Source organism: Streptomyces sp. DH37 (assembly GCF_029813835.1).
Taxonomy (GTDB): domain Bacteria; phylum Actinomycetota; class Actinomycetes; order Streptomycetales; family Streptomycetaceae; genus Streptomyces.
This window is the reverse complement of sequence record NZ_JARVKV010000050.1, coordinates 1-51,491: the sequence shown is the minus strand read 5'-3', so window position 1 is coordinate 51,491 and position 51,491 is coordinate 1. Positions and strand designations below refer to the sequence as shown.

Sequence of the window (51,491 nt, the reverse complement as noted above, 5' to 3'; positions counted from 1 at the left end):
CCCAGAAAGGTGACCTCATCCCGCTCGAACCTCATCCGCGCGCCGCGACCATAACCCAGCCGCCGCCGCGCCAGCTCGTCCGCCACCATCCCCGTGGTGACCGGCACCCCATAGGGCAACCCCTCCAGCGTCGCCACCAGTGCGGGACCATGCGACTCCCCCGCCGTCAGCCAGCGCAACCTACTCAACGGTGCTCCTCAGTAGTCCAGGCCCGTAGGTGCTTCCGATCCTTTCACGATCGCACCGCAGGACCGGCCGTCCGTCCAGCAGACGGGACACCTGTCTCATTTGTCAGGCGCAGTCTGTCAGGTCCGGGCCGCCGGCGCCGGGCCGGGCGGCCCGGACGTCAGGCCGTACGCGCCGCCAGCGCCGTCTCGCCCGCCGCGCGCATCGCGGCCAGCGGGGCCGGGGAGCGCCCGGTCATCAGCTCGACCTGGAGGACGGCCTGGTGCACCAGGAGGTCCAGGCCGCCGACGACCCGGCCGCCGCGCTCGGCCCAGGCGGCGGCCAGCGGGGTCGGCCAGGGCTCGTAGAGCACGTCGAAGAGGGTGCCGGGCCGCTCGGGCACGGCCCCGGCGAGGGCGTCGGTGGTGCCCGCGGGTGTGGTGGCGATCACCAGGGGCGCGGCCAGCGCCCGCGGTGCGTCCGCCCAGTCGGCGGTGGCCACCTCCACGCCCAGCCGCTCGCCCCAGCCGCGCATCTCCTCGGCCCGCTCCCGGCTGCGGACGTACGCGGTGACCTCCCCGGTGCAGATCCGGGCGAGTGCGGCCAGCGCCGAGGAGGCGGTGGCCCCGGCTCCCAGCACGGCAGCGCTCGGGACGCTCTCCACGCCGCGCTCGCGCAGGGCGGCGATCATGCCGGGGATGTCGGTGTTGTCGCCGAGACGGCGGCCGTCGCCGGTGAAGACCACGGTGTTGACGGCCCCGACCGAGGCCGCGGTGTCGCCGATCTCGTCCAGCAGGGGTATGACGGCCCGCTTGAGCGGCATCGTCAGCGACAGCCCGGCCCAGTCCCCGCCGCTCGCCGCGAGCTTCTCCAGGAACGGCGCGATGCCGTCCTCGTCCACCTCGAAGCGGTCGTACGACCAGTCGGCCAGGCCCAGCTCCCGGTAGGCCGCCCGGTGGAGCACCGGGGAGAGGGAGTGGGCGATGGGCGAGCCGAGGACCGCCGCGCGTCTGCCCGTCGGATTCACTGGTTCTCCCTGTTCTTCTTCTGCTCGGCGTTGAACTCCTCCACGTGCCGGTTGTGCTCCTCGATGTCCTCGGAGAAACGGGTGTCGCCCGGCCTGACCGTCACGAAGTACAGCCAGCCGCCCTCGGTCGGGTTGAGGGCCGCCTCGAACGCCTGGTGTCCGGGGTTGTCGATGGGACCGGGCGGCAGCCCCTTGTTCCGGTAGGTGTTGTACGGCGAGTCGAGGTCGGTGTCCTCGAGCGAGACGTCCAGGGTGGAGCGGCCCATCGCGTAGTTGATGGTCGAGTCGAACTCGAGCCTGCCGTTGGTGGCCGTGTTCCCGGGGTCGAGGCGGTTGTAGATGACCCGTGAGACCTTGCCGAACTCGTCGTCCTCCTGGGCCTCCGCCTGGATCAGCGACGCGATGATGACGACCTCGTAGGGGGTTTTGTCGACCTTCGCCGCCTGGGCCTCCAGGTCGATCTTGGCGAACTCCCTCTCGGCCCGCTCCACCATCTTCCTGAGCAGGTCCTCGGGCTTGGTCTTGTCGCCCACGGTGTACTTGGCCGGGAAGAGGAAGCCCTCGGGGTTGCCCTTCGCCCACTCCGGCAGGCCGAGATCGGTGTTCTCGGCGGCCTTCTCCGTGGTGCCCTCCGCCAGGCCGAGCTTCTCGTCGATCAGGGCGTAGATCTCCGAGGAGCGCTTGCCTTCCGCGATGATCAGGGCGTTCTGGCTGGAGGGGTCGAGCATCATCTCGATGGCCGCCGCCGAGGACATCTCCTTGCGGAGCATGTAGACGCCCGGCTGGATGCTCTCCGCCCGGGGGTTGGCCCGGGACGCCTCGACGAACCCCTCCTGGCTCTTGACCACTCCCGCCTTCTTCAGGAGCGCCCCCATCTGGGCCAGTGTGCTGCCCTCGGGGATCTCCACCTGGGTCTCGCCGCTGCCCTGGCCGGAGAAGTCCGGCGCCGCGGCGAAGTGGCTCTGGTAGAAGTCGTGGACGAAGTAGCCGGCGGTGCCGACGCCGCCCACCAGGACGACGGCGACCGTCAGGCAGGCGAAGCCGTTCCTGCCCTTCCTGCCGCCCTTGCCCTTGCCCTTGTTCCGGCGGCCGGGCCGGTCGTCGCCGTCGTCGGCGTGCCCGTCGTCGCCGTCGTCCGAGAAGAAGGCGTGCTCGCCCTGGTCGGGGCCGGGGTCCCAGCCGGTCTCCTCGTCGGGGCCCGGGCCGGGGTCCGGTTCGTCACGGCGCCGCCCCTGCCGCTGGTGCTGCGGGGGGTGGGAGGGTTCCTGCTCGTGGTGCCGTCCGTGGGCGTCCTGCGCTCCGGGGCGACCGGTGTGGTCCGCGTGGTCGGCGTGACCGGCGTACTGCTGCTGGTCGCCGTACGGGTCGGCGTGCTGCTGGTGCCCGTACGGATCATCCTGGCCCTGCTGATGCCCGTATGGATCGCCCTGGCCCTGCTGGTGACCGTACGGATCGCCGTACTGCTGCTGATGACCGTACGGGTCTCCATATGGGTCGCCTTGGTCCTGCTGGTGACCGTATGGGTCGCCCTGGCCCTGCTGGTGACCGTACGGATCGTCCCGGCCCTGCTGGTGACCGTAGGGATCGCCGTACCGCTGCTGGTGACCGTACGGCTGTCCGCCGCCCTGGGTCTCCCACTCCTGCCCGCCGTAGCCGGAGGAGGACTGGTGGCCCTGGTGCTGCTGGGGGTGCTGCTGAGGGGGGTACTGCCCCTGCCCGCCGTAGGTGTCCCAGTCGCCGTGCTGGGCCTCGTGCCGGGCTCCGTTCCATCCCTGGTCCCCGTAGAGCGGGTCGTCGGGATGCCACGGTTCGGAGCCGGTGCCCCGGCCATACTCAGTCATCGATCCCCTAGAGCCGTCGGACGGCAGCCGGTGGTGGTACGCACGGACGCCACTGCCCGAAGCCCCGTCTCTCCTGTACGGCTTGGGATTCGAACAGCGCCGTCCGAAGCGGAACGTTACCGTACCGCTATCAGGCCCCCGTCTCGACGCACTCCCCCGGAGCTTTACCGGACACCCGTTCGGTCTCCAGGGCGCTCTGCAGGATCACCACGGCCGCGGCCTGGTCGATGCGACCGCGGCCCTTCTTCGACGACACGCCCGAGGCGCGCATGCTCTGGGCCGCGGTGACGGTGCTCATCCGCTCGTCCACCAGGCGGACGGCCACGGGGGCGATGGCCCCGGCCAGTTCCCGGGCGAAGGCCCGCACCCGGGCCGCGGCCGGGCCCTCGCCCCCGTTCAGGGAGCGGGGGAGCCCGACCACGACCTCCAGCGGCTCGTACTCCGCCACGAGTGCGGCCAGCCGGCGGCGGGCGGCCGGGACGTCGCGCCCCGGCACGGTCTCCACGGGCGTGGCCAGGAGCCCGTCGGGGTCGCAGGAGGCGACCCCGATCCGGGCGTCCCCGACGTCGACGGCGAGCCGCCTGCCGCGTCGCATCAGGCGGCCACCAGGCGCTCGACGGCGGCGACGGCCTCGTCGATCGCGTCCGGGTTCTGCCCGCCGCCCTGGGCGACGTCCGGCTTGCCGCCGCCTCCGCCGCCGAGGGCCTTGGCGGCGGCGCGGACCAGGTCGCCGGCCTTCAGGCCGCGGTCGCGGGCGGCGTCGTTGGTGGCGATGACGGTCAGCGGGCGGCCGTTCGCCACGGTGAACAGGGCCACCACGGCCGGGCGCCCGCCCTGGATGCGGCCGCGTACGTCGAGGACGAGCTTGCGCAGGTCGTCCGCGGTGGTGCCGTCGGGCACCCGGCCTCCGACGAAGGCGATCCCGTTCACGTCGCGGGCGGAGGAGGCCAGGCCCGCGGCGGCGGCCAGGACCTTCTCGGCGCGGAAGCGCTCGATCTCCTTCTCGGCGTCCTTGAGCTTGGCGAGCATGCCGGAGATCTTCTCCGGAAGCTCCTCGGGACGGCCCTTGAGCAGATCGGTGAGCTGGGAGACCACCGTGTGCTCACGGGCGAGGAAGGTGTAGGCGTCCACGCCGACCAGGGCCTCCACGCGGCGCACGCCGGAGCCGATGGAGGACTCGCCCAGCAGCTTCACCAGACCGAGCTGGGCGGTGTTGTGCACATGGGTGCCGCCGCACAGCTCCTTGGAGAAGTCGCCGATGGTCACCACGCGCACCCGGTCGCCGTACTTCTCGCCGAACTCGGCGATGGCGCCCTGCTTCCTGGCCTCGTCCATGCTCATGACCTCGGCGGTGACGTCGAGCTCGCGGGCGAGGACCTCGTTGATCTTCTGCTCGACGTCGGTGAGGACCGTGCCGGGCACGGCGGTCGGCGAGCCGAAGTCGAAGCGGAAGCGGCCGGGGGCGTTCTCGGAGCCGGCCTGGGCGGCCGTCGGGCCGAGCGCGTCGCGCAGCGCCTGGTGGGTGAGGTGGGTGGCGCTGTGGGCACGGGCGATGGCCCGGCGGCGGCGTACGTCGATGGCGGCGTAGGCGGAGGCGCCGACGGTGACCTCGCCGACCTGGACGGTGCCCTTGTGCACGGTCACGCCGGGCACCGGCTGCTGGACGTCGCGGACCTCGATGACGGCGCCGGACTCCAGGCGGATGCGGCCGGTGTCGGGCTGCTGGCCGCCGCCCTCGGCGTAGAACGGGGTGCGGTCGAGCACGACCTCCACGTCGTCGCCCTCGGAGGCGGCGGGCGCCGGCAGGCCGTTCACCAGCAGGCCGACGACGCTGCTCTCGCCCTCGGTGTCGGTGTAGCCGGTGAAGACCGTGGTCCCGGCGGTGTCGGCGACCTCGCGGTAGGAGCTCAGGTCGGCGTGGCCGGTCTTCTTGGCCCTGGCGTCGGCCTTGGCGCGCTCCCGCTGCTCCCGCATCAGGCGGCGGAAGCCCTCCTCGTCCACCGACAGGCCCTGCTCGGCGGCCATCTCCAGGGTGAGGTCGATGGGGAAGCCCCAGGTGTCGTGGAGCAGGAAGGCCTTCTCGCCGGGCAGGACGCTTCCGCCGGAGGCCTTGGTCTCGGTGACGGCGGTGTCGAGGATGTTGGTGCCGGCCTTGAGGGTCTTGAGGAAGGCGGCCTCCTCGGCGAGCGCGACGGTCTCGACGCGCTGCCGGTCGGTGATCAGCTCGGGGTACTGCTGTCCCATCGTGCCGATCACGACGTCCACCAGCTCGCCGACGACGGGCCGGTCGGCGCCCAGGATGCGCATGTTGCGGATGGCGCGGCGCATGATGCGGCGCAGCACGTAGCCGCGGCCCTCGTTGCCGGGGGTGACGCCGTCGCCGATGAGCATCACGGAGGTGCGCATGTGGTCGGCGACCACGCGCAGGGAGACGTCGCTGTCCTCGGCGTCGCCGTAGGCCACGCCGGTCAGCTCGGTGGCCTTGTCGATGACCGCGCGCAGGGTGTCGGTCTCGTACATGTTGCGCACGCCCTGCAGGATCATCGCCAGGCGCTCCAGACCGAGGCCGGTGTCGATGTTCTTGCTGGGCAGGTCGCCGAGGATCGGGTAGTCCTTGCCCTGGCCCGGACCGCGCTCGTACTGCATGAAGACCAGGTTCCAGATCTCCACGTAGCGCTCGTCGTTGACGGCGGGGCCGCCCTCGGCGCCGAACTCCGGGCCGCGGTCGTAGTTGATCTCGGAGCAGGGCCCGCAGGGGCCGGGGACGCCCATGTCCCAGAAGTTGTCCTTCTTGCCCAGGCGCTGGATCCGCTCGGCGGGGACGCCGACGACGTCGCGCCAGATGCGCTCGGCCTCGTCGTCCTCCTCGTAGACGGTGATCCACAGCTTCTCCGGCTCCAGGCCGTAGCCGCCCTTGTCCTGGGGCGTGGTGAGCAGCTCCCAGGCGTACTGGGCGGCGCCCTCCTTGAAGTAGTCGCCGAAGGAGAAGTTGCCGCACATCTGGAAGAAGGTGCCGTGCCGGGTGGTCTTGCCGACCTCCTCGATGTCCGGCGTGCGCACGCACTTCTGCACGCTGGTGGCGCGCTTGTACGGCGGGGTGGCCTCACCCAGGAAGTACGGCTTGAAGGGCACCATGCCGGCGGGGACCAGCAGCAGCGTCGGGTCGTCCGCGATCAGCGACGCCGACGGCACGACGGTGTGCCCCCGCTCCTCGAAGAAGCGCAGCCAGCGGCGGCGGATTTCAGCCGACTCCATCAGTGGTCCTCATTCCGGTCGTACGGGTGGGTGGCTCCGAGGGCCGGACGGCGCGGGGCCGGTCCGGCGATCCCCCGGCGGTCTTCCGCGTGGTCGGCGGCCCCGGGACGGAGCGCGTCGGGGGACGCGGGGTCCGTGGCGGCCGTCAGTCCCAACGCGTCGTTCAACTCGATCTCCCGCTGTGCCATTCCGGCGCGGACGTCGAGCGCGAAGTCCTTCAGCCGGTGCCCGGCCGCCACGGCCTGGTCCGCCGCTCGCGCGGCGAGGCTGTCGGGCGCGAGGCTGCGCAGCTTGCGGTTGACCTTGACGGTGGCCCAGACGCCGGTGGCGGCGCCGGCGCTGAACCAGAAGGCGCGGCGGAACACGGTGGGATCAGTCCTTTCCGTCGCGGCGCCGGCGGCCCGGCCGGCGCGCGGCCGGCACGGACCGGCCCACGACGACGGTGCGGTCGGCCCGTGACGGGTCGCTCTTGCGGCCGAGGGCACGGCGTACGCCGTAGCCGAACGCGGCGACCTTCACCAGCGGGCCGCCGAAGGCGGTGGAGACGGTGGAGGAGAGCGCCGAGGCGTTGGCGGTGACCTCCTGCACGTCCGCGGCGATGGCGTCCACCCGGCTGAGCTGGCTCTGTGCGGAGCGGACGGTCGCGGACGCCTCGGTCAGGAGCGGGACCGCCCGTTCCGTCACGTCCGTCACCAGCCTGGTCGCCGCCCTGAGCGTCTGCGCGAGCCTCACCAGCACCACGGCGAGGAACGACACCAGGATCGCCCAGAAGACGGCCACCAGGAGGCCGGCCACCTCTCCACCGGACACGCTGCACCGCTTCCCTCGGATCGTATGGGGGTCGGCCGCCGCGTCCTGTGACTCGTGAGGGGACCTGACCCACCGATCTCACGGGTGCGACGGCGGGTACCGACCTTATCGCGCCGGAAGCCCCCACCCGTACCGCATTCCTCCGGGCCCGGCGGTCCGGGCGGTCGCGCGCCGGTGCGCGAACGCCGCGGCCCCCCTGCCGCGCGGTGCGGAAGGGGGGCCGAGGGCCGGGAGGCCCGGGCGCCGCCGAGGCGGGCGGCGCGGACGCGGCGGAGGGTCAGCGGGCGTAGTACTCGACGACGAGCTGCTCGTCGCAGACGACCGGGATCTCCTTGCGGTTCGGGTCGCGGTCCAGGCGGAAGGCCAGCGCCTGGAGGTTGACCTGGAGGTAGCGCGGGGTCTCGCCGTCGGGGGCGTAACCGCCCTCGCGGGCCACCAGGAAGGGGTGCTTGGCGCGGCTGCGCTCGCGGACGGACACCACGTCGTCCGGGCGGACGCGGAAGGAGGGCTTGTCGACCTTGCGGCCGTTGACCTCGATGTGGCCGTGCACGACCATCTGGCGCGCCTGGTAGATGGTGCGGGCGATCCCCGAGCGCAGGACGAGCGCGTCCAGACGGCGCTCCAGCTCCACGACGAGGGCCTCGCCCGTCTTGCCCTCGGCCTTGCGGGCGCGGTCGTAGGCGCGGGCCATCTGGCGCTCGCTGATGTCGTACTGGGCGCGCAGCCGCTGCTTCTCCAGCAGCCGGACCTTGTAGTCGCTGTTCTGCTTGCGGCCCCGACCGTGCTCGCCCGGCGGGTACGGGCGCTGCTCGAAGTACTTCACGGCCTTCGGGGTCAGCGCGATGCCGAGCGCACGCGACTTCTTGACCTTGGGACGCGACTGGTTCACGTTGAACGGACCTCCGTGTAATTTAGGTGAGCCTAACCTTAGCGGAGGAGAACGCATGTTTCGACCTGGGAGTCCCCTGCCCGGCGCCGGCCGCTCGCGCCGCGGCCCCGCCCGTACGGACGGGACCGGGAGCGCTCGGACGACGGGGAGGGGTCAGCCGCGTCCCGGGGCGGAACCGGACAGCCGGCGGCCGGACGCCGCCGAGCGGATGCGTACCCTCGTCGAGTCGAACGCGTCGGCCGCCCTGGTGATTCCCGGTACGGCCCCGGAGGACGCGGGCGGCCTGGGGCGGGGCGCGCCCGAGGCCCGCGCCGTCACCCCCGACGGGGACGTGCTCCTGCTGGTTCCGGCCGACTCCCCGGCCGCCCGGGCCGCCGCGCACGCCCGGGACGGCGACCTGGCCGGCGTGATGGAGATCACCGACGTGGCGCCCGTCGCGGTGCCCCACCGCGTCCGCGGCCGGGCCCGGGTGGCGGGCTGGCTCACCCCCGTGACCGGCGGCGAGCGCGCGGCCTGCGCCCGGCTGCTGGCCGGGCGGCACCCCTCGGGGCCGTTCCCCGGCGCCGCGTGGACGCCGCTGCGGCTGGAGTTCGGCGAGGGGTGGATCGACGACCTGTGGGGCGAGGGGCACGTCGAGCCCGACGAGTTCGCCGCCGCGGCGCCCGACCCGCTGGTCCGCCACGAGACCGAACTCCTCCAGCACCTCGCCGCGGCCCACGGCGACCTGGTGCGCGGACTGTGCGCGCTCCTGGGCGAGCGCGAGCGGGCCTGCGGCGTCCGGGAGGGAGCGGTGCCGGTGGCCCTGGACCGGTTCGGGCTGCGGGTGCGGTTCCACGCGGACGGGCGGAGCTTCGACGCGCGCTTCGACTTCCCCCGGCCGGTGCGGGACGTCTCCGGGCTGCGCCGCGCGATCCACGCCCTGTTCGAGGCGGCCTCCGGGGCCTGAGGCGCCCGGCGGCGCGGCCGGGCGGTCCGCCGGGGCCTCCGCCGGGACCTCAGGGCTTCTCCGGCGGCGGGCCCTCCCCCCGCAGCCTGGCCCGCACCCGCTCGGCCACCTCGGCGTACCGGGCCTCCGCGCCGTACCGCGTGGGCTCGTAGTAGCGCTTCCCGTGGACGCCGTCCGGGGCGTACTGCTGCGCGGCGATGCCGCCCGGCAGGTCGTGCGGGTACCGGTAGCCCTCGCCGTGGCCCATCTTCCGCGCGCCCCCGTAGTGGCCGTCGCGCAGGTGGCGCGGCACGGGTCCGGCCAGGCCCGCGCGGACGTCCGCCAGGGCCGCGTCGATCGCCAGGTAGGCGGCGTTGGACTTCGGGGCGAGGGCGAGGGCGATCGTCGCCTGGGCGAGCGTGATCCGCGCCTCCGGGAAGCCGATCATCGCCACCGCCTGGGCCGCGGCCACGGCGGTCTGCAGGGCGGTGGGGTCGGCCAGGCCGATGTCCTCGCTGGCGGAGATCATCAGCCGCCGGGCGATGAACCGCGGGTCCTCCCCCGCCTCGATCATCCGGGCCAGGTAGTGCAGGGCCGCGTCCACGTCCGAGCCCCGGATGGACTTGATGAGCGCGCTGGCCACGTCGTAGTGCTGGTCGCCGTCGCGGTCGTACTTCACCGCCGCCCGGTCGACGGCCTCCTCCAGCGTCGTCAGGGTGATCGCCCGCTCGCCCTTGTCCAGGGCCGCGCCCGCGCCCGCCTCCAGCGCGGTGAGCGCCCGGCGCGCGTCGCCGCCGGCGATCCGCAGCAGGTGCCCCTCGGCGTCCTCCTCCAGCGTCACCGCGCCGCCCAGCCCGCGCTCGTCGGCGACCGCGCGGCGCAGCAGACCGCGCAGGTCGTCGTCGGTCAGCGGCTCCAGGGTGAGCAGCAGGGAGCGGGAGAGCAGCGGGGAGATCACCGAGAAGTACGGGTTCTCCGTGGTCGCCGCGACGAGGGTGACCCAGCGGTTCTCCACGGCCGGCAGCAGCGAGTCCTGCTGCGCCTTGCTGAACCGGTGGATCTCGTCCAGGAACAGCACGGTGTCCTTGCCGTAGCCGCCCGTCGAACGCCGCGCGCCGTCGATGACGGCCCGGACCTCCTTGACTCCGGCGGTGATCGCCGACAACTCCACGAAGCGCTTGTCGGTGGCCTTGCTGACGACGTAGGCCAGGGTCGTCTTGCCGGTGCCCGGCGGCCCCCACAGGATCACCGACGACGGCCCGGCCGGGCCCTTCCCGCCCTCGCCGACCAGGCGGCGCAGCGGGGAGCCGGGGCGCAGCAGATGCCGCTGGCCGACGACCTCGTCCAGGGTGCGCGGGCGCATCCGGACCGCCAGGGGGGAACTCGCGGGGTCCTTCTCCTGGCGTTCCTCGGCGGCGGCGGTGAACAGATCGGGTTCCACGGAACGAAACCCTAAGTCACACCGCCGACAACGCCGACGGGCCGCTCCGCGCCGGCGCCGGCGCGGAGCGGCCCGTCGGCCGGGTCCGGGATCACTTCGTCCAGAAGTCCCACCAGCGGGTCAGGATCAGCATGCCGATGACGCCGACGTGGACGGCCGGGACCACCCAGTGGAACTCCCGCACGCCCTCCCGCAGCCAGGCCGGGGCGGGCAGGAAGCCGTTGTGGAGGTTGCGGAAGGTCGTGTACCAGAACATCAGCAGCGTGGCGACCCAGGCCAGGTTGCACCACAGGCACAGCGCGCCGATGTTGTACAGCGACTGGTACATCAGCCAGGTGCAGAAGCCGACGCCGAAGAGCATGCCGGCGTTCATGGTCAGCCAGTACCAGCGGGGGAAGCGCGCTCCCGCCAGCAGGCCCATGCCGACGGCGACGATCATGCCGTAGGTGACCAGGCCGAGCACCGGGTTCGGGAAGCCGAACACCTCGGCCTGGGCGCTCTCCATCACGTCGCCGCAGGAGACGACCGGGTTCAGGCTGCACGCGGGGATGAAGGCCTCGCCGGAGATCTTGGACTCCAGCAGCTTGAACTTGTCGACCGTGATCACCCAGGAGGCCAGCACCCCGGCCAGGCCGGTGATCACCAGCAGCAGGGCGTAGGCGCGACCGGCGCCCACGGGGCCCCGCACGGGCCCGCCACCGTCGTCGGTGCGAGTTGCTTCGTCTCGGGGCGCCGTGGTCGTCGTCATGGTGGGGTCATCCCGTCATCTCAGGTGGGGTCCTTCATTCTGCACAACGCACAACGAGTCAGGCGAGCTTCCGTCGCAGTTCCTCCACCACCCCGTCCAGCGGCACCGGGACCTGCTCGCCGCTGCCGAGGTCCTTGACCTGGACGAGGCCCTCCGCCAGGTCGCGCTCCCCGGCCACGACGGCGTACGCCGCACCCGAGCGGTTGGCCGACTTCATGGCGTTCTTCAGGCCGCGGCCGCCGTACGCGAAGTCCGTCGCGACCCCCTGCCGGCGCAGCTCGGTGACCACGCCGAACAGCGTGTGCCGCGCCTCGTCGCCCAGCGGGACGGCGAAGACCTGCGTACGCGAGGGCGACGGGAGCCCGACGCCCTCGGCCCGCAGGGCCAGGACCGTGCGGTCCACGCCCAGCGCCCAGCCCACCGACGGCAGCGGGGGGCCGCCGAGCATCTCCGACAGCCCGTCGTAACGGCCGCCGCCGCCGACCGCCGACTGCGAGCCGAGCCCGTCGTGGACGAACTCGAAGGTGGTGCGGGTGTAGTAGTCCAGGCCGCGCACCAGCTTCTCGTCGTCCTCGAACTCCACCCCGGCCGCCGTCAGCAACGCGCGCACCTGCTCGTGGTATTCCCGGCAGGCCGGGCACAGGTGGTCGGGCATCATCGGGGCGCCGGCGAGCTGCTTCTGCACGGCCTCGCGCTTGTCGTCCAGCACGCGCAGCGGGTTGATCTCGACCCGGGCGCGGGTGTCCTCGTCCAGGTCGAGCCCGCGCAGGAACTCCTGGAGCGCGGCGCGGTAGGCCGGGCGGCACTCGCGGTCGCCCAGGGAGTTCAGCAGCAGCCGGAAGTTCCTCAGGCCCAGCGAGCGGTACGCGTCCACGGCCAGGACGATCAGCTCGGCGTCCAGGGCGGGGTCCTCGGCGCCCAGCGCCTCGGCGCCGACCTGGGAGAAGTGCCGGAAACGGCCGGCCTGGGGGCGCTCGTAGCGGTACTGCGAGCCGGAGTACCAGACCTTCACCGGCAGCGCGCCGCGGTGCAGGTTGTGCTCCAGTACGGCGCGGACGACCGGCGCGGTGCCCTCGGGCCGCAGCGCCAGGCGGCTGCCGCCCCTGGTGGTGAGGGTGTACATCTCCTTGGTCACGATGTCGGTGGACTCGCCGACACCGCGGGCGAACAGCTCCACGTGCTCGAAGCCGGGCGTCTCGATGTAGCCGTAGCCCGCCCGCCGGAGCGGCGCGGCGATCGCCTCGCGCACCGCCAGGTAGTCGGCGGACTCGGGGGGAAGCAGGTCGTAGGTGCCCCTGGGGGCGGAGAAGGTGCTCACGTCTTCTTCGTCGTCACATTCCTCGTCGCGGGGCGGCGGCGCCGCCGTCCGTTCCGAACGGGCCTCCGGCGGCCACCTCCCGCAGGAACGGGTTGGTGGCGCGCTCGCGGCCGATGGTGGTCTGGGGGCCGTGGCCGGACAGCACCACGGTCGAGTCGTCCAGGGGCAGGCACACGCGTGCCAGCGACCGCAGGATCTCGGCGTGGTCGCCGCCGGGCAGGTCGGTGCGTCCGATGGAGCCGGCGAACAGCAGGTCGCCCGAGAACAGCACCGGCGGGACGTCGGCCTGCTCGGGCATCCGGAAGGTCACCGACCCCCTGGTATGGCCCGGCGCGTGCGAGACGGTCAGCTCCAGGCCGGCGAGGGACAGCGCGGCGCCGTCGGCCAGCTCCCGGACGTCGTCGGGCTCCCCCACCGAGAGCTCGCCCATCAGCGGCTGCCCGATGGAGCGGCCGAGCCACTTCTCGGGGTCGCTCATCATCTCCCGGTCCTCCGGGTGGATCCAGGCGGGCACGTCGTGCGCGCCGCACACCGGGACCACGGAGGCGACGTGGTCGATGTGGCCGTGGGTGAGGACGACGGCGACCGGCTTGAGGCGGTGCCTGGCTATGGCCTCCTCGACGCCCTCGGCGGCCTGGTGGCCCGGGTCGATGATCACGCACTCCTCACCGGCGGCGGGGGCGACCAGGTAGCAGTTGGTCCCCCAGGCCCCGGCGGGGAACCCGGCAATGAGCACGATCGTCCTTAGGTCGTCCGTCAGGGATGCCGCGGCCGTCGCACCGGCCGTCGACAGCGGTTACAGAGCCTACCGGCGACGCGACCGGGGCCGCGAACCCGTATCCCGTATACGGTACGGCCCAAGCCGTGGCACACACGTGCGTGCGCACGCCTCGAACAGACGCCTCGAAGGACGCGAAGGAGACGATCCGTGGTCAGCAATGAGCAGCGGCGCAAGCAGCTCGCCCGCGAGAAGTACCTGCGGCAGCAGCAGAGGCGGACCGAGGCGAGGCGCAGGACGCGGATCCGCAACGCGGGCATCGCGGGCGGCCTGGCCCTGGTCCTGGCCGCCGGGGGCGCCTACGCGGCCGCCGGCGGACTGGCGGCGGACGACAAGAAGGCCGACAAGGCCGCGGAGCCCTCCGCCCCGCCCACCAGCAAGGCCCCGGACCCCTGCGAGAAGCCCGCGAAGGGCGCGGCGAGCACGAAGCACTGGAAGAAGGAGCCGAAGATGTCGATCGACACCTCGGCCACCTACACGATGAAGCTGGAGACCACCTGCGGCGACATCGAGATCGAGATGGACGCCGCCAAGACGCCGCGCACCGTGAACTCCTTCGAGTTCCTGGCGGGCGAGGGCTACCTCGACCACTCCCCGTGCCACCGCCTGGTCGACCAGGGCATCTACGTGCTGCAGTGCGGCGACCCGACCGGCACCGGAACCGGCATGTCCGCGGACGGCAAGGTCCAGCAGCCCGGCTACACGATCCCGGACGAGAACCTCGACGACCCGAAGGTGAAGAAGGGCACCTATCCGGCGGGCACGGTCGCCATGGCCAACCGCTACAACGCCCAGACCAAGGAGAACCGGGACAGCGGCGGGAGCCAGTTCTTCCTCGTCTACGAGGACAGCCCGCTGCCCCCGGACTACACCCCCTTCGGCACCATCACCAAGGGCATGGACGTGCTGAAGAAGATCGCCGACGCCGGTATGACGCCGGACCCGCAGACGGGCAACACCAAGCCGAACGCGACCGTCGTGATCGACAAGGCGACGGTGCGGAAGAAGTGACCGTCCGGGCGGCCGGGGCGGCGACCGCGCGGCGGCCGGACCCGGCGGCCGCGCACCCGAATTTCGGTCTCCCGGAATGCGGACAGGGCGGGCACCGGTCGCCTATGTTGGGCGTTGTGTAGGGTGCCTGCGCCGACGGCCCGGCAAAACCCCTGGTCCGACCGGCCAAACCGGTCCGACCGGTCAAATCCAACTGTCGGCCGGATGACAACTGTGGACGATGCCAGGGAGTGCACGCCTCCCGTCGGCATCATGTGGAGGAGGCGCTGTGAGCAGCGACCCGTGGGGCCGCGTCGATGAGACGGGGACCGTTTACGTGCGTACCGCCGACGGCGAGAGGGTCGTCGGATCGTGGCAGGCAGGCTCCCCCGAGGAGGCCCTCGCCTACTTCGAGCGCAAGTACGACGGCCTGGTCGTGGAGATCGACCTCCTTGAGCGCCGGGTGAGGACCACCGACCTGTCGGCCAAGGAGGCGCTGGCGGCCGTCGGGCACCTGCGGCAGCAGGTCGACGAGGCGCACGCGGTGGGCGACCTGGAGGCCCTGGGCAAGCGGCTGGACCAGCTCACCGAGCTGATCGAGACCCGCCGGGAGGAGCGCAAGGCCGCCCGGGCCCGGCAGTCCGAGGAGGCGCGCCGGGCCAAGGAGGCGCTGGTCGCCGAGGCCGAGGAACTGGCCGCCAGCGACCAGTGGCGGGTCGCCGGTGAGCGGCTGCGCGCCCTGGTGGACACCTGGAAGGGCCTGCCCCGGCTGGACCGCAAGTCCGACGACGAGCTGTGGCACCGCTTCTCGCACGCCCGCTCGGCCTTCTCCAAGCGGCGCAAGGCCCACTTCGCGTCGCTGGACGCGCAGCGCGAGGAGGCACGGCGGCGCAAGGAGAAGCTGGTCGCCGAGGCCGAGGCCCTGTCGGGCTCGACGGACTGGGGTCCGACGGCCGCCCGCTACCGCGAGCTGATGCAGGACTGGAAGGCCGCCGGCCGGGCCCAGCGCGAGCACGAGGACGAGCTGTGGCAGCGCTTCCGCGGCGCCCAGGACGTCTTCTTCGCCGCCCGCAGCGAGGTCTTCGCCGAGCGGGACGCCGAGCAGCGGGAGAACCTGACCCGCAAGGAGGAGCTGGCCGCCGAGGCGGAGAAGCTCCTGCCGGTCACCGACCTGAAGGCGGCCCGGGCGGCCTTCCGCGCGATCAACGAGCGCTGGGACGCCGTCGGCCACGTGCCCCGGGACGCCCGGGCCGGGATCGAGGGCCGGATGCACGCGGTGGAGCGGGCGATCCAGGAGGCCGAGGAGGCCGAGTGGCGCCGCACCAACCCCGAGGCACGGGCCCGGGCGGAGGGGCTGACCGGCCAGCTCCAGGACGCGGTGGACAAGCTCCGCTCGCAGATCGACAAGGCGCGCGCGGCCGGCAACACCGCCAAGGCGGAGAAGCTGGAGCGGGAGCTCGAGGGCCGTCAGGCGCTGCTGGACCAGGCTCTCAAGGGCCTGCGGGAGTTCAGCGGCTGAACCGGCTGAACCGGCCGGAGCCTCCCGCGGAGGACCGGCACGGGGACGGCCCCGGTACCCGATGGGTACCGGGGCCGTCCCCGTGTCCGCCGCCCGCGAGGGCGGCTCGCCCCTACGACCTGCGGGCCGAGGTGACGCGGTAGACGTCGTAGACGCCCTCCACGCCGCGCACCGCCTTCAGCACGTGCCCCAGGTGCTTGGGGTCGCCCATCTCGAAGGTGAAGCGGGAGGTGGCCACCCGGTCCCGGGAGGTCTGGACGGCCGCGGAGAGGATGTTGACGTGCTGGTCGGACAGCACGCGGGTGACGTCCGACAGCAGCCGGGAGCGGTCCAGCGCCTCGACCTGGATGGCGACCAGGAAGACCGAGGACTGGGTGGGCGCCCACTCCACCTCGAGCATGCGCTCCGGCTCGCGCGCGAGCGAGTCGACGTTGACGCAGTCGGCGCGGTGGACGGACACCCCGTTGCCGCGGGTGACGAAGCCGAGGATCGGGTCGCCGGGCACGGGCGTGCAGCACCGGGCCAGCTTGACCCACACGTCGTCCACGCCCTTGACGACCACGCCCGGGTCGGCGCTGGAACGCCGCTTGGCGCGCCGGCGCAGGGGCGGGGCGGTCTCGGCGATGTCCTCGTTGGCCGCCTCCTCGCCGCCGATGGCCTGGATCAGCTTCTGGACGACGTTCTGCGCGGAGACGTGGCCCTCGCCGATGGCCGCGTAGAGCGCCGAGATGTCGGGGTAGCGCATCTCGTGCGCCTGGGTGACCAGGGAGTCCCCGGTGAGGATGCGCTGGATCGGCAGGTTCTGCTTGCGCATGGCCCGCACGATGGCGTCCTTGCCCTGCTCGATGGCCTCCTCGCGGCGCTCCTTGGAGAACCAGGCGCGGATCTTGTTGCGGGCCCGCGGCGATTTGACGAAGCTCAGCCAGTCGCGGGAGGGGCCCGCGCCGGGCGACTTGGAGGTGAAGACCTCCACCAGGTCGCCGTTGTCCAGGGTGGACTCCAGCGGCACCAGCCGTCCGTTGACGCGCGCGCCGATGGTGCGGTGGCCGACCTCGGTGTGGACGGCGTAGGCGAAGTCCACGGGGGTGGCGCCGGCCGGGAGCGCTATGACGTCGCCCTTGGGCGTGAAGACGAAGACCTCGTTGCGGGAGAGGTCGAAGCGCAGCGACTCCAGGAACTCGCCCGGGTCCTCGGTCTCCTTCTGCCAGTCCAGCAGCTGCCGCAGCCACGCCATGTCGTTGACGGCGTCGCCCTTCCTGGCGGGCGCGTCGGTGCGGACCTTGGAGACGCCGGCCACGGCCTCCTGCTTGTACTTCCAGTGCGCGGCGATGCCGTACTCGGCGCGGCGGTGCATGTCGTAGGTGCGGATCTGCAGCTCGACCGGCTTGCCGCCGGGCCCGATGACCGTCGTGTGCAGCGACTGGTACATGTTGAACTTGGGCATCGCGATGTAGTCCTTGAACCGCCCCGGCACCGGGTTCCACCGGGCGTGGACGGTCCCCAGCGCCGCGTAGCAGTCGCGGACGGTGTCGACCAGGACGCGGATGCCCACCAGGTCGTAGATCTCGGCGAAGTCGCGGCCCCGCACGATCATCTTCTGGTAGACGCTGTAGTAGTGCTTGGGGCGGCCGGTGACGGTCGCCTTGATGCGGGCGCCGCGCAGGTCGGACTGGACCTCGTCGATGACGGTCGCCAGGTACTCGTCGCGCTTGGGCGCGCGCTCGGCCACCAGCCGGACGATCTCGTCGTACATCTTGGGGTAGAGGATCGCGAAGGCGAGGTCCTCCAGCTCCCACTTGATGGTGTTCATGCCCAGGCGGTGGGCGAGCGGGGCGTAGATCTCCAGCGTCTCGCGGGCCTTCTGCTCCTGCTTCTCCCGCTTGAGGTAGCGCATGGTGCGCATGTTGTGCAGGCGGTCGGCGAGCTTGATGACCAGCACCCGCGGGTCCTTGGCCATCGCGACGACCATCTTGCGGACCGTCTCGGCCTGCGCGGCCTCGCCGAACTTGACCTTGTCCAGCTTGGTGACGCCGTCGACGAGGAGGGCCACCTGGTCGCCGAAGTCGCGGCGCAGGGTGTCCAGGCCGTACTCGGTGTCCTCGACGGTGTCGTGCAGCAGGCCCGCCATCAGGGTGGCCGGGTCCATGCCGAGCTCGGCGAGGATGGTGGTGACGGCCAGCGGGTGGGTGATGTACGGGTCGCCGCTCTTGCGCTTCTGCCCGCGGTGCCAGCGCTCGGCGACCTGGTAGGCGCGCTCGATCTGGCGCAGGGTGGAGGTGTCGGCCTTGGGGTCGTTGCCCCGGACGATCCGCAGCAGCGGCTCCAGGACGGGGTTGTACGGGCTGGAGCGCTGGACGCCCAGGCGGGCCAGCCGGGCGCGGACGCGGTTGGAGGAGCCCGAGCGGCCGGAGACGCCCGAGACGGCGCGGGTGGCCGAGGCCTTGTCCCGCGCACCGGCGTCGTCGCGCTTCCCGCCCGCCGGCGGGACGGTGGACGGCGACGGTTCGGGAGTGCCGCCGCGCTTCCCGGCCGCGGTGGCTCCTGCCGGGGAGGACTTCGCCGGCCTGCCGGCGTCCTGGTGCTGCGCTGCGGTGAGCGGCTTGGCCTCGTCTGGCAAGGGCAACTCCTCGGTGGGCCCCTCCCCGCGACGGCGGCGGGAGAGGGCGGTTCCGGCCGGGAACAGGCCGGACTGCCATGGTATCGACCCCGGTGCCGGAACGAGCCGGGCGCCGCTGGGGGACGGTTTCGCGGGGTGTCCTCCGAGGGTGTCACAGAGGGGTGGCCGGACGCGACGGAGGGGACCGTTCCGGAGTCTCCCGGAACGATCCCCTCCGCGGGATCCGCTGTTCTCAGACGGTGATCACGACGTCCAGCGGGGCGCCCTCCAGGGAGGCCTCCAGCCTGGTCCGGCCGGGCAGGAAGCCCAGCTCCATCAGGACCGCGACCCCGGCGACCCGCGCCCCGGAGCGGCGGATCAGGCGCAGCGACGCCTCGGCGGTGCCGCCGGTGGCCAGCACGTCGTCGATCACCAGCACCCGGTCCTCGGCGGTGAGGTCCTCGGCGTGGATCTCGATCTCCGCGCTGCCGTACTCCAGCTCGTACGCCTGCGACAGGGTGGCGCCGGGCAGCTTGCCCGCCTTGCGCACGGGGATGAAGCCGACGCCCGCCCGTACCGCCACCGGCGCGGCCAGGATGAAGCCGCGCGCCTCCAGGCCCACCACCTTGGTGGCGCCGCGCTCCCGGCACAGGCCGGCCAGCGCGTCGGTGAGGGCGGTGAAGGCCTCCGGGTCCGCCAGGAGGGGGGTGATGTCCTTGAACAGCACTCCCGGCTTGGGGTAGTCGGGCACGTCGCGGATCCGGCTGAGCAGCAGGCCGCGCAGTCCCTCGAAGTCGGCGGTGACGGGGATCACCGGATCACCGCCCCCGTTCGGAGGGGCGCCCGCGGCCGCGGCTGCGGGACTCCGGCGAGCGGGGGGCGCCGACGGCCCCGGCCGTCGCGGCGGCGGTGGGCTCGGCGGCCCGCGGCACGCCGGTGCCCGCGGTCTCCTCGGCGTCCTCGGCCTCGTCGCCGCCCTTGGCGCGCTTGGCCAGCGTCCGCCGGTCGTGGGCCTTGATCTCCGGCGAGCGGAGCTTGAGGTCCACCACGATCGGGGTGGCGATGAAGATGGAGGAGAACGTACCGGCGGTGAGGCCGATGAACAGCGACAGCGAGATGTCCTTGAGCATGCCGCCGCCGAGCAGGCCGGTGCCGATGAACAGCAGTCCGGCCACCGGCAGCAGGGCGACCACCGAGGTGTTGACGGAGCGGATCACCGTGGCGTTGATGCCGAGGTTGGCCAGCTCGCCGTAGGTGTGGCGGTTCTGCTTGAGCAGGCCCTGGGTCTTCTCCTTGACCTTGTCGAAGACCACCACCGTGTCGTACAGCGAGTAGCTGAGGATCGTCAGGACGCCGACCACCGTGCCGGGGGTCACCTCGAAGCCGACGATGGCGTAGACGCCGATGGTGACGACCAGGTCGTGCACCAGGGCGCCCATGGCGCCCACCGCCATCCGCCACTCGAAGGCGATGGCCAGGTAGACGCTCACCAAGACCAGGAAGACGATCAGGCCCTGGATGGCCTTGCTGCTCATCTGGTCGCCCCAGCTCGGGCCCACCAGTTCGGTGTCCAGCTCCTGGGTCTCGAGGCCGAGCTCGTCGGCGAGGGCCGCGCGGGTCTTCTCCGACTGCTCGTTGTCCAGTCCGGTCACCTGGATGCGCAGCGAGCCGCTACCCAGTTCCTGGATCCGCGGCTCGGTCCCGGAGACCTTCAGGGCCGTCTCGCGCGCCTCCTCGACCGACATCTGGGTGGGCGGGGTGGTGAAGACGGCCCCGCCCTGGAACTCGATGCCCATGTAGAGGCCGCGGGCCCCGAGACCCACCAGGGAGATGAGCATCAGCAGCAGCGTGACGCCGTACCAGAGCTTCCGCCTGCCGACGAAGTCGTAGCTGGCCTCTCCGCGGTAGAGCTTGCCGCCGAGATCACCGAATCGTGACATCTCAGGCCTCCTTCGGTTCTGCGGGGGCGGCGACCGTGCCGCGGCGGCCCCGGCGCAGCGGCGGGGTGACCCCGAGCCGCTTCGGGTCGAGTCCGGACCAGGGGTGGCCGCTGGTGAAGAACTTCCGGCCGGCCATGATCGTCATCATCGGCTTGGTCAGCAGGAAGACGATGGCCAGGTCCAGGGCCGTCGTCAGGCCGAGCACGAAGGCGAAGCCCTGCACCGAGCCGATCGAGACGATGAACAGCACGATCGCGGCGATGATCGAGACCACGTCGGAGACCAGGATGGTCCGCCGGGCGCTCGGCCAGGCCCTCTCGAAGGCGGCCCGGATGGAGCGGCCCTCGCGGATCTCGTCGCGGATCCTCTCGAAGTAGACGATGAAGGAGTCCGCGGTGATGCCGATGGCCACGATGGCGCCGCAGATGGCCGGCAGGCTCAGCGCGAAGCCGATGCCCGGGCCGAGCAGGGTCATGACCGCGTAGGTGAGGATGGCCGCGGCCACCAGGCTGGAGATCGCCACCAGCGCCAGCACCCGGTAGTAGAAGAGCAGGTAGACGATGACCAGGGCCAGGCCGATGGCGCCGGCGATCAGGCCCGCCTTGAGCTGCTCGGAACCGAGCGTGGGCGAGATCGTGGTCACGTTGCTCTCCTCGAAGGAGAGCGGCAGGGCGCCGTAGGAGAGGATGTTGGCCAGTTCCTCCGCGGACTGCTGGGTGAAGCTGCCGGAGATCTCGGCGCTGCCGCCGCCGAGCCGCTCGGAGACGCGGGGGGCGGAGACGACCTCGCCGTCCAGCACGATCGCGAACTGGTTGCGCGGCTCGGCCTGGGTGGAGAGCTCCTCGGTGATGTCGGCGAACTTCTCGGCGCCGTCGGAGTCGAACTCCATGGTGACGATCCAGCCCTGGGCGCGCTGGTCGTCGAAGAGGGCCGCGGCGTCGGTGACGTCGGTGCCGGGGACGGCGACGGGGCCGAGCCCGTACTTGTACAGACCGCTCTCGTCGCAGACCGCGACGGGCTCGGAGTTCTCCGCCTCGGCCGCGGCCCGGCTCGCCTGGGAGCGGCCCTTGTCGGTGGAGCAGTCCAGCCCGTCGAGCTTCTTCTGCAGACCGGCCGGGACGCCGGCGTCGGGCGCCGGGGCGTCCTGGGAGGGCTCGGGGTCGGAGGGCTCCTCGGCCTTCCCGGACGCGGAGGGGGCGGGCGACTCGGAGTCGTCGGCCAGCAGGCCCTCGGTGACGGCGCGGCCCTGGGTGGAGGCGCTGGGAGAGGGGCTCGCGGAGGAGTCGCCGGACTTCTCGCCGTCCGTCGCCTCCTCGGCCTTCTCCTTCTCGCCGCCGGCGCTGCCCGACGGGCTCGCCGAGGGCTCCGGTGCGACCGGGGCGCCGGAGGCGACGGTGAGGACCGGGCGGAACGCGAGCTGGGCGGTGGTGCCGACCTGCTCGCGGGCCTGCTTCTCGTCGGTGCCCCGCGGGATGTTGACGACGATGTTCTCGGCGCCCTGCGTCCGCACCTCGGCCTCGGCGACGCCCAGACCGTTGACCCGGCGCTCGATGATGGAGACGGCGGTGTTCATGTTGGTCTCGTTGATCGCCTCCTCCTTGCCGGGCTGGGCCTTGGCCGTGAGCGTGATGCTCGTGCCGCCGGCGAGGTCGATGCCCAGGCGGGGCGTCGTGTGCCCGGAGAGGAACATGCCTCCGGTGAGCGCCACCATGGCCACCAGGATGAGCGCCAGGGCGCGCCACGGCCGTCCCTGGCCGCCCGGTGATCTGCGACCTTTCTTCGGTGCTGCCACCTTCTCGTATCTCCCTGTCCAACCGTCCGCGCTCGAATGGTCGCCGCGCGGCGCGCGAAGTGGTCGTGAGGACGTGCGGTGCCGCCGGCCCCGTCGGGCCCGGCGGCGAGGCGACTCACCTGGAGTCGGCGTCACCGTTCCGCTTGGCGTCCCCGGTCTCCGCGTCGTCGGCGGAGGGGTCGGTCTTGCTCAGGTCGGTCTTGCCCGTGTCCCCGTCGGAGATCAGCGAGGAGGCGTCGTCCGGGACGGCGGGAGCGTCGTCGTCGTGCTCCGGCTCACCGTTGACGATGCGCTCGTACTCGTCGGCCTCCAGCACGGCGCCCACGGCGTTCTTGGCGTAGACGGCGTGCGTGCCCGGCGCGATCTCCAGGACGACCGTGTCGGAGTGGACCTCCTTCACCAACGCGTACATGCCGCCGATGGTGCGGACGCCGGTGCCCGGCTGCATCTGGTCACGCATCCGCATGGCCTGCTGCTGCTTCTTCTTGGCCGAGCGCGTCATCAGGAACATGGCCCCGATGAGAATGATGAAGGGGAGGAGAAGTCCAATGTCCACGGCGGAAGGTTTCCTTCGCACGACCGCTGGGAAGCGGCCTGGTATTCGGGGGTGGTCACGCCCTCCGGGACGGAGGGCATCGGCGGAGTCTAAGCGAGCCCGCGCCTGGGGAACAACGTCAAGCATCGCACTGAGGTTCCGCCACGGGCGAGTTCGCGCGCCGTCAGGAACCGAAGAGACCGGGTTGCCCCGCTCCGCCCGGCGGCGGCTGCCGGGGCGGGGTGAGGCCCATGTGCGCCCATGCGGCGGGTGTGGCGATCCGGCCCCGGGGGGTGCGGGCCAGCAGTCCCTCGCGGACGAGGAACGGCTCGGCGACCTCCTCCACCGTCTCGCGCTCCTCCCCCACCGCGACGGCCAGTGTCGACAGGCCGACCGGGCCGCCGCCGAACAGCCTGAGCAGGGCGTCCAGCACCGCCCGGTCCAGCCGGTCCAGACCGCGCTCGTCGACCTCGTAGACCGCCAGGGCCTGGGCGGCGATCTCCCGGGTGACCAGGCCGTCGGCCCGGACCTGGGCGTAGTCGCGCACCCGGCGCAGCAGCCGGTTGGCGATGCGGGGGGTGCCGCGGGAGCGGCCCGCGATCTCGGCGGCGCCCTCGGCGTCTATCTCCACGTCCAGCAGCCGGGCGGAGCGGTGGATGACGCGTTCCAGCTCCTCCGGTTCGTAGAACTCCATGTGGGCGGTGAAGCCGAAGCGGTCGCGCAGCGGCGGCGGCAGCAGGCCGGCCCGGGTGGTGGCGCCGACCAGGGTGAAGGGCGGCAGCTCCAGGGGGATGGCGGTGGCGCCGGGCCCCTTGCCGACGATGACGTCGACGCGGAAGTCCTCCATCGCCATGTAGAGCATCTCCTCGGCGGGCCGCGACATGCGGTGGATCTCGTCGAGGAAGAGGACCTCGCCCTCGGTGAGCGAGGACAGGATCGCGGCCAGGTCGCCGGCGTGCTGGATGGCCGGGCCGGAGGTGATGCGGATGGGCGCGCCCATCTCCGCGGCGATGATCATGGACAGGGTGGTCTTGCCCAGACCGGGGGCTCCGGAGAGCAGCACGTGGTCGGCGGTGCCGCCGCGGGCGCGGGCGGCGCGCAGCACCAGGTCGAGCTGTTCGCGGACCTTGGACTGCCCGACGAACTCCGCCAGGTCCTTGGGGCGCAGCGCCGCCTCGACGGCGGTGTCCTCGCCGTCGGCGGTGGCGCCGACGAGGCGTTCGGCGCTGTCGGAGGGGTGGCCGGAGGTGTGGTCGTCCCAGCTCATGACGGCCTCCCTCGGCCGCCGGCCGCCGGTCCGCCGGGCGGGAGGGGGGCCTGGTCCGTGGGGTGGGGGTGGGGCGGGGAGTACGGCGTCATGGTCGGTCTCTCGTCGGTCCGTCGTCGGCCGCGCCGCCGACGGCGGCGCGGGCCGTCTCAGCGTGCGCGGTTCAGGGTCTGCAGGGCGGCTCGGAGGAGCTGCGGCACCGGCGGCCGGCCGCCCTCGGCCAGTACGGCCTCGGCCTGCGGGGTGACGGCGGCGACCGCGTCCTCGGCCTCGCGGGGCGCGTAGCCCAGGCCCACCAGCGCGGCGTGCAGCTGCTCGCGCCAGCCGGGCGCGGCCGTCGCGGGGCCGGTGCCCCGCCCCGCCGCGGCCGCGCCGGTGCCCAGCGGCTCGCCGAGCCGGTCCTTCAGCTCCAGCAGCAGCTTCTGCGCGCCCTTCTTGCCGATGCCGGGCACGGCGGTGAGCGCCTTCTCGTCCCCGGTGGAGACCGCCAGCCGCAGCGCGTCGGGGCTGTGGACGGCGAGCATCGCCTGGGCCAGCCGCGGGCCGACGCCGCTGGCGGTCTGGAGCAGTTCGAAGACCTGCCGCTCGTCGTCGTCGGCGAAGCCGTAGAGCGTGAGGGAGTCCTCGCGGACCACCAGCGAGGTGGCCAGCCGGGCGTGCTCGCCGACCCGCAGGTGGGCCAGGGTGCCGGGGGTGCAGTGGACCGCCATGCCGACGCCGCCGACCTCGATCACGGCGGTGTCCGGGGAGACGGCGGCGACCGGTCCGGATACGAAGGCGATCATCGGCTGTCCTCCGGGGCGCGCGGGGTGCGTACGGGGGACGCGGCGGGCGGCGACGGCTCGGGCGCGGCGGACGCGACGGCCGCGGATGCGGTCCGGGCGGCGTGGGCCTGCCGGCGGTGGAGCTGCCGGTGGTGGGCCTGCTGGAGCCGGCCGAGCGCGGGGGCCCGCCAGATATGGCAGATGGCCAGCGCCAGGGCGTCGGCCGCGTCGGCCGGCCTGGGCGGCGCGTCCAGCCGCAGCAGCCTGGTCACCATCGCGCCGACCTGGGCCTTGTCGGCCCGGCCGGTGCCGGTGACGGCGGCCTTGACCTCGCTGGGGGTGTGCAGGGCCACGGGGAGCCCGCGCCGGGCCGCGCAGAGCATCGCGACCGCGCTGGCCTGCGCGGTGCCCATCACGGTGCGGACGTTGTGCTGGCTGAACACGCGCTCCACGGCGACGACGTCGGGCCGGTGCTCGTCCAGCCACTCCTCTATGCCGCGCTCCACGAGCACCAGCCGCTCGGGCACCTCGGCGTCGGCGGGGGTCCGTACGACGCCGACCCCGCCCATCCGCAGCGGGCGGCCCGCGGTGCCCTCCACCACTCCGATGCCGCAGCGGGTCAGCCCCGGGTCCACGCCGAGCACACGCACCACGGCCCCCTCTCGTCCACTGGTCGTTCGATCACCTGTTCCCGCAGGCTATCGGCTGCCACCGACAACGCCGACGGGCGACACGGAAGGGGGCCGGCGCCGGGCTCCGCGGAGGGTCAGGCCTCGACCTTGGCCATGACGTCGTCGGACACGTCGAAGTTGGCGAAGACGTTCTGCACGTCGTCGCTGTCCTCCAGGGCGTCGATCAGCTTGAAGATCTTGCGCGCGCCCTCCTCGTCCAGCTCCACCTGCATGGTGGGGACGAAGTTGGCGTCCGCGGAGTCGTAGTCGATGCCCGCCTTCTGCAGCGCGGTGCGCACCTCGACCAGGTCGCCCGCCTCGCTGATGACCTCGAAGGACTCGCCGAGGTCGTTGACCTCCTCGGCGCCCGCCTCCAGAACGGCGGCCAGCACGTCGTCCTCGGTCAGGTCGCCCTTGGGGACGATGACGACGCCCTTGCGGTTGAACAGGTACGACACCGAGCCCGGGTCGGCCATGGAGCCGCCGTTGCGGGTCATGGCGACGCGCACGTCGGAGGCCGCGCGGTTGCGGTTGTCGGTGAGGCACTCGATCAGGACCGCGACGCCGTTGGGGCCGTAGCCCTCGTACATGATCGTCTGGTAGTCGGCGCCGCCGGCCTCCAGGCCCGCGCCCCTCTTGACCGCACGGTCGATGTTGTTGTTGGGGACGGAGCTCTTCTTCGCCTTCTGGATGGCGTCGTAGAGGGTGGGGTTGCCGTCGGGGTCGGCGCCGCCCATCCGGGCCGCGACCTCGATGTTCTTGATCAGCTTGGCGAAGAGCTTGCCGCGCTTGGCATCGATCACGGCCTTCTTGTGCTTGGTGGTTGCCCACTTGGAGTGGCCGGACACAGCCTCGCTCCTTCATGTCGCCAACGGAGGATTCAACGGGCCGATCCTACAGCGGGTCCCGCGGGCGGATCACCGTACCGCCGAGCGCACCGTCTCCACGAAGAGCCTGTGCACACGGTGGTCGCCGGTGAGTTCGGGGTGGAAGGCGGTGGCCAGCAGGGAGCCCTGGCGCACGGCGACGGGGTGGCCGTCGTGGACCGCCAGCACCTCCACGTCCGCGCCGGTGGACTCCACCCAGGGCGCGCGGATGAAGACGCCCTCGACCGGCCCGCCCTCGACGCCGGCGACGTCGACGGCCGCCTCGAACGACTCGTTCTGCCGGCCGAAGGCGTTGCGGCGCACGATCATGTCGATGCCGCCGACGGTCTCCTGGCCGGAGCGGGGGTCGAGGATCTTGTCGGCGAGCATGATCATGCCCGCGCAGGACCCGTAGGCCGGCATGCCCGAGCGGACCCGCTCGCGCAGCGGCTCCATCAGCCCGAAGGCCACGGCCAGCTTGGAGATGGTGGTCGACTCGCCGCCGGGGATCACCAGGCCGTCGGCCTCGGCGAGCTCCTCGGGGCGGCGGACGGCGCGGGCCGCGGCGCCGGCCGCCTCCAGCGCGGCGAGGTGTTCGCGGACGTCGCCCTGGAGGGCGAGGACTCCGATGGCGGGGGTGGTCACGGGGCGTACCTCTTCACGGACGTACGGGATGGCGTGGGGAACGTGCGGGAGGGGGGACGGGGACATGGGGCGGGCGGGAGGGGGGATGCAGGGCGGGCGGTCCGCGGTGCGCGGGCCGCCCGCCCCGCGGTGGCGCGGGGTGCGCCCGGGGTCACCAGCCGCGGCCGGCGAACCTCTCGGACTCCGTCAGGGTGTCGCAGTTGATGCCCACCATGGCCTCGCCCAGGCCGCGGGAGGCGTCCGCGACGACCTTGGGGTCGTCGTAGAAGGTGGTGGCCTTCACGATGGCGGCGGCGCGCTTGACCGGGTCGCCGGACTTGAAGATGCCCGAGCCGACGAAGACGCCCTCGGCGCCGAGCTGGCGCATCAGCGCGGCGTCGGCCGGGGTGGCCACACCGCCGGCGGAGAACAGCACGACCGGGAGCTTGCCCAGCTCGGCGACCTCCTTCACCAGCTCGTAGGGGGCGCGCAGCTCCTTGGCGGCGGCGTACAGCTCGTTGTTGTCGTAGCCGCGCAGCCGGGCGATCTCGTTCTTGATCTGGCGCAGGTGGCGGACGGCCTCGACGACGTTGCCGGTGCCGGCCTCGCCCTTGGAGCGGATCATGGCCGCGCCCTCGGCGATCCGGCGCAGGGCCTCGCCCAGGTTGGTGGCGCCGCAGACGAAGGGCGTGGTGAAGGCCCACTTGTCGCTGTGGTTGACCTCGTCGGCCGGGGTGAGGACCTCGGACTCGTCGATGTAGTCCACGCCCAGCGCCTGGAGCACCTGGGCCTCGACGAAGTGGCCGATGCGGGACTTGGCCATCACCGGGATGGAGACGGCGTCGATGATCCCCTCGATCATGTCGGGGTCGGACATGCGGGCGACGCCGCCGTCCTTGCGGATGTCGGCGGGCACCCGCTCCAGGGCCATGACCGCGACGGCGCCGGCGTCCTCGGCGATCTTCGCCTGCTCCGGCGTGACCACGTCCATGATCACACCGCCCTTGAGCTGCTCGGCCATGCCGCGCTTGACGCGCGCGGTGCCGGTCTCGGGCGTCGACGCGGAGGCGGTTTCGGGCGTGCTGGAAGGCGTGGTGGACAAGGTGTGACCTCACTCGACGGCGGGTTGGGACGGTGAACGGCGGCGAACGGCACCGGTCGGCGGCCGGATCGGCGGCTCACACGGACGGGCGTGGCAACCGTACGGTGAACCCATCGTAGGCCCGTTCGATTCCCTTCCGGTCCCGCCATCCGGTCCAGTTCACGGTGATCCGTGCGACAGGATCGATGAAACGGGGCGACTGGCCACTGCCGCAAGGGCCAATCGGGACTCAGTGGCCTTCCCCGGCCGGGCCCGCCCGGTCCGCCAGGACGGCCGGCGGCTCGTCGTCCATCTCGAAGGCCAGCGGGAAGGGCGCGTGCCCGGCCAGCCGGAACCAGCGCACCTTGCGGTGGCGGCGCAGCGCGCGGGCGGCCCGCACGGCGTCGTTGTGGAAGCGCCGCGCCATCGGCACCCGGCGCACCGCGGCGGCCAGCTCCTCGGCGGTCGCCTCGCCGCCGGGCGCCGCCCGTACCGCCTCCAGCTGCGCGCTCTCGGCGAACACCGCGCGCAGGGCCTGGCTGAGCTCGCTCTCGGCGACCTCCCGCTGGTCCTCCTCGGCCTGCCGGGCATCGTGGGCGGCCTGGTACAGGACGATGGAGGCGGCCGGGTCCAGCACTCCCGCGGTGGCCAGCTCCTGGGCGACGGAGGCGCGCCGCAGCAGCTGGGCGTCCAGGGCGGCGCGGGCCGCGTCGATCCGGGCGTGCAGCCGGTCCAGGCGTCCGGCGGTCCAGCTCAGGTAGACGGCGACGAGCAGCAGCGCCGCCGCGATCCAGACGATCGTGGTGATCACGGTCGGGTCCCCCTCTGTTCGGTCGCTCTGCTCGGGTGCTCTGCTCGGTCGTTCTGTTCGTTCGCTCGGTTCGGGTGCTCCGTCCGGTCGCCCGGTTCAGTCGCGGGCCAGGCCCAGGCGGGCGCGCAGCCCCACCCGCTCGTCCGGCGCGACCGAGGCGGCGCCGTCGGTGACGGTCTCGTAGACGGCCAGGATGTCCGCGCCGACGGTGGACCAGTCGAAGCGGCGCACGTGGCGGCTGCCGCGCCCGCGCAGCTCCGCGCGCCGCCCCGGATCGCCCAGCAGGCGCACGGCGGCGGCGGCCAGGGCGTCGGCGTCCTCGTTGGCGTACAGCTCGCCCGCCTCTCCCCCGTCCAGCACCTGGGCGAAGGCGTCCAGGTCGCTGGCGAGCACCGGGGCCCCGGCGGACATCGCCTCGACGAGGATGATGCCGAAGGACTCGCCGCCGGTGTTGGGGGCGACGTACAGGTCCACGCTGCGCAGCAGCCGCGCCTTGTCCCCGTCGCTGACCATGCCCAGGAACTCCACGCGGTCGCGCAGCTCGCGCGGCAGACGGGCGACGGCCTCCTCCTCGTCCCCGCGCCCGGCCACCAGCAGCCGGGTGCCGGGGCGTTCGGCGAGGATGCGCGGCAGCGCCCGCATCAGCACGGGCAGGCCCTTGCGGGGCTCGTCGATGCGCCCTATGAAGCCGATGGTGTTCTCGCCGTCGCGGCCCTGCCACTCGGCCCTGGGCTCGGCGTCCGTGAAGAAGCCCACGTCCACCCCGTTGGGGATGACGACCGCGTCCCCGCCCAGGTGCTCCACCAGGGTGCGGCGGGCGTACTCGCTGACGGCGATCCGCGCGCTGATCTTCTCCAGCGCCGGCTGGAGGATCGGGTACGCGGCGATCATCGCCCGCGAGCGCGGGTTGGAGGTGTGGAAGGTGGCCACGATCGGCCCCTGCGCCGCCCAGCAGGCGAGCAGGGAGAGGGAGGGCGTGGCGGGCTCGTGGATGTGCAGGACGTCGAAGGCGCCCTCGTGCACCCAGCGGCGCACGCGCGCCGCGGACAGGAAGCCGAAGTTCAGCCGGGCGACCGAGCCGTTGTACGGGACGGGGACGGCCCGCCCGGCGGGCACGACGTACGGCGGCAGCGGGGTCTCCTCGTCGGCCGGGGCGAGGACGGAGACCTCGTGCCCGAGGCCGATCAGGTGCTGGGCCAGGTCCCGGATGTGGAACTGGACGCCGCCGGGGACGTCCCAGGAGTAGGGGCAGACGATGCCGATCCTCAACGCTTCTCCGTCTCCCGGCCCGCCGGGTCCGGTCGCGTCCCGGTCCGCGGCTCGAGGTCCGCCGACCACAGTCGTTGCAGCATGTGCCAGTCCTCGGGGTGTTCGGCGATGCCCGCGGCGAAGCCGTCGGCCACCGCCTGGGTCATGGCGGCGGCCTTCTCCCGGCGGGTGCCCTCGGCGGGCGCCTCCACCGGCGGCAGGACGCGGCCCTTCATCACGGGTGAGTCGTCGAACCACAGGTGCGCCGGGAGCAGCACGGCCCCGGTCTGCAGCGCCAGCATGGCGGGCCCGGCGGGTATCCGGGCCGGTTCGCCGAAGAAGTCGACCTCGACGCCGGAGGCCGACAGGTCGCGGTCGGCGACCAGCGCCACCAGCCCGCCCGCGCGCAGCCGCCGGGCCAGGACGCCGAAGGCGGCGCCGCCGGTGTGCGGCAGCACCTCCATGCCCAGCCCCTCGCGGTAGGCGACGAAGCGGTCGTACAGGGTCTCGGGCCTGAGCCGTTCGGCGACGGTGGTGAACGGGATGCCCAGGCCGGTGGTGAGGTAGGCGCCGGCCAGGTCCCAGTTGCCCATGTGCGGCAGCGCCAGGATCACGCCCCGGCCGGCGTCGAGCGTGTCGGTGAGCCGGTGCAGGTCGGTGACCTCCACGCCCTCCCGGATGCGCCGCTCGCTCCACACCGGCAGCCGGAAGGACTCCATCCAGTAGCGCAGGTAGGAACGCATGCCCGCGCGGGACAGCTCCGCCAGCCGCTCGGGGCCCGCGCCGGGCACGACCCGGGCGTAGTTGGCCTCCAGGCGCAGCACGCCCTGACCGCGCCGCCTCCAGGCGGTGTCGGCGATGGTGCGGCCCAGGGCCGCCGCGGCGGGCTCGGGCAGGCGCTTGACCGCGCCCCAGCCCAGCCCGTACAGCGCGTCGGTCATCCGGTCCCTCATGAACTGCCACTCCCCTGCCCGGCCGCCGCGGCTCCGTCGTGTCCCGGTCCGCCGCCCTCTCCCCCGGCCGCGGCGGCGTCCGCCTCGGCGGCCTCCCGCCGGACCGTCACCATCCGCTGCACGATCGTCACCAGGCTGCCCACGGCCACCGCCCACAGGGCCACCGGCAGCAGGATCCCGATGTGGGGGACGCCGAAGGCGGTCTCGAACCCGGCGAGCCCGGCGCACACCAGGGTGATCACCAGCCGCTCGGCCCGCTCGACCAGGCCGTTGACGTTCACCGGCAGGCCGATGCTCTCGCCGCGCGCCTTGGTGTACGACACGACCTGGCCGCTGGCCAGGCAGAAGATCGCCACCGCGCACAGCACCGGGTCACCGCCCCCGCCCGCGTACCACAGCGCGATGCCGCCGAAGACCGCCGCGTCGGCGACGCGGTCGAGGGTGGAGTCGAGGAAGGCGCCCCAGCGGCTGGAGCGGCCCGCCTGCCGCGCCATGGTGCCGTCCACCAGGTCGGAGAAGACGAACAGGGTGATGACGACGGTGCCCCAGAAGAACTCCCCGCGGGGGAAGAAGGCCAGCGCCCCCGCCATGACTCCACCGGTGCCGATGAGCGTGACCGTGTCGGGGCTGACCCCCAGCCGGAGGAGCAGAGCGGCGAACGGTGTGAGAACACGCGTGAAGAACGCACGCGCGTACTTGTTCAGCATGGCCTTCCCGGAGGTCGAGGTGGGCCGGCGGCCGGGGGGCCGTCGGCGCGCCCATCGTAGCCAGCCGCCCCCGGAGCGCCGCCGGTGCGTCGCGGCGCCCGCGCCCGCGGCGGCGGGCCGGGGCGGCGCGGGCCGGGCACAGACGCCGGTCCCGCCCCGCTATGACGGCTACCGGGCGATATGCACCGTGTGCTCCGGGTAGCGGCATGTGCCACGTATGGACGGACTCCGGTCCCGGTGGAAAGCTCGGAGGGAGCACTCTTGTGCGATCCCGCACACGACCACCCGACCCAGCGGCGTCGACCGGGAGGCGGAGGACATGGGCGACAGGACGAGCGCGCACACCGGGGCCGCCGGAAGGGCGCCGGAGGCCGACCGGCCCGGTTCCCTGCGGAACGTGGTGCTGGTCGGCCACAGCGGTTCGGGGAAGACGACGCTGGTCGAGGCGCTCGCCCAGGCGTCGGGGGCGGTCAACCGCGCGGGGCGGGTGGAGGACGGCGGCACCCTGTCCGACCAGGACGAGATCGAGCGCCGGCAGCAGCGCTCGATCCAGCTCTCCCTGGTGCCCGTGGAGTGGGACGGCGTCAAGGTCAACCTCCTGGACACCCCGGGCCACGCCGACTTCGTCGGGGAGCTGCGGGCCGGCCTGCGGGCGGCGGACGCGGCCCTCTTCGTCGTCTCGGCCGCCGACGGCGTGACCGGCTCGACCCGGCTGGTGTGGGAGGAGTGCGCGGCGGTCGGCATGCCGCGCGCCCTGGTCGTCACCCATCTGGAGGCGTCGCGCGCCGACTTCGGGGAGATGACGGACATCTGCCGGCGGGTGTTCGGGGCCGACGACCCCGACGCCGTGCTCCCGCTGTACCTGCCCCTGCACGGGGAGGAGCGGAGCGACGGGCACGCGCCGGTGGCCGGACTGATCGGGCTGCTGTCCCAGCGGATCTTCGACTACTCCTCCGGCGAGCGCGTCGAGCGCGCCCCGGACCCCGAGCACCTTCCGCTGATCGCGGACGCCCGCGCCCGGCTCATCGAGGGCATCATCGCCGAGAGCGAGGACGAGACCCTGATGGACCGCTACCTCGGCGGCGAGGACGTCGAGGTCGGGACACTGGTCCGGGACCTGGAGAAGGCCGTCGCCCGCGGCGTGTTCCACCCCGTCCTGGCCGCCGCGCCCGCCGCGGAGGGGGCCCGGCGGGGGCTGGGCACGGTGGAGCTGCTGGAGCTGGTCACCGGCGGCTTCCCCACCCCCGAGGAGCGCGAGATCCCCCCGGTCACCACCCCCGACGGCCGGCCCCGTCCCCCGCTGACCTGCGACCCCGACGGCCCGCTGGCCGCCGAGGTGGTCAAGACCTCCTCCGACCCCTACATCGGGCGGACGTCGCTGGTGCGGGTCTTCTCCGGCACCCTGCGCCCGGACGCCGCCGTGCACGTCTCCGGCCACGGCCTGACCGACCGCGACGGCGCCTTCGCGGGGGAGCCCCACGACGTGGACGAGCGCGTCGGCGCCCTGACCTCCCCCTTCGGCAGGCAGCAGCGGCACCTGCCGAAGGCCGTGGCGGGCGACCTGGCCTGCGTCGCCAGGCTCTCCCGGGCCGAGACCGGCGACACCCTGTCGGACAAGGGCGCCCCGCTGCTGATGGAGCCCTGGGTGATGCCCGACCCGCTGCTGCCGGTCGCCGTCGAGGCCCACGGCAGGGCCGACGAGGACAGGCTCTCCCAGGGGTTGGCCCGGCTGGTCGCCGAGGACCCCACCATGCGCCTGGAGCAGAACCCCGACACCCGTCAGGTGGTGCTGTGGTGCATGGGCGAGGCGCACCGGGACGTGGCGCTGGAGCGGCTGCGCACCCGCTACGGCGTCCGGGTCGACGCCGTGCCCCACCGGGTCGCCCTGCGCGAGACCTTCGCCGAACCGGCCGCCGCGCGCGGACGGCACGTCAAGCAGTCCGGCGGCCACGGCCAGTACGCCGTCTGCGAGATCACCGTGGAGCCGCTGCCGGTCGGCTCGGGCATCGAGTTCGTCGACAAGGTGGTGGGCGGCGCCGTGCCGCGCCAGTTCGTCCCGTCGGTGGAGAAGGGGGTGCGGGCCCAGGCCGCGCGCGGTGTCGCCACCGGGTATCCGCTGGTGGACGTGCGCGTCACCCTCGTCGACGGCAAGGCGCACTCGGTGGACTCCTCCGACGCCGCCTTCCAGACGGCGGGCGCCCTGGCCCTGCGCGAGGCGGCCTCCGGCGCGCGGATCCACCTGCTGGAGCCGGTCTCCGAGGTGCGGGTGACGGTCGCCGACGAGTACGTGGGCGCGGTGATGAGCGACCTGTCGGGGCGGCGCGGCCGGGTGGTGGGCACCGAGCAGGTACCCGGCGGCAGCACCCTGGTCCGCGCGGAGGTCCCGGAGGCGGAGATCGGCCGCTACGCGGTCGACCTGCGGTCCCTCTCGCACGGCACGGGCCGGTTCTCCCGCTCGTACCTGCGCCACGAGCCGGTGCCGCGGCAGGCGGCGGAGCGGATCCGCGAGCAGGCCGAAAGCGGCGTGGCGTGATCCCGCGATGACGATACGCTGAACACCCCGGCGTCGGGCGCGGCACGGGGACACGCCAACAGGTGTGCGGCGGGCCGCGGTTGGGAACGGTCGGAACGAGCCTGACGTCGGACGGCGCGAGCGGAGTGGGGGCACCATTGGCGGGCTTCGATGACGTCGAGGGCGGCGCGTACGACTTCAGTCCCGGCGCGCAGGTCCCGTTGACCGGGGCGGGCGGCGGGCAGACCGCTCCCACCCAGGCGCTGGCCTCGGCCGCCTACCGGGACGGCCCGGTGGCGGACCTGCTCGCGGCGAACGAGGGCGCCAAGGTCTCGGCGCCCCGCTTCTCCCTGTTCGAGCCGAACCTGGGCGAGGCGTTCTCCCGCGCCGTGCAGGCGCGGATGCTCGGCGGCGCCCGCAAGGCGCTGATCCAGTCCTTCGGCTGCGAGCCGCAGGCCGTGGTCGAGCACTGCCTGGCGGCCAACCGCATCCGCCGGGAGCGCGACGCCCGGCTGACCGCCGTGATGGTCCTCTTCGGGGTGCTCTTCCTGCCCGGCGTCCTGCTGTGGCTCGGCGGCTTCCAGCTGCGCCGGACCCTGGCGGGCGCGCAGGACCGCCGGGCCGGGGCGCTGGGCATGGGCGTGCTCGTCGCGCTCGGCGTGCTGGCGGCGGTCTTCGTGCTGAAGCTGCCCTTCACCGGTTTCTGGGCGATCTACCTGCGCGTGATGCTGGTCGCCCCGGTCGTGGGCTGGCTGCTGGCCAAGCAGATCTGCGAGCGCTACGCCAAGGACCTGCGCTCCCGCTGGGAGGGCCTGCTGACGGGCGGCGGCATCGGCGCCAAGATCCCCGAGGCGGTGCCGCACGCCCCCGGCGACGCGGGGGCGGAGAGCATCCGGCTGAATCTGGCCAAACTGACGGCCGAGCAGCGCAGCAACGTGGTCTTCTACGCCGGCCCCAAGGGGATACTCGGCATGGGCACCCGCTGGGGCAGCTGGCAGCTCGCCGAGGAGCTGGTGCCGGCCTCCCCCGGCACCGAGATCAACCCCTTCCGGAGCTGGGACGTGATCCGCGCGATCCACGACCAGCTGCGGATGCTGGAGCGCACCCCCCTGCACACCGGCGGCTTCCCCAAGCCCTCCGTCCGGCACTGGGTGGTCGCCCCGGTCGGCGAGGGCGCCTCGGAGGTCTCCCGGCCCGACGGCCAGAACGTGGAGGCGTACAGCGTCAAGGACTTCGAGGTCCAGCGGATCTGCAACGAGCAACAGTTCGGCAGCGGCAACCGCCACTACCTCGGCGTCCAGTTCGTGCTGTGGGACGGCCAGCTCGTGATCACCCTGCTGGTCAACGTGACCGTGCTCCACCACACCCTGCGCATCGAGGTCACCGGCCACGCGCTCGGCCCGGTGCACCCGGTGTTCTTCTCCAAGCCGTCGCCGCGGAAGAAGACCGTCTCCAAGACCGTGAGGTTCTGGGAGACCAAGGACATCGAGCTGCCGCTGATCGAGGCCCGCGAGGTCGTACGGCTGTCGGCGCGCGCCCCGCTGACGTGGTTCCCGCCGGTGCTGGACTTCCTGGGCGGCAAGCTGACCCTCCCCGAGCCCTTCGGGCTGCGGCACGTGTGGGCCGACAAGCCGTGGCGCCACCGCTTCATGGCCGACGACGCCCTGCGCGCGGCCACCCCGGTGCTGCGGGTGGTGCACACGGCGGCCCTGAAGGTGCTGAGGGACAACAACGTGGACACCGAGAAGTTCGGCTCCCGCTCCCTGGCGCTCAGCGGCCAGGTGCAGGCCGCCGAGCCGGGCAACGCCGACGTGTACAACGTCTGAGTCCGCCCGGCACCGCCGCGGGGAGGCACGAGCAGGGCCGCGGGGTCCGTACGGCCGCCGGTTCCCCGGCCGTGCGGACCCCGCGGCGTGTGCGGCTCAGACCCCGGAGGGCCACTTCTCGGCCAGCATCCGCCGGGTGTCGGCCAGCAGCTGCGGCAGCACCTTGGTGTGGCCCACCACCGGCATGAAGTTGGTGTCGCCTCCCCAGCGCGGCACGATGTGCTGGTGGAGGTGGGCGGCGATCCCGGCGCCCGCGACCTCGCCCTGGTTCATGCCGATGTTGAACCCCTGCGCCCCGGAGGCCGCGCGCAGCGCCTCCATGGCCCGCTTGGTGTAGTCGGCCAGCTCCGCCGTCTCCTCACCGGTGAGGCCGGTGTAGTCGGCGACGTGCCGGAAGGGCACGACCATCAGATGGCCGCCGTTGTACGGGTAGAGGTTGAGCACCGCGTACACCCGCTCGCCGCGGGCGATCACCAGCCCGTCCTCGTCGGACTTCGCCGGGATCGTGCAGAACGGGCAGCCGTCACCGGCGCCCGGGCCGCTCGGCTTGTTCTCGCCCTGGATGTAGGCCATCCGGTGGGGCGTCCACAGGCGCTGGAAGGCGTCCGGCGACCCCACTCCGATCTGCTGCTCCGGCTCGCTGCTCATGCGGGCCAGCATAGGACTTCACCGGCCCCCGGCGTGTCGCCGGGGCGGCCCCCGGCGGCCCCGGCGGGCCCGCGGCGCCGGACGCTCCGGGCCCTCCCGCGCGAGGACGGGCGAAGGCCCCCGGAGCGCACCTGCGCTCCGGGGGCCTCACCGGGCCGGGTGCCGTACGGACGGCGGGCGCGGCGGTCAGACCTGGACGCGGTCCTCGACGGCCTTGGCGATCTCCGCGATCGCCTCGTCGACCGGCACGCCGTTCTTCTGCGAGCCGTCGCGGTAGCGGAAGCTCACCGCGCCGGCGGCCATGTCGTCGTCACCGGCGATGACCATGAACGGCACCTTGCTCTTCTGCGCGTTCCTGATCTTCTTCTGCATCCGGTCCGAGGAGGAGTCGACCTCCACCCGCAGCCCGGCGGCCTTCGCCCGGGCGGCGAACTCCTCCAGGTACGGCACGTGCGTGTCGCCGATCGGGATGCCGACCGCCTGGACCGGGGCCAGCCAGGCCGGGAAGGCGCCCGCGTAGTGCTCCAGCAGGACGGCGAAGAACCGCTCGATGGAGCCGAACAGCGCGCGGTGGATCATCACCGGCCGCTGCCGGGAGCCGTCGGGGGCGGTGTACTCCAGGTCGAAGCGCTCGGGGAGGTTGAAGTCGACCTGGATGGTCGACATCTGCCAGGTCCGGCCGATGGCGTCCCGCGCCTGGACCGAGATCTTGGGACCGTAGAAGGCGGCGCCGGCCGGGTCCATGACCAGCTCCAGGCCCTGCTTCTCGGCGGCCCGGCGCAGGGTCTCGGTGGCCTCCTCCCAGTTCTCGTCCGTCCCGATGTACTTCTCCGGGTCCTTGGTGGACAGCTCCAGGTAGAAGTCCTCCAGGCCGTAGTCGCGCAGCAGGTTCAGCACGAAGGTCAGCAGCGAGTCGAGCTCGTCCGCCATCTGCTCCCTGGTGCAGTAGATGTGCGCGTCGTCCTGGGTGAAGCCCCGCGCCCTGGTCAGGCCGTGGACGACGCCCGACTTCTCGTAGCGGTACACGGTCCCGAACTCGAACAGCCGCAGCGGCAGTTCGCGGTAGGACCGGCCCCGCGCGTCGAAGATCAGGTTGTGCATGGGGCAGTTCATGGGCTTGAGGTAGTAGTCCACGCCCTCGTCGAGCTGCATGGGCGGGTACATGCCGTCGGCGTACCAGTCCAGGTGGCCCGACTTCTCGAACAGCTTCCCCTTGGTGGCGTGCGGGGTGTAGACGAACTCGTAGCCCGCCTCCTCGTGCCGCCTGCGCGAGTAGTCCTCCATGGTGCGGCGGATGATGCCGCCCTTGGGGTGGAAGACGGCCAGGCCGGAGCCGATGTCCTCGGGGATGGAGAACAGGTCCAGCTCGGCGCCGAGCCTGCGGTGGTCGCGCTTCTCGGCCTCCGCCAGGAACTCCAGGTACGCCTTCAGCTCGTCCTTCGACGGCCAGGCGGTGCCGTAGATCCGCTGGAGCTGCGGGTTCTTCTCGCTGCCCCGCCAGTACGCGGCGGCCGACCGCATCAGCTTGAAGGCCGGGATGTTGCGGGTGGTGGGCAGGTGCGGACCACGGCACAGGTCCTTCCAGCACAGCTCGCCCGTCTTGGCGTCGAGGTTGTCGTAGATGGTCAGCTCGCCCGCGCCGACCTCGGCCGACGCCCCCTCGGCGGCCTCGGCCGCGCTGCCCTTGAGCCCGATCAGCTCCAGCTTGTACGGCTCGCCGGCCAGCTCCTCGCGGGCCTCCTCGTCACTGGTCACGCGGCGGGAGAAGCGCTGGCCGCGCTTGACGATCTCCTGCATCCGCTTCTCGACGCGCTTGAGGTCGTCCGGGGTGAACGGTTCGGCGACGTCGAAGTCGTAGTAGAAGCCGTCCTTGACGGGCGGGCCGATGCCGAGCTTGGCCTCGGGGAAGAGGTCCTGCACGGCCTGGGCCATGACGTGCGCGGTGGAGTGCCGCAGGATGTCCAGCCCGTCCGGGGAGGAGATCTCCACGGGCTCGACCTCGTCGCCGTCGGCGACGGCGTACGCCAGGTCCTTCAGCTGCCCGCCGACGCGCGCGGCGACGACCGAGCGGTCGCCGCCGAAGAGCTCGGCGGCCGTGGTGCCCGTGGTCACCACGCGCTCTTCCCGCTCGGAATCGCGTTGGATGATCACACGGACGTCCGTCACCGGTCTCTCCTGACTGCTGCTGTCTCGGGGCCTTCGTCTCGGGGTCCGCCCCGAGGCGCGGGCGATCGCCGCGCACCGTGAATCGTACCGAGCCGGACGCCCCCGCCGCGAAACGGCCGTGGCCGTTCCAGGGGCGCCGGGGTTGACCGCGAGCCCGGTGAGGTATCAACCCGTGCGACGGGCGTGCGCGCCGCCGCACGCCCGCCGTACGCCGCAGCACGCCGCCGTACGCCGCCCGTACGCGCGGCCGCCGGGACGGTCCCGGGAGCGACACAGCGACACGGAGGGGGAACGAGGAGCATGACGGTGTGGTACGAGGGGCCGCTCGCCGCCTTCGACACCGAGACCACGGGGGTGGACCCGGAACGGGACCGGATCGTCTCGGCCGCGCTGGTGGTGCAGGAGGCCCCGGGGGCGCCGGTACGCGCCGTGCGGTGGCTGGTGGACCCGGGAGTGCCCGTGCCGGAGCGGGCGTCGGCGGTGCACGGCCTGACCGGGGAGCACCTGCGCGAGCACGGCCGCCCGCCGGCCGAGGCGGTCGGGGAGATCGCGCGGGCGCTGGCGGAGCGGTGGGCCGAGGGGCTGCCGCTGGTGGTGATGAACGCGCCGTTCGACCTGACGCTGCTGGACCGGGAGTCGCGGCGGCACCGGGACACCCCGCTGATCGGCGCCGCCGGGTCCCCGCCGCCGTGCGTGCTCGACCCGCGCGTGCTGGACAAGCACCTGGACCGCTACCGCAAGGGCCGCCGCACCCTGACCGCCCTGTGCGCGCACTACGGCGTGGAGCTGGCCGAGGCCCATGACGCCGCCGCCGACGCCACGGCGGCGCTCGGGGTCGTACGGGAGGTGGGGCGCCGCCACGCGCGGCGGCTGTCGTCGCTGTCCCCGGCCGAACTGCACTCCCTCCAGACGGTCTGGCACGCCGCCCAGGCGCGGGGGCTGCAGGCGTGGTTCGCGCGCAGGGGGTCGGACGAGGAGGTCGATCCGGCGTGGCCGCTGCGGGCGGAGGTCCCGGCGGCGGCCTGAGCGGGCCGGGGCGGCGCGGGCGGAGAACGCGGGAGGCCGGTTCCGTCGGACGGAACCGGCCTCCCGGGCGGTGGGCGATACTGGGATCGAACCAGTGACCTCTTCGGTGTGAACGAAGCGCTCTCCCGCTGAGCTAATCGCCCGCTGCGGTGCCCTGCGGCACGACGAGAACCATACAGGGAGCGCGGGTGTTCATCCAAACCCCTTCCCCCGCCCTCCCTTCCGGTCCTCCCGCAGCCGCCGGCGCAGCCCGCGGTGCCCGGCGCGCATCATCAGCGCGTGGTTGGCCGCGAACAGCGGGCGGGCGGGGAGCGCCAGCAGCCGCAGGAGGGGCTTGCGGGCCTCCACCTCCTGCTCGAAGACCGCCCGGGCCCCGGTGCGGGCGGTGGTGCAGGCGGCGGTGCGGGCGCCGGTGGCCGCGGGGCCGTGCGGGCCGCCGCGCGGTGCGACCCTCCAGCGGGCCCAGCCCTCCAGGTCCCCGGTCATCCCGATCGCCAGGGTCCGGGCGGCGGGGTCGCGCAGCGTGAGCCGGGCGGTGATCCGTAGCTCGTACGGGAGCAGGGAGCGGATCCGGGCGGCGCCGGCCGGCCCGCCGTGCCCGCCGCCGTCCCGCCAGACGACCTCGCGCACCTGCGGCCACCAGGCGGGGTACTCCTCCGCCCGCTCCAGGACCGCGTAGACCTCCTCCGGGGGCGCGTCCAGATCCCAGACGGCGCGGAAGCGGTAGCGGTTCCAGTCCATGGTCACCGGCCCTCCCCGCGGGCGGGGGTGGTACTCAGCCGCGTCTGAGTACCACCGCGCATGTCCGCTCGCCCTCGTGCGCGCCACACTCCGCGCATGCCGAACGTTCCACCGCCTGCCTACTGCCCCGGCTGTTCACTGCCACTCCCCTCCGGCGGTCCGGGGGCGGTCTGTCCCCGGTGCGCGCTGCCGCTCACCGGCCCGGTGCCGGAGCGGGTGCGGGAGATCGACGCGGAGCTGTGGCGGCTGGACGCCCGGCGCGCCGAACTGCTCTCCCGGCGCTGGGAGTTGCTGGCCGGGCTGCGTGCGCCGGCCCCCGGGCCCGCCGGCCCGCCGGGCCCCGTGCCGAGCGCCTCCGCCCCGCCGGCCCCGCCGGCCGTACCGGGCCCGCCCCCCACCGCGCCGCCCACCGCGCCACCCGCCGCCCGGAACGTGCTGCTGGCCCTCGGCGGAGTGCTGCTGGCGGTGGCGGTGGCCGCCTTCACGCTGGTGAGCTGGGGCCGGCTGGGCATCGGGGGCCGCGCGGCGGTGCTGGGCGCGCTGACGCTGCTGGCCTCGGCCGTGCCCGTGGCGCTGCTGCGCCGCGGACTGGCCGCGACGGCCGAGGCCGTGGCGGCCCTGGGGCTGGTCCTGCTGCTGCTCGACGCGTACGCGCTGCACCGGGTCGCGCTGCCGGACACCGGCGGCCCCGGTTACGCGGCGGTGGCGGCGGCGGTGGTCGCCGCGCTCTGGGCGGGGTACGGGTCCGCGCTGCCGCGGCTGCGGGGCCCGCTGCCCGCCGCCGTGTGCCTCGCCCAACTCCCGCTGCCGCTCTGGGCGCTGAGCGCCGGGGGCGGCCCGTACGCGTTCTCCTGGGCGCTGCTGGCGACGGCGGCCGGCGACGCGGCGGTGGCCCTGTGGTGTGCCGGGCGCGGGCGCCGGCCGGTGGCGGTGACGGCTCTCGCGGCGGGGTGCGCGCTGGGCGCCCCGGGACTGCTGACGGCCGCTCTGCTGGCCCTGACGGCCTCGGGGTGGGCCCGGTCGGCGCACGCGGCGGCGCTGCTCGCGGCGGCCGCGGCGGTGCTGCTGTACGCGGCCCGCCGCCTCGCCGGGCGCGCGGGCACGGCGGCGGTGGCCGTGGCGCCGGCCGCGGTGGCGGGGCTGGCCGTGCTGGTGGCGGGCGGCGGCGCGCTGCGGGCGACGGGTGTGCTGCCGGAGCCGGGGTGGCCGGTGCTCGGCTTCGTGCTGTGCGCCATGGCGCTGGCGGCGGTCCCGGCGGTGGTTCCGGCGGTGGGCGCGTCCGTGGCGGCGGGTCTGCGGTCGGCCTCCGCGGCGGTGTGCGCCGGCGCCGCGCTGTGGGCGCTGCCCGCCGTGGCCCACCTGGTGCTGGGGCCGCTCGGCTGGACGGTCCGGGCGTGGGACGGTGCGCCGCAGGGCGCCCGGGCGGCGGTCTCGCCGGGGCTGGAGTGGTCGTACGGGATGGCGCTGCCCGCGGTGCTGGGCGCGCTGGCGGTGGCCCTGGCCGCGGTCGGCCGGGACCCGGTGGCACGGGTGGCACGGGTGCCGCGGGTGTGGCGCGCGCGGGCCGCGGCGGGCGCGCTGGTGCCGGCGGGCGCGACGGCGGCCGTCCTGCCGGTGGTGCTGGACCTGCGCTACCGGGTGGCCGTGGTGCTGCTGGTGGCCCTGGTGGCGCTGCTGCTCGCCGTCCCGGTGGGCGCGGCGCGGGCGGGGTCGTCCGCGCCGGGGAGGGCCACCGGGGTCACGGCGCGGGGAACCGCGCTCGTGCTGGCCGTGTCGGTGAGCGGCTGGTCCCTGGCCGAACCGGCGATGACGGTGGCCGTGTCGGCGGCGCTGGCCGCGGTCTTCGCCGCCACGGCGGCGGCCGCGCGCGCCACGGCGGTGACGGGTCCGGCGGCGGCCGTGGCGGCGGTGCTGTGGACGGCCGCGCTCGCGGCCGCCGCGTCCCTGGCCCTCGGCCTCCCCTCCCACGGGGCGGCGTTCGCGGTGCTGGGCGTCGCGGTCGCCACGGCGCCGGTGGCGGCCCGGCTGCGGACGCGTCCGGCCGGGCTCCCGGTGGAGTGCGCCGGGTACGCCGTCGCCGCCGTGGCCGTGGTCCTGGCCGTGGCGGAGCCCGCCGCGCTCTCCCTGGCGCTCGCCCTGTGCGGCGTGGCCGCGGGCGGGGTGGCGCTGCGCCCGGAGCGCCGGCCGGTCGCGGTGTACGCGGGGGTCGCGCTGCTGGTGCTGGCCTGGTGGGTGCGGCTGGGGAGCTGGGAGGTGACCTCCCCGGAGGCGTACACCCTGCCGGTCACCGTCCCCGCGCTGGTCGTCGGCCATCTGCACCGGATCCGGCCGGACGTCTCCTCCTGGGCGGCGTACGGCCCCGGGCTGGCGACGACGCTGGTGCCGAGCCTGGCGGCGGCCTGGGTGGACCCGCACTGGCCGCGCCCGCTGCTGCTGGGCACCGCCGCGCTGGTCCTGACCGTGCTGGGCGCGCGGCTGCGGCTGAAGGCCCCGCTGCTGCTGGGCGGGGGCACCGCCGCGCTGGTCGCCGTGCACGAACTGGCGCCCTACGTCGTCCAGGTGGCCGGCCTCCTCCCCCGCTGGGCGCCGCCGGCCGCCGCGGGCGTGCTGCTCCTGGCCGCCGGGGCGACGTACGAGCGGCGGCTGCGGGACGCCCGGCGGCTGCGCCGGGCGGTGGGCCGGATGCGCTGACGGGCGCGGCCGTACCGGGAGGGGCGGAGGGAGAAAACGGAGGAAGGGGCGGAGGGAGAAAACGGAGGGAGGGGCGGTGGGAGAAACGGAGGGAGGGGCGGACGGGAGCCTGGGCCGTCCGCCCCGGTCCGGTCGGCCTCACCCGGGGATGCGGTCCCCGATCAGGGCGAGGTTCTGGATGGCGGCCAGGCCGTACAGGGCGGTGGTGTTGGTGTCCACCCAGGAGGCCCCGCTGCCCTCGACCAGGGCCATGGGCCCGCTGATCCTCTCCGTCCTCCACGGGGAGGACTCGCTGTAGCCCCAGGCGTCCTTGGTGAAGAACTCCCGCCAGGCGCGGGTGGCGTACTTGTCCCGCTCGTCCTTCAGCCGGGAGGCCGCGTAGCCGGTGAGCCGGGAGTGGCCCTGCTGGAGGATGAGGTTGGTGGCGTAGCCGCCGAGTTCGGCCTGCTGCTCGGCCCTGGTGGCGCCGTAGAGGCGGCAGTACTGGAGCCAGGCCTCCTCGAAGCCCTCGACGTCGGTGAGGTGGATCAGCTCGGCGCAGATCTCCACCTGGCCGAACATCGCGCTCAGGTGGCTCATGGAGACCTTCTTCTCCGCCTCGGCGAACTCCCCGGTGTCGATGTCGTAGCGGCCCTCGCCGGTGCAGAAGCCGTTGGGCATCCGCGCGATGGTGCGCATGGTGGCCCTGAGCTTCCTCTCGGCCGTCTCCGCCTTGGGCCCGCGGCGCTCCCACTCGGTGAGCCAGGCGGCGGCCAGGCCGCTCCAGTCGGTGCCCAGCCCGATGCCCAGCGCGTGGGGGTCGGGCTCGTAGGGCTCGGTGCGGATCTTGCGCAGCGGGTCGAGGGCGAGGAAGGTCTCGTCGGAGTCGACGAGGGCGTGCATCAGGTCGCCGCAGCGCTCGTCGGCGGTGAGGAAGTAGTACGGGCGGCGGTAGACGGCGGTGGAGATGCGCTGCTGCTTGGCGCTGTCGGCGTAGTGCTGGACGCCGTGGCGGGTGCCGAGCCCGGCCCACTTGCCCAGGTGGTAGACGTCGACCTCGCCGGTGTGGCGGGTCATGGCCTCGGCGAAGCGGAAGACGTCCGCGCGGCCGGAGCGCAGGTAGGCGTACCACAGCCACAGGTCCGGGGAGAGCTCGGAGTTGTCCCAGGCGTAACCGCCGACGTCGTAGCGCCACTGGTGCCGGTCGGGGTCGTAGGTGTGCATGATGTCGCCGTAGTCCCAGAAGCCGTACCAGCGGCGCTGCTCCACCTGGTCGCGGTAGTAGTCGAAGAGGAAGTCCAGGTGGTCCTCCAGCTTCGCCTTCGCGGGCGTGGAGCGGTCGACGGGGGCGAACAGCCCGCCGAAGACGCCGGCGGCGGCGAGGTGCGCGGGCGGGGCGATCAGCTGCGGCGGGGTCTGTACGGCCTCGGCCTGGCGGGCGAGGGTCCCGGCGGCGGGGGTGGCGGCGTTGGCCCAGAACATCAGCTCGCTGGTGCGGGCGATGCCGTAGGGGGTGCCGAAGCCGGGCTCGTAGTCCTCGTAGGTGATGTTGAGGCCCTCCAGCTGCTCGGCGTGGGTGTCCTGGCCCATGCCGTCGTGGTAGAAGCGCAGGTCCATCGGCTGCGCCTCGGGGGACCAGAGCCAGAGGGTGACCTCGGCCTCGTCCGTGGCGGCGCCGCGTACGTCGAGCTGGGCGGGGTGCTTGCGCCAGAAGTCGCGCAGTCCGAAGGAGAGTCCGCCGCTCACCCCGCCGACGTAGCCGAAGCCCGAGGCCCGGCGTCCGCCGCCCGCGGCGATCCAGCCGTGGCCGGGCTTGGTGCGCTTGCGCACGGTGAAGCCGTCGGCGGAGAGCTGGCTGAGGGTGTAGTCGCCCCAGGTGGGGATGAGGTGCAGCCGGCTGGTGACGCGCTGGTCCCAGGTGGCGGGGTCGGGCAGCCTCTCGCCCCTGACCTGCTTGGCGCGGACCTCGGCGCCGGGGTCGCGGCGCAGTCCGGTGACGCCCCGGACCGCCTCCGACAGCAGGCCGCGGCCCTCGCCGCCGATGCGGATGTGGCGGTCGTGGTGCTCGTCGCGCATCGGGACGGTGAAGCGGACGCCGAGGCCGCGGATGAAGTCCTCGTGCTCGTCGCCGTCGAAGGTGACGGTGTGCAGCATCCGGAAGGAGTCGGAGCCGGCGTGGAAGTACAGGCGGACGGAGAACGGGAGCCAGCCGCGGCTCCCCCGGCGGTGCTTCCCGTCGACGCGGACCACCGCGCGGACCGGGCCGTCCTGTTCGACGGCGACCTCCTCGATGTCGCTGTCGAAGCGCTGCCGCTTCTCCGTGCCCTGGTCGCCGTCCTCGATCTCCGCCTGCCGGAGCAGGACGAGGCGGCCGTCGCGGGCGATCTCGGTGGATCCCCGTCGCACGGACTTCACCAGGGCCCTGCCGTCGTGGCCGATGCGGGCGGTGACGGCGCCGGTGTCCACCACGACGTCGCCGCCCTTGCGGGTGACGGTGACGGCTCTGGCGGGAGCGGCCGGGGCGGCGCCGGGGGTGAGGCGGTAGGAGGCGGCGTCCCCGGCCTCGGGGCCGACGGCGTGCGCGGTCCACTTCAGGGTGCCGTCGGGCCAGTACGCGGTGGGCCAGGTCTGGACGGGGACGGCGGCGCCGTCGGCGGCGGTGAGCGAGAACGCGGTGCCGGCCCGGAGGGCGCCCTTGGGCCAGGGCACGCCGAAGGTGTTGCCGGGGGCCTCGCCGAGGCCCCCGTCCTCCAGCCAGGTGATCTCCACCGGGCCGTCGGCGCCCTCGGCGGCGGCGGCGCCGGCCGGGTGGGCCGCGTGGGCGGGCGTGCCGCCGAGCAGCCAGGAGGCCTGGGCGGCGGCGCCGGCGACGGCCGCCGCCTGGAGCACGCTTCGTCGGGGGATCGGGGACATGGACACTCCCATTCTTAGATCAGGTTCATGACAGGCCGGAGTGCCGACCGCTCCGGCGTGGTGCCGAAGCGGCCGGGCGGGAGGAAGCGGTCAGGGACGGCCGTACCGCCGCTCGGCGGCGACCGCGCAGGCGGCCAGGCAGCCGAGGGCCGGCGCCACCAGGGGCGGCAGCATCCAGGCGGCGACGGCGACCACGGCCAGCCCGCCGGCCAGCAGCAGCGAGCCGCCCGGCTCGGTACGGCAGGTGCGGCGGGCGGCGGCCCGGCCGGTGCGGAACCAGTCGCCGCCGGGGCGCCAGGCGGCGGCCGTGCGCAGCCCGGTCACCACCACGGCCACCGCGGCGGCGGCCGTGACGGCGCCGACCGCGGCCACCGCCGGACCGCCGGGCAGCAGCCCGGAGGAGACCACCCGCAGGTCGAAGACGAGCAGCGCCAGAGCGGCCCACCACAGCAGCGAGAACCGCCAGCCGGCGCGTACGGCCGCGCGCAGCCCGGCGGCGAACTCCCGCCATCCCGCCCGCTCGGCGTCCAGGTAGCGCCGCAGATGCCCGCAGGCGGCGGCGAACGCGGGCAGCGCGGTCACCAGCGCGAGCGCGGCGAGCAGCAGCCACACCCCGGCGAGCAGGCACTCGGCGAAGAGCGCGAACCGGGCGGCGAGGGGCCGCCGCTCCGCCTCCGCGGCGGGCCCGGTGTCCACGGCGGTGTTCACGGCGGTGTTCACGACGGTGTTCACGACGGTGTTCACGGCTGTGCCCGCGGTCGCGCTCATCCCTTGAGCCCCGAGGTGGCCGCGCCCTCGACGAGGTAGCGCTGGAAGGCGAGGAAGAACAGCAGCACCGGCAGCAGGGCGGCCATCGACATGGCGATCATGCCGCCGTAGTCGGCGAGGCTGTCCTGGTCCATGAACATCTTCAGACCGAGCGAGACGGTGTACTTGTCGGGCTCGTTGAGGTAGATCAGCGGCCCGAGGAAGTCGTTCCAGGCCCAGATGAAGCTGAAGATGGCGCTGGTGATCAGCGCGGGGCGGCACAGCGGCAGCACGATCGTCCAGTAGATCCGCCAGTGGCCGCAGCCGTCGATGCGGGCCGCCTCGTCCAGCTCCCTGGGGAGGTTGCGCATGAACTGCACCATCAGGAAGACGAAGAAGGCGTCCACCGCGAGGAACTTGCCCAGCAGCAGCGGCACGTAGGTGTTGATCAGCTCCATCTTCTGGAACAGCACGTACTGCGGCACCAGCAGCACGTGGACGGGCAGCAGCAGGGTGCCGATCATCAACGCGAACAGCACGTTGCGGCCCGCGAAGCGGATCCGGGCGAAGGCGTACGCGGCCAGCGAGCAGGAGAACAGCACGCCGGCCACCGAACCCAGCGCGACGATCAGCGAGTTGACGAAGAACGTCTCGATGCCGATGCCCGCGATCCCGTCGGCGAGCCGCTCGTAGTTGTCGGTGATCGGGTCGGTGGGCAGCAGTTCGAGGCTGCCGACGATCTCGTTCCCCGGCTTGAGGGAGCCGCCGACCACCCAGACCACCGGGTAGAGCACCACGACCAGGAGGGCCAGCGCCCCCAGGTGCCACAGGACCGACCGCGCCCTGCGGCGCCCGGAGGCGGTGGTGCGGGCGGAACGGGTGGGACGGACGGTACGGGCGGTACGGGCGGTGCCGGTGGGCGCGCTCATCGGCCCCCCTCCTCGTAGTGCACCCAGCGGCGCTGGGACCAGAACAGCACGGCGGTCACCACGGCGATGCCGGCGAGCAGCATCCAGGCCATCGCGGAGGCGTAACCCATGCGCAGGTTGGCGAAGCCCTGCTCGTACAGGTACCAGGTGTAGACGAGCAGCGAGTCGCCGGGGCCGCCCGCGCGCCCGCCGCCGGGCCCGGCGATCACGAGCGCGGAGGTGAAGATCTGGAAGGAGTGGATGATCTCCAGCAGCAGGTTGAAGAAGAGCACCGGGGAGATCATCGGCAGGGTGATGGAGCGGAACCGCCGCCAGGCGCCGGCGCCGTCCACCTCGGCCGCCTCGTACAGCTCGCGCGGCACCTGCTTGAGACCGGCCAGGAAGATCACCATCGGCGCGCCGAACTGCCAGGCCGACAGGGCGACCAGCGTGGGCATCGACCAGTCCGGGTCGCCGACCCAGCCGCCGCCGTCCCAGCCGAACAGGCTCAGGGAACGGTCGACGACCGCGCCGTCCTGGAACAGGGCCCGCCACACGATGCCGATGCTCACGCTCGCCCCGATCAGCGAGGGGGCGTAGAACGCCGAGCGGTAGAAGCCCTGCCCCTTGCGGGGACGCACCAGCAGCATCGCCACGCCGAGCGCGATCGCGAGCTTGAGCGGGGTGGCGACCAGCACGAACACCGCCGTGACCCGCACCGACTTCCACCAGCGGTCGTCGGAGAACATCTCGGAGAAGTTCTCCAGGCCGACCCAGCGGGGCGAGTCGAAGAGGTTGTAGTCGGTGAAGGCCAGGTAGAGCGAGACGAGCATGGGCCCCAGCGTCAGCAGCAGGATGCCGACGCACCACGGGGAGAGGAACAGGTAGCCGGCCAGGGTCTCCCGGCGGGCCCGCCGCCGCGCGGTGGCGGCGGGTCCGGGGGCGGGGACGGGCGGGGCGGGGCGGGGGCCCTTCGCCGCCCGCCCCCTCTCCGCCTCGGCCGGTGCGGGGGTGTCGGTACGCATCACGGAGCGTTCTCCTCGGGTCAGGAGCCGAGGGCGGTCTTGGCCTCGTCGAAGAACTGGGCCACCGCGTCGTCGACCGAGGTGCTGCCCTGGGCCACCGAGCCGTAGATGCTCAGGAAGGCGGCCTCGACGGTGTCGGTTCCGGCCGGGTGCGGCGTGATGGGCTCCAGGTGGTCGGAGACGCTCTTCTCGTACTCGGCGATCAGCGCGTCGGGCCCCTCGGGCTCGTACGCCTCGAACTGCGCGTTGGTCGGCAGCACTCCGCGGTTGTAGCCCATGATCTTGCCGACCTCGGGGTCGTTGACCATGAAGTCGATGAACGTGGCGACCTCCTCCGGGTGCTTGGTGCGGGCGGAGGCGCTGAGCATCAGCGAGGAGAGGTACTGGCCGGTCCGCTCGCCGTCCACGGTCGGGATCGGCGCCAGGGCGAGCTCCCTGTCCGTCTCCGAGGTGTAGCGGACCAGGAAGTTGTCCCAGGTGAACTCGGCCGCCGACAGACCGGCGCTGAGCGAGGACTTGGGCTTGACCTGCTCGGCCTGCTTGGCCGGGACCAGCAAGCCGTCCTCGAGCTTCTTCCGGTGGTCGCCCCACCACTTCCGCAGGTCGGCCTCGGTGAAGCCGAGCCCCTCCTCCGTGAAGAACGCCTTCCCCTGCTGGCGCAGGTGGAGGTCGTACAGGTACATCACGCCGCCGTTGTCGCTGGCTCCCCAGAAGTCCTTCTCCGAGCCGCTGATCTTCTCGACGGCCCGGTCGAGGTCCTTCCACGTCCAGCCGTGCTCGGGGGTGACCCCGGCCTCCTCGAACGCCTTGACGTCGTAGACGAGCGTGAAGGTGTTGGCGCCCACCGGCACGCCCAGCAGCTTCCCGTCGACCTCGCCGGCCCTCCCCAGACCCTGGCGGAAGTCGTCCAGGTTCAGGTTGCCCGCCTTCACCTGCGCGTTCAGGTCGAGCAGCAGGTTCTTCTGCCCGTACTTGCGCAGGAAGGCGTAGGAGTTCTGGAAGACGTCGGGCGGGTTGCCGCCCGCGGCCTGGGTGTTGAACTTGGTCCAGAAGTCGCCGTACTCCTGGAAGTCGGTCTTGACCTCGATGTCGGGGTTCTCCTTCTCGAACAGGTCGATGGTCCTGTTGATCAGGTCGGCCCTGTCCTGCGCACCCCACCAGGAGTAGCGGATGGTCACCTTGCCGTCCGCGCCGGCGTCTCCGCCGCCGCATCCGGAGGCGAGCAGCCCCAGCGCGGCCAGTCCGGCCCCTATCGCCCGCAGGCTCGTGGTCCTGCTCCGTCGAGAACTCATCGAAACGCCCCTCCCGGGCGGGTTCGTCCCGCCACCCCGGTTGCTTGAAACGTTTTAGGCAAGCGCTTGCCGGGTTAACCTAAGGACGAGCGGCAGGGGCGTCAACGGTTCGGACAGAATTCACCGGCGGGTGTCCGGACCGGAGCCGGGGCGCATACGACGAGACCGGGGCCCCGGAAGGCTCTGCGCCTTCCGGGGCCCCGGTCTTCGGTGGGCGATACTGGGATCGAACCAGTGACCTCTTCGGTGTGAACGAAGCGCTCTCCCGCTGAGCTAATCGCCCGGGTGCGCCGACAACATTACCGCATGTCAGCGACTGCTCGTGACCCCCGGCGCCCCCTGGAACCGGGGGCGCCGGCGGCTCAGCCCGCGACCTCCCACGGCATCGCCAGCCCGTACCGCGCCAGGTACACGCCCACCAGGACCGCGGCGACGGCCGCGCCGACCGCCGTGATCGTCATGTTGCGCCGCCGCACCCTCGGGTCGAGCGCGCGCTTGGCCGCCTCGGAGACCTTGCGGCGCGTCCAGCGCAGGACGATCTGCGCCCAGACGAACTCCGTCGCCCAGACCGCCAGCCCCGTGAAGATCACCAGCCACCCCGGGCCGGGGAGCGCCAGCATCAGCACCCCGGCGGTCACGATGGCGAGCCCGACCAGGAAGACCCCCACCTGCCAGCTCAGATGGAGCGCCCGGGAGGCCTTGACGAACTGTGGCGCCCGCGAACCGAGGGCCCGTTCCTTACTCTCGGTTTTCACCTGGCCCAGATTACCCGAGCCCTCTTCGCCGTTCGCCCGAACGGCCCTCCTACCAAATCCCCATTCCTCCATCTGAATGATGTCAAGGACAACAAAAGGGGCAGAGGGGTTTACAACCATCCCGTAGGTGGCATGTCGATTTCGCCGACGTGCGAATCCCCGAGCGCACACTGAGCGAAAGGCCCTGGCGCTTATGAACACCACGGTCAGCTGCGAGCTGCACCTGCGCCTCGTTGTATCGAGCGAGTCCTCCCTGCCTGTACCCGCGGGCCTGCGGTATGACACGGCCGACCCGTACGCCGTGCACGCCACCTTCCACACCGGCGCCGAGGAGACCGTCGAGTGGGTCTTCGCCCGCGACCTCCTCGCGGAGGGGCTGCACCGCCCCACGGGCACCGGCGACGTCCGTGTCTGGCCGTCCCGCAGCCACGGCCAGGGCGTCGTCTGCATCGCTCTCAGTTCGCCGGAGGGCGAGGCACTGCTGGAGGCCCCCGCGCGGGCCCTGGAATCCTTCCTCAAGCGAACGGACGCCGCGGTACCCCCCGGCACCGAGCACCGGCACTTCGACCTCGACACCGAGCTCTCCCACATCCTCGCGGAGAGCTGACAGACGCCGGAACCCCCGCTGCCGTCCGACTCGGGGCGACGGCTCGGGGCCCGGCCCACCCCAGCGGCGCCGCCGCCACGCATCACCGTGGCGG

Annotated in this window: 44 protein-coding genes and 2 tRNA genes; 8 read left to right on the top strand and 38 right to left on the bottom strand. The window is 73.3% G+C overall.

From position 1 onward, the window contains the following. The 8 genes from QC029_RS22095 to rpsD form a co-directional block, all read right to left on the bottom strand. On the bottom strand, positions 1–188 hold a 188-nt coding region (locus QC029_RS22095; RefSeq protein ID WP_279557481.1), incomplete at its 3' end, for a chorismate synthase. A gap of 158 nt (positions 189–346) precedes the next feature. After that, entirely contained in the window at positions 347–1,192 is an 846-nt protein-coding gene (locus tag QC029_RS22090; protein ID WP_279557480.1) for a shikimate dehydrogenase, read from the bottom strand. Continuing rightward, positions 1,189–3,033 carry an endolytic transglycosylase MltG gene (gene mltG / locus QC029_RS22085; RefSeq protein WP_279557479.1) on the bottom strand — a complete coding sequence of 615 codons (1,845 nt, stop codon included), beginning with the start codon at positions 3,031–3,033 and terminating at the stop codon, positions 1,189–1,191. Before mltG ends, QC029_RS22090 begins: the two co-directional genes overlap by 4 nt. Before the next feature lie 130 nt (positions 3,034–3,163). After that, positions 3,164–3,628, bottom strand: coding sequence for a Holliday junction resolvase RuvX (gene ruvX / locus QC029_RS22080; protein ID WP_279557478.1), 465 nt, complete (start codon positions 3,626–3,628; stop codon positions 3,164–3,166). Beyond that, positions 3,628–6,288: an alanine--tRNA ligase gene (gene alaS, locus QC029_RS22075; RefSeq protein ID WP_279557477.1), complete on the bottom strand. Its 2,661-nt coding sequence runs from the start codon at positions 6,286–6,288 to the stop codon at positions 3,628–3,630. Before alaS ends, ruvX begins: the two co-directional genes overlap by 1 nt. Further along, complete coding sequence (locus QC029_RS22070; RefSeq protein WP_279557476.1) at positions 6,288–6,653, bottom strand: DUF6167 family protein; 366 nt, start codon at positions 6,651–6,653, stop codon at positions 6,288–6,290. The genes alaS and QC029_RS22070 overlap by 1 nt, the downstream gene beginning before the upstream one ends. Positions 6,654–6,660: 7 nt before the next feature. Then, a complete protein-coding gene (locus QC029_RS22065; protein ID WP_279557485.1) occupies positions 6,661–7,083 on the bottom strand; it encodes a DUF948 domain-containing protein in 423 nt (140 codons plus the stop codon). 292 nt (positions 7,084–7,375) lie between these two features. Beyond that, positions 7,376–8,044 carry a 30S ribosomal protein S4 gene (gene rpsD, locus QC029_RS22060; protein ID WP_279557475.1) on the bottom strand — a complete coding sequence of 223 codons (669 nt, stop codon included), beginning with the start codon at positions 8,042–8,044 and terminating at the stop codon, positions 7,376–7,378. Between the two features lie 151 nt (positions 8,045–8,195). On the opposite strand from rpsD, the gene QC029_RS22055 reads away from it, so the two are divergent. Beyond that, positions 8,196–8,933 (top strand): DUF2470 domain-containing protein, encoded by a 738-nt coding sequence (locus QC029_RS22055; RefSeq protein WP_336621610.1) that lies wholly within the window; start codon positions 8,196–8,198, stop codon positions 8,931–8,933. Between the two features lie 49 nt (positions 8,934–8,982). Here the strand turns inward: QC029_RS22055 and QC029_RS22050 are convergent, their stop codons facing one another. The 4 genes from QC029_RS22050 to QC029_RS22035 all read right to left on the bottom strand — a co-directional run bounded on the left by QC029_RS22050 (position 8,983) and on the right by QC029_RS22035 (position 13,155). Further along, positions 8,983–10,353, bottom strand: coding sequence for a replication-associated recombination protein A (locus QC029_RS22050; protein ID WP_279557473.1), 1,371 nt, complete (start codon positions 10,351–10,353; stop codon positions 8,983–8,985). A 91-nt stretch (positions 10,354–10,444) separates the two neighbouring features. Continuing rightward, entirely contained in the window at positions 10,445–11,101 is a 657-nt protein-coding gene (locus QC029_RS22045; protein ID WP_279557472.1) for a vitamin K epoxide reductase family protein, read from the bottom strand. Positions 11,102–11,159: 58 nt separating this feature from the next. Then, positions 11,160–12,419 carry a histidine--tRNA ligase gene (hisS, locus tag QC029_RS22040; protein ID WP_279557471.1) on the bottom strand — a complete coding sequence of 420 codons (1,260 nt, stop codon included), beginning with the start codon at positions 12,417–12,419 and terminating at the stop codon, positions 11,160–11,162. 13 nt (positions 12,420–12,432) lie between these two features. Continuing rightward, complete coding sequence (locus QC029_RS22035; RefSeq protein WP_279557470.1) at positions 12,433–13,155, bottom strand: MBL fold metallo-hydrolase; 723 nt, start codon at positions 13,153–13,155, stop codon at positions 12,433–12,435. A 192-nt stretch (positions 13,156–13,347) separates the two neighbouring features. Here QC029_RS22035 and QC029_RS22030 point away from each other — a divergent pair, with 192 nt between their 5' ends. Next, positions 13,348–14,208: a peptidylprolyl isomerase gene (locus QC029_RS22030; RefSeq protein WP_279557469.1), complete on the top strand. Its 861-nt coding sequence runs from the start codon at positions 13,348–13,350 to the stop codon at positions 14,206–14,208. A 268-nt stretch (positions 14,209–14,476) separates the two neighbouring features. Beyond that, positions 14,477–15,706 carry a DUF349 domain-containing protein gene (locus QC029_RS22025; RefSeq protein WP_279557468.1) on the top strand — a complete coding sequence of 410 codons (1,230 nt, stop codon included), beginning with the start codon at positions 14,477–14,479 and terminating at the stop codon, positions 15,704–15,706. A 112-nt stretch (positions 15,707–15,818) separates the two neighbouring features. On the opposite strand, the gene QC029_RS22020 is transcribed toward QC029_RS22025, so the two are convergent. The 15 genes from QC029_RS22020 to pgsA all read right to left on the bottom strand — a co-directional run bounded on the left by QC029_RS22020 (position 15,819) and on the right by pgsA (position 31,561). Further along, positions 15,819–18,323: a bifunctional (p)ppGpp synthetase/guanosine-3',5'-bis(diphosphate) 3'-pyrophosphohydrolase gene (locus QC029_RS22020; protein WP_279557467.1), complete on the bottom strand. Its 2,505-nt coding sequence runs from the start codon at positions 18,321–18,323 to the stop codon at positions 15,819–15,821. Positions 18,324–18,555: 232 nt separating this feature from the next. Beyond that, positions 18,556–19,113 (bottom strand): adenine phosphoribosyltransferase, encoded by a 558-nt coding sequence (locus tag QC029_RS22015; RefSeq protein ID WP_279557484.1) that lies wholly within the window; start codon positions 19,111–19,113, stop codon positions 18,556–18,558. Positions 19,114–19,120: 7 nt separating this feature from the next. Next, positions 19,121–20,242 carry a protein translocase subunit SecF gene (gene secF / locus QC029_RS22010; RefSeq protein ID WP_279557466.1) on the bottom strand — a complete coding sequence of 374 codons (1,122 nt, stop codon included), beginning with the start codon at positions 20,240–20,242 and terminating at the stop codon, positions 19,121–19,123. Between the two features lies 1 nt (position 20,243). Beyond that, positions 20,244–22,034 carry a protein translocase subunit SecD gene (gene secD / locus QC029_RS22005; protein ID WP_279557465.1) on the bottom strand — a complete coding sequence of 597 codons (1,791 nt, stop codon included), beginning with the start codon at positions 22,032–22,034 and terminating at the stop codon, positions 20,244–20,246. Positions 22,035–22,149: 115 nt separating this feature from the next. Next, complete coding sequence (yajC, locus tag QC029_RS22000) at positions 22,150–22,590, bottom strand: preprotein translocase subunit YajC (RefSeq protein ID WP_279557464.1); 441 nt, start codon at positions 22,588–22,590, stop codon at positions 22,150–22,152. Positions 22,591–22,753: 163 nt separating this feature from the next. Continuing rightward, entirely contained in the window at positions 22,754–23,836 is a 1,083-nt protein-coding gene (gene ruvB, locus QC029_RS21995) for a Holliday junction branch migration DNA helicase RuvB (RefSeq protein WP_279557463.1), read from the bottom strand. Positions 23,837–23,985: 149 nt separating this feature from the next. Continuing rightward, positions 23,986–24,621, bottom strand: coding sequence for a Holliday junction branch migration protein RuvA (ruvA, locus tag QC029_RS21990; protein ID WP_279557462.1), 636 nt, complete (start codon positions 24,619–24,621; stop codon positions 23,986–23,988). Continuing rightward, complete coding sequence (ruvC, locus tag QC029_RS21985) at positions 24,618–25,250, bottom strand: crossover junction endodeoxyribonuclease RuvC (RefSeq protein WP_279557483.1); 633 nt, start codon at positions 25,248–25,250, stop codon at positions 24,618–24,620. The genes ruvA and ruvC overlap by 4 nt, the downstream gene beginning before the upstream one ends. Positions 25,251–25,366: 116 nt before the next feature. After that, a complete protein-coding gene (locus QC029_RS21980; RefSeq protein ID WP_279557461.1) occupies positions 25,367–26,119 on the bottom strand; it encodes a YebC/PmpR family DNA-binding transcriptional regulator in 753 nt (250 codons plus the stop codon). Positions 26,120–26,188: 69 nt separating this feature from the next. Further along, positions 26,189–26,782: a pyridoxal 5'-phosphate synthase glutaminase subunit PdxT gene (pdxT, locus tag QC029_RS21975; RefSeq protein WP_279557460.1), complete on the bottom strand. Its 594-nt coding sequence runs from the start codon at positions 26,780–26,782 to the stop codon at positions 26,189–26,191. A gap of 151 nt (positions 26,783–26,933) precedes the next feature. After that, positions 26,934–27,863, bottom strand: a complete 930-nt coding sequence (gene pdxS, locus QC029_RS21970; RefSeq protein ID WP_279557459.1) for a pyridoxal 5'-phosphate synthase lyase subunit PdxS — start codon at positions 27,861–27,863, stop codon at positions 26,934–26,936. Between the two features lie 229 nt (positions 27,864–28,092). Continuing rightward, a complete protein-coding gene (locus QC029_RS21965; protein ID WP_279557458.1) occupies positions 28,093–28,653 on the bottom strand; it encodes a hypothetical protein in 561 nt (186 codons plus the stop codon). A gap of 96 nt (positions 28,654–28,749) precedes the next feature. After that, positions 28,750–29,922, bottom strand: a complete 1,173-nt coding sequence (locus QC029_RS21960) for a glycosyltransferase family 4 protein (RefSeq protein WP_279557457.1) — start codon at positions 29,920–29,922, stop codon at positions 28,750–28,752. Beyond that, entirely contained in the window at positions 29,919–30,854 is a 936-nt protein-coding gene (locus QC029_RS21955; RefSeq protein WP_279557456.1) for a phosphatidylinositol mannoside acyltransferase, read from the bottom strand. Before QC029_RS21955 ends, QC029_RS21960 begins: the two co-directional genes overlap by 4 nt. Further along, positions 30,851–31,561 (bottom strand): phosphatidylinositol phosphate synthase, encoded by a 711-nt coding sequence (gene pgsA / locus QC029_RS21950; protein ID WP_279557455.1) that lies wholly within the window; start codon positions 31,559–31,561, stop codon positions 30,851–30,853. The genes QC029_RS21955 and pgsA overlap by 4 nt, the downstream gene beginning before the upstream one ends. 319 nt (positions 31,562–31,880) lie before the next feature. Here pgsA and QC029_RS21945 point away from each other — a divergent pair, with 319 nt between their 5' ends. Beyond that, positions 31,881–34,094, top strand: coding sequence for an elongation factor G-like protein EF-G2 (locus QC029_RS21945; RefSeq protein ID WP_279557454.1), 2,214 nt, complete (start codon positions 31,881–31,883; stop codon positions 34,092–34,094). 137 nt (positions 34,095–34,231) lie between these two features. After that, positions 34,232–35,899: a hypothetical protein gene (locus QC029_RS21940; protein WP_279557453.1), complete on the top strand. Its 1,668-nt coding sequence runs from the start codon at positions 34,232–34,234 to the stop codon at positions 35,897–35,899. A 96-nt stretch (positions 35,900–35,995) separates the two neighbouring features. On the opposite strand, the gene QC029_RS21935 is transcribed toward QC029_RS21940, so the two are convergent. After that, complete coding sequence (locus QC029_RS21935) at positions 35,996–36,559, bottom strand: HIT domain-containing protein (protein ID WP_279557452.1); 564 nt, start codon at positions 36,557–36,559, stop codon at positions 35,996–35,998. 174 nt (positions 36,560–36,733) lie between these two features. After that, entirely contained in the window at positions 36,734–38,713 is a 1,980-nt protein-coding gene (thrS, locus tag QC029_RS21930; protein WP_279557451.1) for a threonine--tRNA ligase, read from the bottom strand. Between the two features lie 300 nt (positions 38,714–39,013). On the opposite strand from thrS, the gene QC029_RS21925 reads away from it, so the two are divergent. Next, positions 39,014–39,739, top strand: coding sequence for an exonuclease domain-containing protein (locus tag QC029_RS21925; protein ID WP_279557450.1), 726 nt, complete (start codon positions 39,014–39,016; stop codon positions 39,737–39,739). Positions 39,740–39,810: 71 nt separating this feature from the next. Here QC029_RS21925 and QC029_RS21920 read toward each other — a convergent pair. Both QC029_RS21920 and QC029_RS21915 read right to left on the bottom strand, forming a co-directional pair. Beyond that, positions 39,811–39,882, bottom strand: a tRNA-Val gene (locus QC029_RS21920). A 49-nt stretch (positions 39,883–39,931) separates the two neighbouring features. Continuing rightward, entirely contained in the window at positions 39,932–40,480 is a 549-nt protein-coding gene (locus QC029_RS21915) for an SRPBCC family protein (protein ID WP_279557482.1), read from the bottom strand. A 96-nt stretch (positions 40,481–40,576) separates the two neighbouring features. Here QC029_RS21915 and QC029_RS21910 point away from each other — a divergent pair, with 96 nt between their 5' ends. Next, entirely contained in the window at positions 40,577–43,171 is a 2,595-nt protein-coding gene (locus QC029_RS21910) for an SCO7613 C-terminal domain-containing membrane protein (RefSeq protein ID WP_279557449.1), read from the top strand. Between the two features lie 138 nt (positions 43,172–43,309). Here QC029_RS21910 and QC029_RS21905 read toward each other — a convergent pair whose 3' ends face one another. From QC029_RS21905 to QC029_RS21875, 7 genes are all read right to left on the bottom strand, one after another. Further along, complete coding sequence (locus QC029_RS21905; protein WP_279557448.1) at positions 43,310–46,063, bottom strand: Tat pathway signal sequence domain protein; 2,754 nt, start codon at positions 46,061–46,063, stop codon at positions 43,310–43,312. Between the two features lie 90 nt (positions 46,064–46,153). After that, positions 46,154–46,831 (bottom strand): hypothetical protein, encoded by a 678-nt coding sequence (locus QC029_RS21900; RefSeq protein ID WP_279557447.1) that lies wholly within the window; start codon positions 46,829–46,831, stop codon positions 46,154–46,156. Further along, positions 46,828–47,739: a carbohydrate ABC transporter permease gene (locus QC029_RS21895; protein WP_279557446.1), complete on the bottom strand. Its 912-nt coding sequence runs from the start codon at positions 47,737–47,739 to the stop codon at positions 46,828–46,830. Before QC029_RS21895 ends, QC029_RS21900 begins: the two co-directional genes overlap by 4 nt. Next, positions 47,736–48,743 carry a carbohydrate ABC transporter permease gene (locus QC029_RS21890; protein ID WP_279557445.1) on the bottom strand — a complete coding sequence of 336 codons (1,008 nt, stop codon included), beginning with the start codon at positions 48,741–48,743 and terminating at the stop codon, positions 47,736–47,738. The genes QC029_RS21895 and QC029_RS21890 overlap by 4 nt, the downstream gene beginning before the upstream one ends. Positions 48,744–48,763: 20 nt before the next feature. Next, complete coding sequence (locus QC029_RS21885; RefSeq protein WP_279557444.1) at positions 48,764–50,035, bottom strand: sugar ABC transporter substrate-binding protein; 1,272 nt, start codon at positions 50,033–50,035, stop codon at positions 48,764–48,766. 211 nt (positions 50,036–50,246) lie between these two features. Then, positions 50,247–50,318 (bottom strand) — tRNA-Val (locus tag QC029_RS21880). 79 nt (positions 50,319–50,397) lie between these two features. Beyond that, positions 50,398–50,862, bottom strand: coding sequence for a TIGR02611 family protein (locus tag QC029_RS21875; protein ID WP_279557443.1), 465 nt, complete (start codon positions 50,860–50,862; stop codon positions 50,398–50,400). A gap of 121 nt (positions 50,863–50,983) precedes the next feature. Between QC029_RS21875 and QC029_RS21870 the strand changes: the two genes are divergently transcribed. Next, positions 50,984–51,397 carry an SsgA family sporulation/cell division regulator gene (locus tag QC029_RS21870; protein ID WP_003959770.1) on the top strand — a complete coding sequence of 138 codons (414 nt, stop codon included), beginning with the start codon at positions 50,984–50,986 and terminating at the stop codon, positions 51,395–51,397. The last annotated feature ends 94 nt before the right edge of the window (positions 51,398–51,491 follow it).

Bases quoted from the DNA above. Each gene is read 5' to 3' on its own strand.
- QC029_RS21955 (WP_279557456.1), bottom strand. From the start codon at position 30,854: ATGAGGGACCGGATGACCGACGCGCTGTACGGGCTGGGCTGGGGCGCG.
- QC029_RS21890 (WP_279557445.1), bottom strand. From the start codon at position 48,743: ATGCGTACCGACACCCCCGCACCGGCCGAGGCGGAGAGGGGGCGGGCG.
- QC029_RS21900 (WP_279557447.1), bottom strand. From the start codon at position 46,831: ATGAGCGCGACCGCGGGCACAGCCGTGAACACCGTCGTGAACACCGTC.
- QC029_RS21885 (WP_279557444.1), bottom strand. From the start codon at position 50,035: ATGAGTTCTCGACGGAGCAGGACCACGAGCCTGCGGGCGATAGGGGCC.
- QC029_RS21945 (WP_279557454.1), top strand. From the start codon at position 31,881: ATGGGCGACAGGACGAGCGCGCACACCGGGGCCGCCGGAAGGGCGCCG.
- secF (WP_279557466.1), bottom strand. From the start codon at position 20,242: ATGTCACGATTCGGTGATCTCGGCGGCAAGCTCTACCGCGGAGAGGCC.
- QC029_RS21910 (WP_279557449.1), top strand. From the start codon at position 40,577: ATGCCGAACGTTCCACCGCCTGCCTACTGCCCCGGCTGTTCACTGCCA.
- QC029_RS22045 (WP_279557472.1), bottom strand. From the start codon at position 11,101: ATGACGACGACCACGGCGCCCCGAGACGAAGCAACTCGCACCGACGAC.
- QC029_RS21915 (WP_279557482.1), bottom strand. From the start codon at position 40,480: ATGGACTGGAACCGCTACCGCTTCCGCGCCGTCTGGGATCTGGACGCG.
- QC029_RS21870 (WP_003959770.1), top strand. From the start codon at position 50,984: ATGAACACCACGGTCAGCTGCGAGCTGCACCTGCGCCTCGTTGTATCG.
- ruvX (WP_279557478.1), bottom strand. From the start codon at position 3,628: ATGCGACGCGGCAGGCGGCTCGCCGTCGACGTCGGGGACGCCCGGATC.
- QC029_RS21905 (WP_279557448.1), bottom strand. From the start codon at position 46,063: ATGTCCCCGATCCCCCGACGAAGCGTGCTCCAGGCGGCGGCCGTCGCC.
- rpsD (WP_279557475.1), bottom strand. From the start codon at position 8,044: ATGCGTTCTCCTCCGCTAAGGTTAGGCTCACCTAAATTACACGGAGGT.
- alaS (WP_279557477.1), bottom strand. From the start codon at position 6,288: ATGGAGTCGGCTGAAATCCGCCGCCGCTGGCTGCGCTTCTTCGAGGAG.
- QC029_RS21925 (WP_279557450.1), top strand. From the start codon at position 39,014: ATGACGGTGTGGTACGAGGGGCCGCTCGCCGCCTTCGACACCGAGACC.
- ruvB (WP_279557463.1), bottom strand. From the start codon at position 23,836: ATGAGCTGGGACGACCACACCTCCGGCCACCCCTCCGACAGCGCCGAA.
- ruvA (WP_279557462.1), bottom strand. From the start codon at position 24,621: ATGATCGCCTTCGTATCCGGACCGGTCGCCGCCGTCTCCCCGGACACC.
- pgsA (WP_279557455.1), bottom strand. From the start codon at position 31,561: ATGCTGAACAAGTACGCGCGTGCGTTCTTCACGCGTGTTCTCACACCG.
- QC029_RS21895 (WP_279557446.1), bottom strand. From the start codon at position 47,739: ATGAGCGCGCCCACCGGCACCGCCCGTACCGCCCGTACCGTCCGTCCC.
- mltG (WP_279557479.1), bottom strand. From the start codon at position 3,033: ATGACTGAGTATGGCCGGGGCACCGGCTCCGAACCGTGGCATCCCGAC.
- QC029_RS21935 (WP_279557452.1), bottom strand. From the start codon at position 36,559: ATGCTGGCCCGCATGAGCAGCGAGCCGGAGCAGCAGATCGGAGTGGGG.
- QC029_RS21875 (WP_279557443.1), bottom strand. From the start codon at position 50,862: ATGGAGGAATGGGGATTTGGTAGGAGGGCCGTTCGGGCGAACGGCGAA.
- QC029_RS22055 (WP_336621610.1), top strand. From the start codon at position 8,196: ATGCGTACCCTCGTCGAGTCGAACGCGTCGGCCGCCCTGGTGATTCCC.